This window comes from Solirubrobacter deserti (assembly GCF_027587175.1).
GTDB lineage: Bacteria > Actinomycetota > Thermoleophilia > Solirubrobacterales > Solirubrobacteraceae > Solirubrobacter > Solirubrobacter deserti.
On record NZ_JAPCID010000047.1, the window covers coordinates 1 to 57,671 of the forward strand.

A 57,671-nucleotide genomic window follows, 5' to 3' on the forward strand; every position below is an offset into this window, starting at 1 on the left:
GGCCACGCGCGCGGCGGCCACGCGCGCGGCGCGCGCCCGGCCCGCGGCGACGGCGAGCGGCGCGGTCGCGCCGCTCATCGGGTCCGGGCCCATGGCGGCGACGTCGCCCGCGTCCGCGTCGATCACCAGGCCGTCGCGCACTTCCGCGCGCAGGGCCGCCAGCCAGACCGCCTCGACGGCGGTCTCCGGCCGGGACGTGAGCGGGACGATGACCACCGCGTACCCGTCGAGGACGTCCGCGTTGGTCGCCGAGCCGAGCGCGCCGTCGATGAAGCGGCGGCCGCCGATCGTGACCGGCGGCCGCAGGCCTGGCACCGCGCGGGATGCGGCGACGGCACGCGCCAGCGGCACGCCGTCGTCGGGGCCGAATACGACCCGCTCGCCCGTGTCCGCGTCGATCGCGACCACGCGCAGCGCCGCCGGCCACGCGTCCGTGGGCACCAGGGCCCCGATCCGCGCGACGAACGCGTCCTCGTCGCCCCGGGCGTGCGCGACCGCGAAGGCGCCGAGCGCGCGCCGCCGCTCGGTCAGCGAGCCCTCCGCCGCCTGCCACAGCGCGCCGAGCACCGAAAAGGAGGAGCCGGGGAGGCGGGTCGGCGCGACGCACGGGTTGCGACGCGCGTGGATCGACGCGTCGGCCCGCGGGTCAACGCCGAGCGCGAGCCGCGCCGCGACGAGCGCACCGGCCGACGTGCCGAGGATCGTGTCCGCTCCGCGCAGGTCCCAGCCCAGGTCGGCGAGGCCGGCCAGCACGCCGACCTCCCACGCCACGGCGCGCTCACCACCCGCCCCCAGGGCGACCGAGAGCCCGCGCCGGTCATCAGCTCGCGCGCAGCGGCCGCTCGGCGGCGCCGCGCTCACGGCGGCGCCTCGTCCGGGCCACCGGCGCTCGCCGCCGGGCCGGGCTCCGCTGGCCGCGCTCACGGCCGCGCCTCGCCGATCACCAGCGGCGCCACCAGCGCGGGCATGCCGCGCCAGCGCGCCTCGCCGGCCGTCACCGTCATCCCGCCCGCGCGCAGCAGCTCGAGCGTCGGCTGGTTGCAGCGGCAGCCCGCAGCGACCGCGCGCCAGGGCGTCGCGAGCCGGTCCTGCCAGCGCGCGAGCCGGTGCGAGCCCGAGCGCACGTGCTCGATGAACACCAGCCGCCCGCCGGGGCGCAGGACGCGGCGCAGCTCGCGGATCGCGGCGGCGGGATCGGCGACCGTGCACAGGACCATGGTCGACACGACCGCGTCGAACGACCCGTCTTCGAACGGGAGCGCCTCGGCGCCGGCCCCGATCACGGGCCGCGCGCCGGCGCGGCGACGCAGCCGCCGCGCCATCGCCGCGTCCGGCTCGGTCAACACCACCTCGAGGCCGTCGGGATAGTGGGGGAGGTTGAGGCCGGTCCCGGCGCCGACCTCCAGCACGCGGCCGCGCAGACTGCGCAGCGCCTCGCGGCGGCGGGCGGCCATCCCGCGCCGCTCGCCGAGCGCGAGCGCGGAGTCGTAGATCAGGGCGAAGAGCATCGCACGGTTCTACGGCCGCGCGCGCCTCGCGTCATCGCCGATTCCGGCCATCGCACCCGAGGATGGCCCGCAAGCTAAAGGGTGCCGGGCACCGCTATCGACGCGCCCAGCCGGACCAGAGGCCGGGCGGCGGATCGTCCTCGTCGTCGCGATCGCGCTCGTGGCCGCGGTAGCGGTCGTCGTCGTCCCAGCGGCCCGAGGACGAGCCGGGCGGAGGCGTCCACAGCGGCTTCGGCGGCTCGCGGCGGGGCGGCTCGGGCTCGCGCGGTTCCCGCGGCAGCGGGCGTGTGTCCTCCTCCGGCGGCCAGGGCCGGAGCGGGCGCGTCTCGGCCTCGGTGGCCGCGGCCGACGGGCGCTGCCACGACGAGAAGGTGTCTGGCTCGGGCGTCCACAGCGGCGGCAGATCGGCATCCGCGACTCGCGGTGCGGCGACCACCGGCGCCACACGCTTGCGCTGCCAGTTGTCCAGCAGCATGAACACCAGGCCGCCCACCACGGCGGCGAGCACGATCGACAGCGCGACAGTCATCGGCTCCATAGCGTAGTTACCCTGCGCCGATGGACGACGAGGAGCTTCTCGCCCGCATCCGTGCCGGCGACGAGGCCGCCTTCAACGCGCTCGTCGCTCGCTACGGTCCCCTGATGCTGCGGATCGCGCTCAGCCACACGCCCAGCCGGGCGGTCGCGGAGGAGGTCGTCCAGGAGGCGTGGCTCGGGGTCGTCCAGGGCCTGCCGAAGTTCGAGGGCCGCTCGTCCCTGAAGACCTGGATCCTGCGCATCGTCGCCAATCGCGCGCGCACACGTGGGGAACGCGAGCGTCGCAGCGTCCCGTTCGGCGACGACCGACCCGTGGTCGACCCGAGCCGGTTCACGCCGGAAGGCGCCTGGGGCGTCCCGCCGACCGAATGGCCCGAGGACCGGCTGCTGCAGGCCGAGACGCTCGAGCGGGTGAACGCCGCCATCGACCGGCTGCCGCCGCGCCAGCAGGAGGTGCTCGTCCTGCGCGACGTCGAGGGCTGGCAACCGGCCGAGGTCGGTGAGGCACTCAACCTCACCGACGGCAACCAGCGCGTCCTGCTGCACCGCGCCCGCGCCAAGGTGCGCGAGGAGCTCGAGCGCTACTTCCAGGAGGCGGCGTGATCCGCTGCCGCGAGGTCGTCGAGCTCGTCACGGACTACCTGGACGACGCGTTGCCGCCGACGCGGTACCAGGACGTCGCCGCGCACCTGCAGCACTGCGACGGCTGCCACGCCTTCGTGGAGCAGATCCGGGTCACGATCGGCCTCGTCCGCCGAAACTTCACAAGCGCGATGGAAAACTGACATGAGGTTTCTCAAGTCGGCGGACACATGACCGATGAACGGGTCAAATGCCCGGACCCACGAAGAAGCCGACTCTCGCCCAGATCGCCGCGCTCGCTGGCGCCGGCGCCACGGCCGCAGCGGCGGCTTCCGTGGCCCGGGCGCACAAGCGCGTCCTGAGCTCGGCCACCACCACCACCACCTCGCCCGCCCCGGCTCAGGGGCATGGCCAGTTCGCCACGGACTCCGCGTTCGTCGCGCTGATCGAGGCCGTCGCGGCCGCCACCGCCAACGTCGAGCACGTCGACGACGCGCTGATGGCCTGCGTCGAGCACGTCTGCCGCTGGACGGGCTGGCCCGTCGGCCACGTGTACTTCGCGGGCAAGGAGGACCACGAGCCGCTCAAGCCGTCGCACCTCTGGCACCTCGGTCACCCGACCAAGTTCGAGGCCTTCCGCGCGCTGACGGAGGCCACGGACCTGCCGAGCGGCATCGGCCTGCCGGGCCGCGTCGCCGCCACCGGCCGTCCCGCCTGGATCGTGGACGTCCAGTGCGACCCGAACTTCCCGCGCGCGGAGGTCGCCACCGAGGTGGGTCTCAAGGGCGCGTTCTGCTTCCCGATCCCGATCGGCGACCGGACGTTCGCCGTCATCGAGTGCTTCTCGGTCAACGCCGTCACGCCGGACGACCGCCTGCTCGAGGTCACCGCGCACATCGGCCGCCAGCTCGGCCGCGTGATCGCCTCCGCGCAGCTGGCCGAGGCCCTGCGCGAGTCCGAGAGCCGCTTCCGCTCGGTCGCCGAGTCCGCCACCGACGCGATCGTGGCCGCCGACCAGAACGGCGACATCATCTCCTGGAACCGGGGCGCCGAGCTGATGTTCGGCTACGGCGAGGACGAGGTCCGCGGCCAGGCGCTCTCGATCCTCATGCCGGAGCGCTTCCGCCCGATGCACGACGCCGGCATCAAGCGCGTCGCCGAGGGCGGCGTCGCCGCTTCGCGCCTGCTCGGGCAGACCGTCGAGGTCGTCGGGCTGCGCAGCGACGGCCGTGAGTTCCCGCTCGAGCTCTCGCTCGCGATGTGGGAGAACGCCGGCCAGCGCTACTTCAGCGGCATCATCCGCGACATCTCCGAGCGCAAGAAGGCCGAGGAGAAGCTCAAGGCGATCCTCGAGACCGCGCCGGACCCGATCGTCGAGGTCAGCCCCGACGGCACCATCGCGATCGCCAATGCCCGCACGGACAAGCTGTTCGGCTACGACCGCGAGCAGATCGTGGGCCGCCCGGTCGAGGAGCTCTTCGCCGAGCGCACCCGGACGCTGGTCGCCGAGCGCTTCCGCGCCGTGCTGTGCAGCAAGGCCAAGGACTCCCAGGTCGCCCTCGGCATGGGCCTCGAGCTGTGGGGTCAGCGCCAGGACGGCACCGAATTCCCGGTCGACGTCACGGTCTCCCCGCTGCAGACCGACGACGGCACGGTCCTCACCGCGATCATCCGCGACATCACCGAGCGCAAGCGCTTCGAGAACCAGCTCCAGCACCTCGCCGACCATGACGCGCTGACCGAGCTCTTCAACCGCCGCCGCTTCGACCAGGAGCTGGCCGAGTTCGTCTCCTATGCCGCCCGCTACGGCGGCCAGGGCGCGCTCTACCTGCTCGACCTGGACCGCTTCAAGTACGTCAACGACACCCGCGGCCACAAGGCCGGCGACGAGGTCATCCGCGCGGTCGGCCGCGCGCTGCATGACAGCGTCCGCAAGACGGACGTCGTGGCCCGCCTCGGCGGTGACGAGTTCGCCGTCCTGCTGCGCGACGCCGACCGCGACACCGCGGAGCGCATCGCCGAGGGCATGCTCGAGACCATCCGCGAGCGCCGCCTGCCGCTCGAGGGTCAGCGCATCTCGATGACGACCTCGATCGGCATCGTCTGCTTCGGCGACGAGGAGCCCCGCGGCGAGGACCTGATGGTCCAGGCCGACCTCGCGATGTACGCGGCCAAGGAGGCCGGCGGCAACCGCTACCACGTGGCCGCCAACGACGGCGGCGAGTACGTCTCCGGCATGCAGGTCCGCCTCAACTGGGCCGACCAGATCCGCCGCGCGCTCGACGAGGACCGCTTCGTCCTGTACTGCCAGCCGATCCTCGAGCTGGCGAGCGACCAGATCACCCAGTACGAGCTGCTGCTGCGCATGATCGGCGACGACGGCGAGATCGTCATGCCCGCCGCCTTCATCGACACCGCCGAGCGCTTCGGGCTCATCCAAGAGATCGACCAGTGGGTCGCGCGCAAGGCGATCCACCTGCTGGCCGAGCACGACGTCCGCCTCGAGGTCAACGTCTCCGGCAAGTCGATGGGCGACCTGGCCATCCCGGAGCTGGTGGAGCGCGAGATCGCCGCCACCGGCATCGACCCCTCCCGCCTCGTGTTCGAGATCACCGAGACCGCCGCGATCGCCAACATGGAGCAGGCGCGTGCCTTCGCCGAGCGCCTGACGCGCCTGGGCTGCCGCTTCGCGCTCGACGACTTCGGCGCCGGCTTCTCGAGCTTCTACTACCTGAAGTACCTGCCGCTGGACTACCTGAAGATCGACGGCGACTTCATCCGCTCGCTCACGTCGAGCGTGACCGATCAGCTCGTCGTGAAGTCGATGGTCGACATCGCGCGCGGCATGGGCATGAAGACGATCGCCGAGTTCGTGGAGGCGCCGGAGACGGTCGCGATGCTCCGCGAGAAGGGCGTCGACTACTCGCAGGGCTACTTCCATGGCGCGCCGCGTCCGGTCAAGACCGAGTTCGCCAAGGGTGCCGGGCGCCTGGTGGTGGCCCGATGAGTGGTGCTGGTCGCCCAGGGTCCGCCGGCGAGCACGAGCTGCAGGAGAAGCTCGGCACCGTCAAGCGCGCCCACGCGTTCTACGACAACCAGGTGCTCGACCACCTGACGCCGCTGATGCGCGAATTCATCGAGCGGATGACGATGGCGTTCATCGCCACGTCGGACGCGCACGGCGAGTGCGACTCCTCGTTCCGCGCCGGCCCCCCGGGCTTCGTGCGCGTGATCGACGAGAAGACCGTCATGTGGCCCGAGTACAAGGGCAACGGCGTGATGGCGTCGATGGGGAACATCTCCGAGAACGGCTACGTCGGCCTGCTGTTCGTCGACTTCTTCGAGACGCAGGTCGGCCTGCACGTCAACGGCACGGCGACGGTCGTCGAGAACGCGGCGGTCGAGGCCTTCGGCCCGCTGTTCGACCGGCTGCCGTTCGCGACCGGGCTGGCGCTCAGCGAGGACGTCAAGAAGACGCCCGAGCGCTGGGTCGTGGTCTCGATCGACGAGGCCTACATCCACTGTTCCAAGCACATCCCGGCGCTGCAGGAGCGGCCCGAGGGCGAGGACACCGGCCGTCGCGCGGGTGACGTCTTCAAGGCCAAGAACGCGGACCGCCCCTGGCTGCAGCCCGCGTGCGAGGTCCCGGTCGAGGAGCGCGTCATCGGCGAGGTCGTCCTCGCCGAGGTCGCTCCGACGCATGCACCTTCGGGCCGGCGCCTGCCGCTGCCGGTCCGCAAGTAGGGGAGCCGCCTACGCTCTCAGTAGCGGCGCGGTGAGGCAGGTCGGCCCGCCGTCGCCCTTGAGGGAGAGGTCCGTGCCGTCATAGGCATGGACCTCGACCCCGCGCTGCTCGAGCGCCTTGCGCACCTTGGGCGCGCCGTCGACCACGACGACCACGCCCGGCCGGACGGCGAGGATGTTGCAGCCCATCGCGTGGTAGCTCTCCTCGTCGATCGCGATCCAGTCGATACCGCGCTCTTTGAGGTCCTGGAGCAGGCGGACGGGCGCGAGCGGCTCGAAGACCACGAACAGGTCCTCGGTCGCGGCGCTCAGGAACGACTGCAGGTGCAGGACGTAGTCCGGGCCCTGGTCGTGCGGCATGTCATAGGCCTCGACGTGGATGTTCTCCGGGTTCAGGAGCGCCTGCAGCGCCTGCGCGCCGCGCCGGTTCGTGCGGTAGCCGAGGCCGACTGCGCACGTCGTGTCGTCGAGGTAGAAGTGGTCGCCGCCGTCGAGATAGGCGTCGCCCTCGAGGGTGCCGACGATCGGGATGCCGAGGCGCTCGAACTCCGCCTTGACGTGTCCGGGCTCCTTTTGGCGGATCGGCTTGGCCATGTTGAGCGGGATGCCGCCCTGGCCGCTCATGATCTGCGGGTCGTGCATGTAGACCGCGTCGATCAGTCCGTCGATCGGGTCGGCGACCTCGACGGTGATGCCGAGGCCGTCGAGCAGCTCGACGAACTGCTCGAACTGGCGCTCGAGCGTCGCGGGGTCGGGCGTGCGCCAGCCCGCGCCGTCCCAGTCGCCGGACGTCGCGGGCTTGCGGACGAGGACGCGCTGGAGCGGCGCGACCATCGACGTGACGCCGAAGCGGCGCGAGGTGGGTGCGGTCATCCGCTCCTGTTTAGCGGATGACGCCGAGGTTCAGCGTGTAGGTCGCGCCCGGGAGCGCGTCGCTGCCCTTCGGCGCGCCGGCGGCGACACCCACGCCGAGCTCGCGGAACGTGCCCTTGAGCATGTTCTCGCGGTGGCCCGAGCTGGCGAGCCACGCGTTCACGAGCGAGAGCGGCGTGGCGCGGTCGCCCGTGCCCCAGCCGAGGTTCTCGCCCACGTTCCAGCCGTCGCCGGGGCGGCCGTAGCCGGCCTTGCGGACGCGGTCGCCGACGGAGTCACCGTCGCGCGCGGTGTGGTCGAAGTAGTTGTGGCGGGCCATGTCGCGCGAATGGGCGCGTGCGGCCTGTGCGAGGTCGGCGTCGCGCTCGAGCTCCTCGAGCCCGCGCGCGCTGCGCTTCGCGTTGACGAGGCAGACGACGGCGTCCGCGGCCTCGTCCAGCGTGGCCTGCGTGGGCACCGTCGTCGCGGCCGGACATCGGTCCGCGCCTCTGGCGGCGTGCGCCGGCCCGGCGTGCAGGGAGAAGGCAGCGGTGAGTGAAACGGCAGCCGCGATCAGCGGCCGTCGGCGTGCGGTCGTAGACATGGGCAAGGAACGCCTCCCGGCGTGCGCGCCTACGCGAGCGCGCGGCGCAAATCGAGCCCGGCGACCCCGGGCTGCAGTTGACTATCGCTGACGAGCGGTACCCCCACCGCCCGCTTGATGTCCGGATACCCGAGCTCCTGGACACCTTCACCTTAAACTGGACGGCGTCCAAAGGACGACGTTTCGGGTCCAGCGTAAGGTTTGTCCCTCGTGCCCGTTCATTGGGCAGGCAGGGCTCCGTACGCCTTGCGTGGCCCCGGACATTGCTGGGGGGAACACCGTCCAGGGACGGTCCCGCGTGCCCGGGGCCACGCAAGGCGCACGGAGCGCCTTTCGACTACATCAACATTCTTGCGACCCGATCGCAACGGCGGCAAGTCCGTTCACGCGCCACTCACGCCCTTCCGAGCGCAGCTGCCACGTCACCCGGAACTGACGCGCCCGATCACATCCCTTATCGCGCGCGACGAGCATGTGCGTCACCCGATCGTCGCCGACCACGAACCCGCGCGGCGTCGACGAGATCGTCGTCCCGTACCCGGCTTTCCAGCGCGCGTAGGGGCCGAGCGTCGCCTGCACGGCGGGTGAGAGCTTCGCCCACGCCTCGGCGAACCGCTGCGCGTTGAGGTCGGCGTAGTACGCGCGCACGAACGCCTCGGGGCCGGTGGCGGCGCCCGGAGAGGCGTCGCGCGGGGTGGACGCCGCGTCGTCGGCGCGCGGCGTGGGGAGGGCGCCGGCGGGCGCGGTGGGGACGTCGTCGCCGCCGCGTGGCGCGGGCGCCTCGTCGCGGCCGGCTGGCGTGGCGTCGCCGCGTGGCGCGTCGTCGCCGTCCTGGGCGGTCGGCGTGTCGTCGCCCCGGGGCGCAGGCGCCTCGTCGCTCCCAGCGGGCGTCTCTTCGCGGCCGGTCGGCGTGTCGTCGCCGCCCCGTGGCGCAGGCGCCTCGTCGCTCCCAGCCGGCGCCTCTTCGCGGCCGGCCCGCGTGTCGTCGCCGCCACGGGGCGAGGCCGCCGTGCGCTCGGTCGTCGCGGTGACGGCGCCAGCGATGGACATGACCGTCGCGGCGGCCGCGAGCGCGACGCCGAGCGTCGGGCCGGCGCGGCGGCTGCCGCGGACGCGCTGGTCGCGCATCGCGAGCAGGGCGACGAGCACGAGCGCGACCGGTGCGGCGAGCAGCGCGTGGCCCGACAGCGGCCAGACGATCGCGGCGGCCGCGGCGACGGTCAGCGTCGACGGGCGGGCGATCCGGGTGAGCAGCGTCAGGGTCGCGGCGTTGGCCAGCCCGAAGCCGACGACGAGCAGGACGAGCGACGCGCCTTCGATCGCCAGGTGGTCATCGCCCGCGACGATCAGGCGAGCGGCGACGATCGCGAGCACGGCGACGCCGCCGGCGACGAACGCGAACACGGCGAAGAGGACGCCGGCCGCCGCCGTGCGGGCGGCGGCGGCCGGCATGGGGTGGGCGGGCACGGGCGCCGGCGCGTCGTGCGGCCTCGTCGCGCGGTCAGCCGCGGCGGCTGACGTATCGGCAGACCAATGACCCCGTGCCGCATCGCCGGTCCGGGGGGGCGGGGCGGCGGAGAGCGGCACTGAGCGACTCTCTCAGGCCGCTCGCGCGCGGGTCCAGGTGCGGACGCGCAGCCATGCGCGAAGACCGTCTGCCCGAAAGGGCAATTCCCCTGGTCAGGACCCGCGGTAGGTGCTGTAGGACCAGGGGGAGACGAGCAGCGGCACGTGGTATCTCGACGCCGGATCGACGATGCGGAAGCGGACCGGGATCCGGTCGAGGAACTCGCGGCTGCCGAAGTGGTCGCCGACCGCGAACTCGAGCTCGTACTCGCCGGCCTCGACGTCGCCGAACGCGTGCCGCCCGTCCGCGTCGGTCGTGCCGGTCGCGACGAGCTCGCCGCCGCGCCGCAGCTCGAGTGCGACGCCCGCCGCGGGCCGCCCGGCGGCCGTGTCGAGGACGTGCGTGGAGAGGCTCACACCACGTCATCCAAGCGCAAGCGCGCGATCTTGGCGATCTCGCCGAGCGCCGTCGCGATCTCCTGCTCGCGCGTGTTGCCCAGGCGGGCATCGGCGTTGGCCAGGATCGACTCCGCCGACCCGTGCTCGCGCACGCAGACCACAAACGGGATCCCGAACCGCTCCCGGTACGCGGCGTTGGTCGCCATGAAGCGCTCGTAGAGCTCCGGCTCCAGCCGGTCGAGTCCCAGCCCGGCCTGCTCGGCGCGCGAGTGCGCGGTCAGCACGCCGACCCGCTCGCCCAGGTCCGGATGGGCGCGGATCAGGGCGAACTGCTCGGCCTCGGACGCCGCGTACATCGCCTCCCGCAGCGCGTCCGCCACCTCCGCGTGCGCGATCCCCGGCCTAAACGCCCGCTCGGCCACCCACGGCGAGTGTTCGTACAGGCCGCCGAAACGCGCGACGAACGCCTCCCGCTCGCTCAGCTCGAGGTCCACCAGCCGGAACGCGTCGACGTCCACCAGACCCTGGTCGGTGATCTTCAGCGACGGGATCACCGACAGCGCCAGGAACGACAGGGTCATGAACGGCGCGTCGATCTCGACGCCCATCCCGCGCAGCACGTCCTGCAGCCCTTCCAGGCCCTCGGCGACCTCCTCCAGCGGCGCGTCCGCCAACAGCCCCGCGATCGGCAGCGCGAGCTCGCCCATGACCTCCCCGTCGCGCGCGACCACGAGCCCACCGCCGAGCTCCTGCGCCCGGGCGGCGCACAGCGCCATGTCGCCGTCATCCACGCCCACCACCACGAGGTTGTGCGCGTCGTGCGCGACGGTCGACGCGAACGCCCCCGCCCGCAACCCGAACCCGCGCACGAATCCGAGTCCCACACGCCCCGTTGCGTGATGGCGCTCGATCACCGCGATCTTCGCCAGGTCGGCGTCGCCCACGCGACCCACGCCCGCACCCGTGATCAGCTGCCCAGGCTCGATCTCGATCACGCGCACCCAGTCGCCGGAGACGCCGAAGGACACCGGCACGGAACGCATGGTGTCGCGCAGCTCGCCCGGGACGCCCGCGGCGTACACCGGCTCGCGGCCGCCCTTCAACACCAGGGACGCGTGGAAGTCCACGAGGTCGTCGAGCAGGACGAGATCGGCGACGTACCCGGGCGCCACCGCGCCACGGTCGAGCAGCCCGTGCGCCCGCGCGCCGTGCAGCGAGGCCATCACCAGCACCTCCTCGGCCGCCACGCCCTCGCTCACCGCCACCCGGCACATCTGGTCCAGGTGCCCTTCGCGGAACAGGAAGTCGGGCTCGCGGTCGTCGGTGCAGAACGCGCAGTAGTCCGGCCCGTGCTCGCGCACCATCGCCAGCAACGCGCGCAGGTTCCGCGCGTTCGACGCCTCGCGGATCAGCACCCACATGCCGGCGCGCCGCTTCTCCAGCGCCTCCTCGGCGGTGAAGGCCTCGTGGTCGGTCGAGATGCCCGCGGCCACGTACGCGTTCAACGCGCGCCCGCGCACGCCGGGCGCGTGCCCGTCCCGGTGGGCCGCGACCATCGTCGCCAGCACGTCCGGATCACCCGCGATCACGCCCGGGAAGTTCATGAGCTCCGCGACGCCGAGCGCGCGCGGGTGCTCGAGCACCCGCCGCATCTCGTCCGGCCCGAACGGCCCGCAGGGCGACTCGAAGCCCGAAGCCGGCACGCACGACGGCGCCATCACGAACACGTCCAGCGGGAGCTCGTCGGTGGCGCTCAGCAGCCACTCGACGCCCTCCACACCGGCGACGTTCGCGATCTCGTGCGGGTCACACACCACCGCCGTCGTCCCGCGCGGCACGACCGCCCGGGCGAACTCGACCGGGACGAGCTTCGCCGACTCCAGGTGCACGTGCGCGTCGATGAACCCGGGAACGAGGTAGCGGCCGCCCGCGTCGATGCGCTCGCCGCCGTCATACGAGCCGACGCCCGCGATCTTCCCGCCGTGCAGGGCCACGTCGCCGGACAGCCACTCGCGCGTGAAGGCGGAGAACACCCGCGCGCCGGTGATGACGGTGTCCGGTTCGGCGTCGCCCCGGGCGACCGCGATGAGCTCCTTCACAGGCCGATCATGTCATCGGGGCGCAGCGGGACCCGCCGCAACTCGCGTCCGGTCGCCGCGCGGACCGCGGCCACAACGGCCGGCGTGGAGGAGATCGTCGGCGGCTCGCCGATCCCGCGCAGCCCGTACGGCGAGTCCGGGTCGCCGAGCTCGAGCACGTCCAGCTCGACCGGCGGCATGTCGAGGATGGTCGGGATCAGGTAGTCGGTGAACGACGCGTTCCGGACGAGCCCGTCGACGACCTGGATCTCCTCCATCAGCGCGAGCCCGAGCCCCTGCGCGATGCCGCCCTCGATCTGCCCCTCGACCGCCAGCGGGTTCATCGCCTTGCCCACGTCCTGCGCCGTCGCGATCTCCACCACGCGCACCAGGCCGAGCTCGGTGTCCACGTCCACGACCGCCCGGTGCGCGGCGAAGGCGAACGTAACGTGCGCGTCGCCCTGGCCCTTCGCGTCGAGCTTCTGCGTGAGCCGATGGTGGTATTCGCGGGTCGCCTCGATGCCGTCCCCGATCGCGCCGCGCCCCTCCCACTCCTCGCGCACCGCGCGGCACGCCGCCTGCACCGCACCACCGGTCATGTGGGTCTGCCGGGAGGCGGACGAGGACCCAGCCGAGCCGACCTGCGTGTCCGCCGGCAGCACGAGCACATTCTCGACGCCCAGCTCGGTGCGGGCGATCTGCGCCATCACGGTCACCAGGCCCTGACCCACCTCGCAGGCTGCGGTGTGAACCTCGACCAGAGGTTCACCTCTGACCTCGGACAACCGCACGCGGGCCGTCGAGAAGTCGTCGAAGCCCTCGGAGAAGCCGACGTTCTTGAACCCGACCGCGTAGCCGACGCCGCGGACCACGCCCTCGCCCCGCGTGACGTTCGCGACGCCGCCCGGCACGGCGCCGTCACCTTCGGGCAGCGGTCGCTCGTGCACCAGGCGCAGCAGCTCGTCGACCGGCGCGGGGCAGTTGATCGGCGCGCCCGTCGGCATCGAGGAGCCCGTCTCCATCGCGTTGCGCCGCCGCAGCTGCACCGGGTCCATGTCCAGCGCCGCCGCGAGCTTGTCCATCTGCGCCTCGTGCGCGAAGCACGTCTGCACGGCGCCGAACCCGCGCATCGCCCCGCACGGCGGGTTGTCGGTGTAGACGACGTAGGAGTCGATGCGCGCGCTCGGCACCACGTACGGCCCAAGCGCGAACGAGGCCGCGTTCGAGCACACCGCCGAGGAGGACGAGGCGTACGCGCCGCCGTCGAGCAGGATGCGCGCCCGCACCCACGCCAGCCGCCCGTCCGCGTACGCGCCGTGCTCGTAGCGCATCCGCGCCGGGTGCCGGTGCACGTGCCCGAAGAACGACTCCTCGCGCCCGTAGACCATCTTCACCGGCCGCCCGGTGTGCAGCGCCAGCAGGCAGGCGTGGGCCTGCATGGACACGTCCTCGCGCCCGCCGAAGGCGCCGCCGACCCCCGCGAGCGTGAAGCGCACCTTCTCCAGCGGCAGATCGAGGCACGCCGCGACCTGGTCGCGGTCCACGTGCAGCCACTGCGTCGCGATGAAGAGGTCGACGCCGCCGTCCTCGGCCGGGATCGCGAGTCCGGACTCCGGCCCGAGGAACGCCTGGTCCTGCATGCCGACCTCGTACTCGCCGCTGACCACGACGTCCGCCTCGCCCGGCTCGGGCCCGTGCTCGATGTAGACGTGGCGCAGCAGGTTGCCGCCGGGGTGCAGGGGCGGGGAGGCGTCCGACAGCGCGAACTCGGGGTCCACGAGCGGCTCGAGCTCCTCGTAGGCCACCTCGATCTTCGACGCCGCGTACCGCGCCGTCTCGGGATGATCGGCCGCCACCACCGCGACCGGCTCGCCCTGGTAGCGGACCTCGTCGAACGCCAGCACGGGCTGGTCGTGGTGCTCGAGCCCGTACGTCTTGCGTCCCGGCACGTCCTCGTGCGTGAGCACCGCGAACACGCCCGGCACGGCAAGCGCGGCGGCGATGTCGATGCTCAAGACGCGGGCCCGCGGATGCGGCGAGCGCAGGGTCGCGCCCCACAGCATCCCGTCGGCCCACATGTCCGACGAGTACGCGAACTCGCCCTTGACCTTCGGGATGCCGTCCGGCCGCCGCACGGACTGGCCGATCCCGTTCGCGACCTCCGTGACCGTGCTCATGCGCGCCACACCTCTCGGTCGTGGTTGCGGCCGCCGATGGCGACGGACGCTTTCCAGATGTCCCCGGCGATTGTCTCCTCGTCGCCCGTGCGCAGCTCGCCGTCCTCGACCACGATGCGCCCGTTGACGATGACGGTCTTGACCGCCGGACGCGGCCCGAACACCAGCGCGGCCACCGGATCGGTGATGCCGGCGTGGTCCAGGTCGTCCTCGTAGCGCCACAGCGTCAGATCCGCGAGCTTGCCGGCCTCGAGCGAGCCGAGCTCGTCCTCGCGGCCGAGGCAGCGCGCCCCGTGCAGGGTGCCCAGCTCCAAGGCCTGGTCCGCGGTCATCGCCGCTGGGCCCCCGGCCAGGCGCGCGAGCAGCATCGCCTGACGCAGCTCGCCGCCGAGCTCGCCCGCCTCGTTGGAGGCGGCGCCGTCGACACCGAGTCCGACCGGCGCGCCCGCGCGGACCAACGGCACGACCGGCGCGATGCCCGCACCGAGACGCGCGTTCGAGGACGGGCAGTGCGCGACGCCGGTTCCGGTCTCGCCGAACCGGGCGATCTCCCGCTCGGACAGGTGCACGCAGTGCGCGAGCCAGACGTCGTCACCCAGCCAGCCGAGGTCCTCGAGGTACTCGACCGGGCGCATCCCGAACAGCTCTTGGCAGAACGCCTCCTCCTCGACGGTCTCGGCCATGTGCGTGTGCAGTCGCACGCCGCGCGAACGCGCGAACTCGGCGGTCTCGCGCATCAGCTCCCGCGTGACGGAGAACGGCGAGCACGGAGCGAGCGCGATGCGGAGCATCGACCCCGGTGACGGATCGTGGTGCCGGTCGATGGCTTCGGCGCACGCGGTCAGGATCGCGTCCCGGTCCTCGACGACGGTGTCCGGCGGGAGCCCGCCCTGTGACATGCCGAGGTCCATCGATCCGCGGCACGGATGGAACCGGATGCCGAGCTCACGCGCGACCTCGATCTCGACCGACAGCAGATCCTCCACGCCGCGCGGGAAGACGTAGTGGTGGTCGGACGCCGTCGTGCAGCCGCTCTTGAGGAGCGCGGCCAGACCGGCTCGAGCGGCGGCACGCTCGATCGACGCGTCCAGCCGGGCCCAGGTGGGATACAGCTCGACGAGCCACTCGAACAGCGTCGCCTGGAGCGCGAGTCCCCGGGTGGCCCACTGGTACAGGTGGTGGTGGCAGTTGATCAGCCCGGGGGTGACGAGGCAGCCCGACGCGTCGAGGCGATCGCCGAGCATCGGAGCGGTGCCGCTCCCGACGTCCTCGATCCGGCCGGTCGTCTCGTCGAACACGACGTAGCCGTCCCAGTGGACCGGTCCCGAGACGGTGGCGACCGCGCAGCCCTCGATGATCTTCACGCCTCGGCCGCCGATCGGACCGCGTCGAGGATCTTCTCGTAGCCCGTGCAGCGGCACAGGTTGCCCGCGAGCGCCTCTCGGATCTCCGCGTCGCTCGGCGACGGGTTGCGCGCGAGCAGGTCGTGCGTGGCGACGATCAGGCCCGGCGTGCAGAACCCGCACTGCACCGCGCCCGCCTCGACGAACGCCGCCTGGATCGGGTGCAACTCGTCTTCCGTGGGCGCGAGGCCCTCGACGGTCGTGACCGTGCGCCCCTCGACCTGCCCCGCCGCGACCAGGCACGAGCACACCAGCACGTCGTCCAGATACACCGAGCAGGACCCGCACTCGCCCTGCTCGCAGGCGTTCTTGGAGCCCGGCAGCTGCATGCGCTCGCGCAGCACGTACAGCAGCGACTCACCCTCCCAGACGCCGTCGATCTCCCGCGGCTCGCCGTTGACCACACACGTCAGGCGCATCGCGTCTCCCAGGCCCAGGTGATGGTCCGGCGGGCGAGCACGGACAACGCGTGCCGCCGGTACGCGGCCGTCCCGCGCACGTCGTCGATCGGCGAGGCGGCGGCCGCGACCAGCTCGCCGAACTCGCGCGCGGCGGCGTCTTCCGGAGCCGCGGAAGCCGCGAACGCCTCGGCCTCCCGCGCACGGATCGGCGTCGGCCCCGCGGACCCGATGCACGTCCCGACTCGCCCCTCGGACACGTCCACCGCGAACGAGCACACCGCGATCACCATCGCGTTGCGCGTACCCACCTTCGCGAACTGCTGCGCCGCATCGTCGCGAACGGGCACGAAGACGCCCGCGATCAGCTCGTCCTCGCCGAGCACGTTGCGCTTGGGCCCGACGATGAACTCGTCGATCGGGATCCGCCGCGCGCCCCGCACCGACGCCACCTCCACCGAAGCTCCCGCCGCGTACAGCGGCGGCAGCGCGTCACCCGCCGGCGACGAGGACCCGAGGTTGCCCCCGATCGTCCCCCGGTTGCGGATCTGCGGCGAGCCGACGGTCCGCGACGCCATCGCCAGCCCGGGCAGCCGGTCGCCCAGCTCCGCGATCAACCGCGTGTACGTCACGCCCGCGCCGATCCGGACCCCACCGTCCTCGGACTCCCAGCGCGAGAGCTCCGGGACGTGCGTCAGGTCCAGCAACGCCGCCGGTCGCGTGCGCGCGAAGTTCAGCTCGACCATCACGTCGGTCCCGCCCCAGATCGGGAGCGCGTCCGGATGGGCGGCGCGTGCCTCCAGCGCCTCCCTCCACCCGGGGGGTTGCAGGAACTCCATTCACCACAGATACACCCCCAGCGCCTAACGTGCCACCCGTGCCCTCTGTGACCCAGCGCACGTTTCGCCGGCTCGCCATCATCAATCGCGGCGAGCCCGCGATGCGTCTCATCCATGCCGTCCGCGAGCTGAACGCCGGGCGTGAGGACGACCCGATCAAGGTCATCGCCCTCTACACCGACCCCGAGCGCAGCGCGATGTTCGTCCGCCACGCCGACGAGGCCTACAGCCTCGGGCCGACCGCCACGGTCGACGACAGCGGCAAGCGCACAGGGGCCTACCTCAACTATGAGGGCATCAAGCGGGCGCTGATCACCGCGAAGGCCGACGCGGTCTGGCCCGGCTGGGGCTTCGTGTCCGAACATCCCGCGTTCGTGGACATGATCGAGGAGATGGGGCTGATCTTCGTCGGCCCGTCCGGCGACGTCATGCGCAAGCTGGGCGACAAGATCCAGTCCAAGCTGATGGCGGAGCGCGCTGGAGTCCCCGTCGCGCCCTGGTCCAACGGGCCGGTGGAGACGATCGAGGAGGCCCGCGAGCACGCGGAGCGCATCGGCTTCCCGCTGATGATCAAGGCCGCCGCGGGCGGCGGCGGGCGCGGCATCCGGCGCGTGCTCAGCTGGGAGGACCTCGAGCCGGCGCTCAACACGTCCCGCCGTGAGGCCGCCGACGCGTTCGGCGACGGCACCGTCTTCATGGAAGCGATGGTCGGCAACGCGCACCACATCGAGGTGCAGCTGATCGCCGACGGCCAGGGCGAGGCCTGGGCCGCGGGCGTGCGCGACTGCTCGTGCCAGCGCCGGCACCAGAAGGTCATCGAGGAGTCCAGCTCCACCGTCCTGACGCCCGAGCAGGAGGAGGAGGTCAAGGAGGCCTCACGCCGCCTGGCGCTGCAGTCCGGCTACCGCAACGCCGGCACGGTCGAGTTCCTCTACGAGCCTGAGAGCAAGCGCTTCTCGTTCATGGAGGTCAACGCGCGCCTGCAGGTCGAGCACCCGGTCACCGAGGCGGTGACAGGACTGGATCTCGTCAAGCTGCAGCTGCACGTGGCGTCCGGCGGCAGGCTCGAAGGCACGCCGCCCGAGCCCGTCGGCCACGCGATCGAGGCGCGCCTGAACGCCGAGGACCCCGCGATGGGCTTCGCGCCCACGCCGGGTCGCGTCCAGGTGCTCGACCTCGCGTCCGGCCCCGGCGTGCGCGTGGACCGCGGCATCGCGACCGGCGACGTCATCCCGCCTGACTTCGACTCGATGGTGGCCAAGGTCATCGCCTACGGCCGCACCCGCCCCGAGGCGATCGCCCGCCTCAAGCGCGCGCTGCGCGACTCGACGGCGATGATCGAGGACGGCACGACCAACCGCGCCTTCCTGCTCGCGATCCTCGACCGCCCCGAGTTCGAGGCCGGCGAGATCGACATCGCCTGGCTGGATCGCCTCGGCGTGTCCGGCGAGATGGAGGCCGACACGGGCGCCGAGCCTGCGCTGCTGATGGCCGCGATCGAGCTCGCCGACAAGGAGACCGCCACCGAGCGCGCGTCCTTCTACGCCTACGCCCGCCGCGGCCGCCCGGAGGCGAGCGCGCAGGTCAGCCGCGCCGTCGAGGTCCGTCATCGCGGTCAGGCGTACCGGATCATCGTCTCGCAGCTCGCGCCGGCCCGCTACCGGACCGAGATCGACGGGCACGCCGTCGAGGCCGCGGTCGAGCGCCTGTCCGCGCACGAGCGCCGGATCACCCTGGGCGGCGTCACGCACCGCGCGTTGATCTCCAAGCAGGGCGCCGACCTGCTGGTCGAGGTCCACGGCGTCCCGCACCGCATCACGCGCGACGACGGCGGTTTCGTGCGCTCGCACGGCCCGTCCGTGGTCGTCTCGATCCCGGTCGCCGAGGGCGACGAGGTGGCCGAGGGCGACGTCGTGGCGGTCGTCGAGTCGATGAAGATGGAGACGTCGCTGACGGCCCCGTTCGCCGGCCGCGTCCGGCGCGTGCTCAGCGGCACCAACGTGCAGGTCCCGGCGCACACGCCGCTGCTCCAGCTGGAGGCGGTCGAGGAGGAGTCCGCGGAGGCCAGCACGGAGCGCATCTCGTTCGAGGACATCGACTCCTCGCCCGAGGACGAGACCGCCGCGGCGCTCGAGCGCCTGCGCTACGCGCTGCTCGGGTACGACGTCAGCGGCGACGAGGTCCGCCGCGCGCTCGCGGTCGTCCGCTCGTGCACCAGCGACATCCTCGCGGGTGAGCATGAGCTGCTCGACGTGTACACGGACGTCCGCGCGCTCACCCGCGCCCGCCACGACGATCCCGAGCGCGAGCTCCTGCATTCCCCGCAGGAGTACCTGCACGCGTTCCTGCGCTCCCTGGACGCCAAGGCCGAGCGCCTGCCCGACCGCTTCGTGGCGCTGCTGCAGCGCGCGCTCGCCCACTACGGCGTCGAGAGCCTGGACCGCACGCCCGCGCTCGAGGACGCGTGCTACCGCCTGTTCGTCAGCCAGGAGCGCGCCGACCTCGCCCGCGCCGCCGTCATGGCCATCCTCGAGAAGCGCCTGGAGCGCGCCGACGAGTTCGTCGCGCGCATCAACGGCGACTTCCGCGGCGTGCTGGACCGGCTCGAGCTCGCCACCGAGCGCCGCGACCCGGTGATCGCCGACCTCGCCCGCCAGCTGCGCACCCGCTACTACGACCAGCCCGTGATCGAGGAGCGCCAGGCGAAGGCCTACGCCGAGCTCGAGTGCCACCTCACCGCGCTGATGGAGGACCCGGACCGCGCCGACCGCGAGGAGCACGTGCAGGCCGTCGTGGACGCGCCGCAGCTGCTCGCGCCGCAGCTGATCGGGCGCATGAAGGACACGAGCGCGCGCGAGCATCCGGTGCTGCTGGAGATCATGACCCGGCGCTGGTACCGGCTCCATGAGCTCGCCCCGTTCTGGAACGGCGTCACCAACGACGGCACGGCCTACATCACCACCAACTACGTCAAGAACGGCACGCGCCGGCACCTGGCGGCGGCGTTCGTGGACACGCAGGACCTCGATGACGTCGCGGGTGCGATCTCCCGCCGCGCCGCGCACTACCCGCAGGACGAGACGGTGTACGTGGACCTCTATGCGCCGGCGGTCGAGGCCGCCGGCGAGGACCTCGCCAACCGCCTGCGTGAGGCGCTCGTGCGCGCGGACATCCCGACGCTCGTCCAGCGCATCGTGCTGGACATCCCGGCGCCCCGCCGCGGCGACTCCGGCGCGGACGCGATCACGCTGCGACGCACGCTCGACGGCGGCTGGGAGATCGACCGCGACCTGCAGTTCGTCCATCCCGAGCTCGCCGACCGGTTGAGCCTGTGGCGGATGTCGGAGTTCGAGCTCGAGCGCATCCCGTCGCCCGCGGACGTGTACCTGTTCCGTGGCGTCGGCCGCACCAACCCGAAGGACGAGCGGCTGTTCGCGCTCGCCGAGGTGCGCGAGCTGTCGATCGTGCGCAACAAGGAGGGCCGCGTCGTCTCGCTGCCCGAGCTCGAGCACGCGCTGGCCGAGGCGCTGGGCGCGGTGCGCCGCTTCCAGGCCCGCCGGTCCCCGCGCGAGCGCCTGCTGTGGAACCGCGTGCGGCTGAACGTGTGGCCCGAGGTGGACCTCGGCCCGGAGGAGGCGGGCGCGCTGATCGACCGCTACGCGCGCGAGACCGAAGGCCTCGGGATCGAGACCGTGATCATCAAGGGCCGCATGCGCGACATGCGCGGCGGCGAGATCGCCGAGCGCGAGCTGCGCCTGCTCGCGCCCGCCGGCCGCGGCGTGATCGTGGAGGTCGACGAGCCGTCGACGCGTCCGCTGCAGCCGCTGGACGAGGGCGCGCGCCGGATCGTGCAGGCGCGCCGGCGCGGCACCGTGCACCCGGCGGAGCTGACCAAGGTGCTCGCCCCGGAGCGGACGGACCGTGCCCGCGGCATCCCGCGCGGCGAGTTCGTCGAGCACGACCTGGACGCTGACGGCCAGCTGGTGCCGGTCGACCGCGCGCCCGCCACGAACGAGGCGGGGATCGTGGTCGGCGTCGCGCGCTCGTTCACCGACCGCCATCCCGAAGGCATGACCCGGCTCGTGCTGCTGGGCGATCCGACGAAGTCGTTGGGCAGCGTCGCCGAGCCGGAGTGCCGGCGCATCATCGCGGCGCTGGACATGGCCGAGGAGCTCGGCGTGCCGGTGGAGTGGTTCGCGCTGAGCTCCGGTGCCCGCATCTCGATGGACTCGGGCACGGAGAACATGGACTGGGTCGCGGCCGCGCTGCGCCGGATCATCGAGTTCACGCAGAACGGCGGCGAGATCAACGTCGTCGTGACCGGCATCAACGTGGGCGCGCAGCCGTACTGGAACGCCGAGGCGACGATGCTCATGCACACGCGCGGCATCCTCGTCATGACGCCGGAGAGCGCGATGGTGCTGACCGGCAAGCAGGCGCTGGACTTCGCCGGCGGCGTGTCGGCCGAGGACAACTTCGGCATCGGCGGCTACGACCGCATCATGGGCCCGAACGGCCAGGCGCAGTACTGGGCGCCGGACCTCGCGGGCGCCTGCGGTGTGCTGCTGCGCTACTACGACCACGCCTACGTCGCGCCGGGCGAGCGCTTCCCGCGCCGGGCGGTGACGCGCGACGCCGTCGAGCGCGACGTGCGCGAGGCGCCGCACAGCGCGCCCGGCTCCGAGCTGGCGACCGTCGGCGACATCTTCTCCGACGAGACGAACCCGGGCCGCAAGCAGGCGTTCGACATCCGCTCGGTCATGCGCGCGGTCGTGGACTCCGACCACACGCCGCTGGAGCGCTGGGAGCGCATGCGCGACGCCGAGGCCGCCGTCGTGTGGGACGCCCACCTGGGCGGCTGGCCGACGACCGTGATCGGGATCGAGTCGCACCCGATCGACCGCTTCGGGCCGGTGCCCGCGGACGGTCCGGCGCAGTGGACGTCCGGCACGCTGTTCCCGAAGTCGTCGAAGAAGGTCGCGCGCGCGATCAACTCCAACGGCGGGCGGCGGCCGCTGGTCGTGCTGGCCAACCTGGCCGGCTTCGACGGCTCACCCGAGTCGATGCGCCAGTGGCAGCTCGAGTACGGCGCCGAGATCGGCCGCGCGATCGTCAACTTCCGCGGCCCGATCGTGTTCTGCGTCATCTCCCGCTACCACGGCGGCGCGTTCGTGGTCTTCTCGCAGCGGTTGAACGAGGGCTTCGAGGCGATCGCGGTCGAGGGCGCGCACGCGTCGGTGATCGGAGGAAGCGCCGCTGCGGGCGTCGTGTTCACGCGGGACGTGAACGCAGCGACGCGCTCGGACCCGCGCGTGGTGAAGTTGGAGGAGCGGATCGAGGACTGCGGCGACGCGGCGGAGACGCGCCGGCTGCGCGCGGAGCTCTCCACCCTGATGGAGACGGTCCGCTCGGAGAAGATGGGCGAGCTGGCCGCGAAGTTCGACTCGATCCACTCGATCCAGCGGGCGGTGGAGGTCGGCAGCGTGAACTCGATCGTCGCCGCCGCCGACCTGCGGCCCTACCTCGTCGAGGCCATCGAGCGCGGCATGGCGCGCACCGAGGCCGAGGCGCGGGACGTCATCACGGCCGCGTGAACTGACCCAGGCCCGAGGGCAGCTGCGCCCACGGGTTCTGGGGCTGCGCCTGCGTCACGGGCGCGTTGGCGTTGAGCAACCCCGGGTCGATCTGCGCGGAGGCGATCGTGGGGACGGCGGCGAGGGCGATGGCGGCGGGGAGGATCGCGAGTGCAATGCGGAGCATGCTTCGAACTATTCCGTGCTGCCGTTGCTGGCGCGCGGGAGCTGACCTGCGTTTTGCGGTGCGGAGAGCCGCACCGGCGCCCGTCACGGCAGCGGCGCGCCGGTCTCGACGAGCCGGCGTCCGTCCTTGTGGTCCTCGTCGCGCTGATGGGTGAGCACGCCGACGGTTCGGCCCCCGGCGCCGTACCAGATCGTCCACGCGTCCCCGCCGTGGTCGACGACGCGGGTCTCGTCAAACCCATCGCCCCACCCGACGTACTTGAGCGTGTGCTCGCCGATCGTCGACCAGAAGCCGGGCGCGACGTCCCAGTTGGCCTCGGTGTCGCCCGCGATCGCGCGGCCCGCGATCTCGCCCGTCTTGAGCGCCTCGCCCCAGTGCTCGACCGCGAGGTGGCGCCCCGCCTGCTCGTTGAACGCGTACGCGATATCACCCGCCGCGTACACGCCTTCGGCGCTCGTGCGCATCTGGGCGTCGACCACGATGCGCCCGTCCTCCACGTTGAGTCCCGCGCTTTCGGCGAGGCCGGTGCGCGGGACCACGCCGCCCGCCATCAGCACCAGATCAGCGGCGTCCTCCGTGAGCTGTCGGACGGGATCGCCGAGCTTGAGCGTGACGTTGAGCGCCTCGAGCCAGCGCGCGATGCGCCGGCCCGCCTCCTCGCCGAGCCGGGACGCGTGCGGGAGGTTCTCGTCGGACTGGAGCGTCACATTCACGCCGCGCATCGCCAGTGACGCGGCGGCCTCGCACCCGATGAAGCCGGAGCCGACCACGAGCGCGGTCTCGGCCCGCTCTGCCCGGTCGCGCAGCACCCGCGCCGTGGCCAGCGTGCGCAGGAGCAGCACCCACTCCTCCGTCGCGCCGGGGACCGGCAGGACGCAGGGCTCGGCGCCGGTCGCGAGCACGCAGGCGTCGTAGCCGACGGTGTCGCCGGAGCCGAGCGTGAGCGTGCGCGCGCCGGGGCCGAGCGTCGCGACCTCGCCGCCCAGGCGCACCGTCACGCCGTGGTTCTCGTACCAGGCCGCGTCCTCGATCGGCAGGCGCGCCTCGTCGAGCTCCCCGCGCAGGAAGTCCTTCGACAGCGGCGGACGCCGGTAGGGGAGGACCAGCTCCGGGGTGAACAGGGTGACGTCGCCGTCACCGCCGGCGTCCCGGTAGCCGCGCGCGGCGGCGAGCGCGGCCGGGCCGCCGCCGACGATCACCAGCCGCATCCATGGAAGCGGTCGAGGGCGTACGTCGCGGTGGGTCGCCGCCGGTGCACGCCCACCAGTGTGCCTGAATGCGCGCGAACGTCGCGTTTCGCACTACTCTCCTATCCAGCGTCGTCGTGCAGGGGTGTTCGCGGCGCTCATTGGAAACCCTCAAACGGGAGATTGAGGACATGTCTCATCGCAGAGCGCTCATCCTGGGCGCGCTTGCGGCATCGTTGTGCGCGCCCTCTACGGCGTTCGGCCTCGACGAGGTCAACTCCAAGAAGCTGCGTGACGCCGTCACCGTCAACGGCATCCTCCAGCACGAGCGCGCGTTCCAGGCGATCGCCAACGCCAACGACGGAACCCGAGCGTCGGGGACGCCGGGCTACGAGGCGTCGATCCAGTACGTCAAGCAGCGCCTGGTCAGGGCCGGCTACCGCGTGCGCGAGCAGGAGTTCACGTTCCCGTTCTTCCGGGAGCTCGCACCCGCGGTCGCGTCGCAGGTCTCGCCGACCCCGAAGGACTACACCGTCGACACGTTCGAGTACTCGGGCAGCGGTGACGTCACCGCCAAGCTCCAGGCGGTGCGCGGCATCACGATCCCGCCGCCCGCCGAGCCGGGCACGACCCCCGCGGGGTGCACGGCCGCCGACTTCACCGGCTTCACGGCCGGCAACATCGCGCTCATCCAGCGCGGCACGTGCGACTTCGGCCTCAAGGCCCGGAACGCCAAGGCCGCCGGAGCGGTCGGCGTGATCATCTTCAACGAGGGCCAGGAAGGGCGCACCGGCCTGCCGGCCGGCACGCTCGGCGAGCCGATCGACATCCCCGTTGTCGGGATGACGTTCGAGGACGGCGCCGCGCTCTACCAGCAGCTCCAGGGCGCTGAGGTCACGATGCACATCACGACCTCCACCGAGGCCGATCTCGACGCCACCACCAAGAACCTGATCGCCGACACCCGTGAGGGCAACGCGGACGAGACCGTCGTCGTCGGCGCGCACTTGGACAGCGTCGTCGAAGGGCCGGGTATCAACGACAACGGCTCCGGCAGCGCCGGCATCCTCGAGATCGCCGAGGCCATGAGCGAGCAGAACATCAAGCCCCGCCGCGCCGTGCGTTTCGCGTTCTTCGGCGCCGAGGAGTCCGGCCTGCTGGGCTCCGAGCACTACGTCTCGACCTTGCCCGCGAACCAGCTGGGCCAGATCTACGCGAACCTGAACTTCGACATGATCGGTTCGCCCAACTACGTCCGCTTCGTCTACGACGGCGACGGAAGCGACAGCGAGCCGGCCGGTCCTCCCGGCTCGGGCGAGATCGAGAGCATCTTTACGCGCTACTTCGCGTCGCAGGGCCTGGCGTCCGAGCCGACCGAGTTCAGCGGCCGGTCCGACTACGGCCCGTTCATCGCCGTCGGCATCCCCGCCGGCGGGTTGTTCACCGGCGCGGAGGGCGTCAAGACCCCCGAGCAGGCCGCGATCTACGGCGGCACCGCCGGCGAGTGGTACGACCCCTGTTACCACCAGGCGTGCGACACGATGAACCACCTCAATGTGAACGCGCTCAACGAGATGGGCGACGCCGCCGCGCACGCGACCCTGGTGCTGGCCAAGTCGAGGACCGGGCTCTTCCCGGACGGTTCCCGCAAGGCCGCCCGCGACAAGTCCAAGGCCAAGAAGTTCGACTTGCACTCACACGCCGCTCGCTGAGCGACCGGCTGATCCGCTCGCGGCCCATCCGGGCCACGAGCGGGTCGAGCGGGTGCAGCGACCCGGGTTCGATTCCCCGCTCCCGTCTGCTCCGACCAACTCGCCGCGGACCCTGGCGTTCACACCGCTAGACTGCCCAGCGCTTGGTGGGCGTAGCTCAGTTGGTAGAGCTCCGGGTTGTGGTCCCGGCGGCCGCGGGTTCGAGTCCCGTCGCTCACCCCTCAGAAACCCCTGCAAACGGGGTTTCCTGCGTTAAAGGGGGACCGGTCGGTCCGCCGCGATGGGGTCCGAACGGGGACCGTTTCTGATGCAACTACCGCCGGGACCCGGGCCGAAGCAGAGGGTGCTGAGCCCTCGACACGTTCCGCGGGGATGAGGCCGACCTCAACCTGGCCCTCAATGCGGACCTGACGAAGACGACCCGCGGGGGGCGTGCCAGGTTCGCCCGCGGGGTGTTGAGAGACCTCCCACGCTGTGTAGTTGACAGGTTCCCGGGGGACGTCTACTGTCGGCGAGGGTCTCCGGAGACGCAGAAGGACTGGTTCTGCGCCGACCGGCTACATCACGGAGGGGTCAATGAAACACGCGCTACGGATGGCGACGGCGACAGCCGCCATTGGGGCGTTCGGCATCTTTGCCGGTCCTGCGACCGCGCAGACGCCAAAGCCGAGCTACTACGACGAGCTCGTCGGCAATCTCGACGCGGCCAACTCGTTCGAGACCGTCCGTCACCTCGCTGATGACATCGGCGGCCGCTTCTCTGGCACGCGCCAGGAGGACCAGGCCGCCGACTGGCTGAAGCAGCAGATGGACGGGTTCGGATATCAGACCAAGATCGACCAGTACCACGGGTCGGCGACGACTTCGTCGGGCGTGGTTCGCTCGCCGGACACCAAGCTGTATCCCGGTCCGACCTGGATCATGCGTGCCGCCGGCAACTCGCGGATGACCGGGTACGACAATCCGGTCAGCGGCGAGGTCATCTGGATCAACAACAGCGGTGCCAGCGCGGCTGACTTCCCGGCTTCGACCACCGGCAAGATCGCGGCGATCAACAACGTCACGGGCGCGGCGCGTGACACGGCGGTCGTCAACGCTGTGGCAGCGGGCGCGATCGGCGTGATCAACATGGGCACCGGCGCGTCACCGCAGGGAGCGTTCACGCTCACCGCCCCGGCCGCCATCCCGGTGGTGTCCTCCGCCGACGTGCAGTCGGACACGATCAAGGAGCTCTTGTGCGCTCCGGGTCCTGACGGCTCGGTGTTTGCCCCGCACGCGGGCGGTACCGTCGGGCCGACGCAGAACGGCCCCTGGTGCGCCGAGCAGAAGAAGTTGACGCTGACGATCGCAACCGAGACCGTCACCGCCAACGCGGCGGCCACCGTTGACGCTCCCGGCCTGTCGACTCGCGCGGTGATCACCGCGGAGAAGCAGGCGGTCGGCGATGTCTTCGACACGGCGCCGATCGTCGGCATGGGTGGTCACATCGACTCGACGTTCGGCTCGCCGGGCGCGCATGACGACGCCACTGGTCAGGGCATCTGGCTGGAAGTCGCGCGCGTCATGAAGAACGTGCCGCTCGACAAGGAGATCCGCTTCGGCGGCTTCGGCGGCGAGGAGCAGGGCCTGACCGGTTCCACCGCGTGGGGCAACGATCACCTCTATGTCAGCTCTGATCACGACAACAACCCGCTGACGTCGAACCAGGTCGCCACCCCGCGTACGCAGAGCGCTGAGGCCAAGCGCTACATCGGCCAGTGGCAGATGGACATGACCGGCACGACTTTCGCTCCCGCCAAGCTGTGGGCGCTGACGGTCGACGGCAGGCCCAACCGCGTGACCGACGAGGCGTTCAAAGCCGCTCAGCGCAGCGGCATCACGACCGGTCCCGGCGGCTACTTCGATCAGTGCAAGCTGTCGCAGTCCGACCACGTGCCGTTCCACAACGCCGGCATCCCGGCGGCGCTGTTCATCCATCTCGATTACCGCAAGGCGCCCAGCGGCCTGTGCGCGACCGGTACCGGCTCGAATTGCACCGGTTGCAGCTACAACATCGAGCCCGTGTACCACACGGCGCGTGACGCGATGGACAACGTCTCGCAGGTCTACCTGCAGGAGCAGCTCGACGTCATCGGCGCCTCCTACATCTGGAACGCGCTCAACAAGGTCGACGTCAACGTCACCAACGGTTCCGGTCAGCCATCACCCGGGGCGAGAGTGCTCGCCGACTGCGGCGACGGCGTGCGTGACTTCGGCGCCACCGACTCGGCCGGCTACCTCGAGGTCCGCGTCCCGCACGCCACCTGCGATTTCAAGGTCGCCAACGGCACGGCCACCGGCCTCGCCGATGACGTCGCGGTGACCGGCGATCGCGCGCTGGCGGTCTCGATGACGAGCGCCGACGGCACTGTGGCCGGATCGGTCCCGGCGTCGCTGTCGCTGTCGCTGGGCACGCCGGCCCCGTTCCAGCCGTTCGTGCCGGGTGTGGGCGCCACCTACGAGGCGTCGGCCCTGGCGAACGTGACCTCGTCGGCCGGCGAAGCGGTGCTCTCGGTCGCCGACCCGAGCACGGACCACACCGGCCACCTGGTCAACGGCGCGTTCTTCCTGCCGCAGCCGCTGCAGGCCCGCGCTCGCAACGCCGCCAACACCGGCACCGCGTACAAGACCATCGGCTCCAGCGCCTCGCCGCTGAACCTGCTGGCCTACAGCGGCCCGGTGTCCAATGACACCGTGACGCTCGGCTTCAGCCAGCTGATCAACTCGAATGACGCGCTGCGCACGGGTGCCTACAGCAAGACGCTGACCTTCACGCTCAGCACCACCAACCCGTAGTAGACGGCGGGAAGGAGGGGCGGCGCCTCATCGCCGCTCCTCCCCGCCTCCTACTCGTACTGCAGGGCGTTGAGCACGTCCCGGCGGCGATCGCCACCGTCGTGAACACGGCGAGCTCCGCCAGCGGGCAGGCAGCTCCAGGCAGACCCGTCCTTCGGAGCGCCTGGGTGATCAAACCGCCGGGACGGGCCGAGCGGGATGCCCATCGCGGCCCCGTTCAGCGCGGTGATGCTGCTCTCCTGGCGGATCGTGCGCGCGCCTGTCGACGTGTCATGCCTACGCGCGCAGCATCCCGAGCTCACGCGTGCGCTCGTGGACGGCCAGCACGCGCGTGTTGACGAGCCCAAACAGACTCACGGCGAACTCGGAGACCGTCGCGCCGATCAGCCATTTCGTAACGAGCCGATCGCCGGCGCCCCGTTTGGAGCAGCCTGGTCGTCAGGCACGCGAATGTCCGGCGCGGGATCAGCTCGTCGACGCAGGGTGGCAGCCACGAGCATTGCCCTACAGCGCGATCCGATCAACCTCCCCGGCGGCGCCCTTGCGCAGGTCGCGAGACCTGGCCGGCGGCAGCAAGGCTTGACGTGCAGTACCGGCGAGGGTTCTGGGTGCTGAGTCGTCACAACGCCAGTCGGAAGTAGAGCTTTTCGCGGATTTCACCACTTCGCCGCCGGCCGTAGTCGGCGCTGCTCCGTTGCATGGAAACCAGCAGTCACGCTGGCCGGCTTATCCGGAACAGCGCGGACTGCGTAATCCGGGTTTGCTCGTCATCGTTCCGGCCAGGGCGCGGTATCCCGAATCAACCCTTTCGCCCCCAGCAGTCGTCTCGCGTGGCGCGCCCTCGTTGTCCGCCGTTAGTCCGTGCCGTGTCCGGGCGGACGACCGGCGCAGAGGAGGACGCCGTACCGACCTCTATCACTAAGTTGGTCTTGAACACTCCGCCCCTGACGGGATAGGGTCACGCAATGTGGCTCCGCTACGCACGGTACGCGGGCGGCGTCGTCGCCGTAAGCGTCGCGCTGAACCTTGTGGCGAGCTGGCTGGAGGTGTCGTGGGCGCCAGCGAAGCGGGTGTCCGTCGCTCTCGTCGGACTCGGGCTGCTTGCCGTTGGGCTCGTGCAAGGGATACGCAGCGTCTACAGTTGGCTACGTGGTGGGCGATACGCGGTCGAGGCCATAGTCCTCGACGAGCAGCATCACCTCATGCTGTACTGGCACCACTTCCATCAGCGGTTTCTTCCGCCGGGCGGACGTATGGGCCGGCTGGAGCTACCCCACATCGCCATCAGGCACCGTCTTGCCGAGCGCGTCGGTCTTAGCGACTCTCAATACGAATTTGATCCCCGCTTTCAGGCGGTGGACGTCAGGGAATCGCCCTTTCTCGGTCGCGTCCGTCGAGTGCCAGCACCCTTCTTAGTGCAGGTCGAAAGCCACAATCAACGGCGTTTGGTCCGGCTCCATTACGACTTCATCTACGTTCTTCGGACACTAGGCCCGTATCAGCCACCACCCAGCGCAGACGTCGTCTGGACGAACGTGTGCTTCGTGGACCTCGCGACGCTCGAGAACATGGTGCAGAACGCCGAGACGTTCCCGGACGTTCTAGATGCGTACAAGCGCGTGCTTCGGGTCCTGACCGGTCCACACGTCCACGGGGAGCCAGGCGCATCGTGATCCGCGTGCGTTTCGATCCGCGGCACAAGCTGGCGTCCAAAGACCCCATCCCGAGGGGCGTTGAGGTGGTCAACGACTCAGCTACGGTCGCGGCAGAGTCGGAAAAGGGCGTTTCCGCGTGGGCAATCGACAACCGCCTGAGGCCACTCTTCGGCGAGAGATGGTCGGTTGCAACGGAGCGTCCGCTATTTCATCTCGTCTCAGTCGAGACGCAATCTGGCTGCAACTACTCCTGTCATTTCTGCGGGGTGGCGCGGACTGTTGACCCGCGCCCACCCGGCCAGATGAGTTGGCTGAACATCAACAAGATCGCCGACGAGCTCGGGGAGATCGACTATGACGGCCGAGTGGCACTGTTCGGGAACAATGAGCCGCTGCTGGACTCGAGGATTGTCGACATAGTCCGCACGTTTCGCAAGAGGGTCCCAGCCGCTGACATCAGGCTCCTGACGAACGGAGCGCTCTTGAACCCGGATCTTGCCGTCGCGCTGTTCCGTGCTGGGCTTGATTGCCTCGTAGTCAACAACTACACGGACGGAGTGCGGCTTACTCGCCGCGTCCGGGACCTCATCGCGGTGTCGGAGCGCTTCGCTTCGTATGATCTCCGGATCAGCGTCCGTGAGCGCGACGAAATCTTGACCAGTCGCGCCGGCACGGCCCCGAACAAACCGCAGCCAGCAGGACCGGCACGAGGGTTCTGCGCCTTACCGTTTACCGACCTCCACGTCTCCTACACCGGTGACGTCAATCTGTGTTGCTTTGATGCGCACAACCGGTCGTCGTTGGGGAGTCTTGCAACACAAGACCTATTGCAGATCTGGAACTCAGCTGCGTTCACCGCTCATCGAGAACGACTCCTGCTAGGCGATCGTTCAGGCTTCCCGCTGTGTGCGGCGTGTGACTTCGACGGCTTCCGTTCCCCCACGCGCAGCGATCCGCCCATGATCCGTGCCGACCTTGTGGGCCTCGATGAGTAGTTTCCGTACCTCCCACACCGCTGTGGTTGCCGCCACCGAGACTCATGTGAAGAGTCGCCTTGCAGGCGACACGACAGGGCATGACTGGTGGCACGTCGACCGTGTCCGCAGGATTGGCATGCGGATAGCGTCGGCCGAAGGCGCCGACATAGAAGTCGTTGAACTGGCCACCTTGCTTCACGACATCTCGGATCACAAGTTCAATGGCGGAGACTATGAACGCGGTCCTCGTGAGGCTGCCGAGTTTCTGATTAGGGCCGGCGAGCCCGCAACGGTCGCGATGGCAGTCGCCTCCGCGATTCGATCCACGTCGTGGTCGGGCAGAGATCAGGACGGCCCGACTCTTAGCCTTGAGGCGCAGGTCGTCCAAGACGCTGACCGCCTCGACGCGATCGGTGCGATCGGGATCGGGCGTGCGTTTGCCTACGGCGGATACGCACAGCAGCCGATGCATGATCCTTGCGCCCTCGACCCAAGTACCGCAAATACCGTCATTGCCCACTTCTACGAGAAGCTTCTCCGGGTGAAGGACCGCCTACACACTCAGACGGCGAAGCAGATCGCGACTGCAAGAGACGCGTACATGCGCAATTTTCTCCAGAGATTCTACGAGGAGTGGAACGCGGACGACAGCCCGTGAGGCGAAGGTCGCGAACGGAACTGAGCCTTTGAAGAGATGTTGTCGGCAGGCGCCGGGAGGTCCGCTAGTTCGACGAAATTGCCGGGTTTCGCCCAGTGATTGCTGCCGCCCGGGTCCGGCAATCGGCGCGCCCGCGAATAGAGTCGACGTGCGCGTAGTCAGATCGCAGATCACGCGCCCCAGGACGACGGCCGCAGTCTCCTGGCCTGCGAAGCGACTTCTGCTTTGGACGAGAAGCAGAAGCAGCCCTTCTCGACGGTCTAGCCATTTCACACCGCCCCCGACGCGCTGCTGCCTTGCATGTGGCCGGCCCGACCTTGCGCCGATTGCCATCGGGTGCCTGGCTCCGAAAGCGAGGGGTAGTCGGCTAGGCGTGGCGGCCGCGCAGAACGCCGTATGCCAGGCGTTGTGACCAGCGACCGGGGTCCGGTCACTTTGCGGTTCGCGGGCTACAGGAACCGATTCCACAGCGTCTCGCCGCGCCGCGCCTCGATGAACGCGTCCAGCGCGGCGCGGTGCGCGGCGTCGAGCGTCCCCCGGTACGCCTTCAGCTGCGCGACGGTCTCGTCCTGCACGGCGTGCCCGGCGAACGTCCACTCGTCCGCGAACTGGTTCAGCGAGGTGAACCGCGCGTCGTCGTCGAGAGACCGCAGATGGAACGTCTCCATGAACCCGCGCATGTAGGCCATCGCCTCGGTGGCCTGCGTGCCCTTGGAGACCTGCTCGCGGATCAGGCCGTGGTCGAGCGGCGAGATCTTGCCCGCCTTGCGCTGCTGCTCCAGCCACGGCAGGAACTCGAGCTTGGGCTCGGTCGCGCGCCAGCGCTCGACGGCGTCCATCGCCCGCTCGGTGTGATGGAGATGCTCGAACTCGTGCTGGATCGTCCCGCGTAGCGAGATCGGGTCGGCGAACGCGTGCGGGCCGACCTCGAGCATCGGCCGTTCTAGCGGCGTGGTGCGGTCGCTCGCCACCGGTCCCGCCTCGCCGGCGTGTCCACGCGCTTCCTTGTAGTCGATGTTGACGTTGACCTTGCCGGGCGCCTTCGGCTCCTCCGTGCTGTCATGCACGTCGTCGGGTCGCAGGCCGACCTCGGTCACGAGCAGATTGACGAGCATCAGGCGCGCGAGCCGCTTGCGTTCGGCGTCGCCGGAATCGCTGAGCGCGGCGATGTAGTGCTGGCGTAGTGACCAGCCGATCGGGTCCTTGGTCGCCGAGACCCGCGCGAAGCGGACGACGCGACCGACCGCGAGCAGCGCGGGCGTGACATGGGCCGGGGTGTCGAACGGGACCATGTCGGTCGCGTATGCCCGCAGCCTGCCCTCGGCGTCGGCCACGACGACGCCGATCCGCCCCGTGGAAGCCGCCGCGACCGCGGCCTCCTGCTCGGTCTCATACCCGTCGCCGAGCTCGCGTTCGGCGGCCACCTCGATCGTGACCGCGAAGTCGCTCGACGTGATCGAGCCGACGCCGAACGGCGGGTCCAGCGTCTTGGCCGCCTGCTCGCGGCGCCGCGCGAGGCGAGCCGCGGCCTGGTTGCCGGCGCCACGCTGGACGGCCAGAAGCATCGCCGCCGCGCCAAACTCAGCTGCTCCCGGCGCGTCGGCAGACCTCTCGTCCGGCCGCTGGTGTGGGCGTCGTTGGCGCGTGGACGACATTCTCATCGGCGTCCAATAGCTGAGTCAAGTCCCGCGATGGTCGTGACACCCGCACTCCGCGACCTCGGCGATCGAGCGGCCCTCGCCCACCGTCCGGTCGGCTTCGCGCCGCTTGCGGATGACCTGCGTGCTGCTGCCTTCGCGTGACCGCGACAGCGGACCTGGACGGCGCGGCGGCGGACACCGCGCTCTCGCTTTGGACGACGAAGCGAAAGTGGCGCTTATCGACGATCCCGCTCTGTTCATCGTCCGGCACGCCACGCTGCGGCATGCATAGCGCTGCTTGAGCCGTGTGCTCGTCGCCGGGTTGAGGCGCGAGTCACCGGCGCGCGTCGCCGGGAGACACCCGTGGAGCCGCCGGTCGGCGGTACCGCGGAGGCGCCTTCGGCTTAGTGGCCGAGCTGGTGGGTGATCTTGTCGACGACGACCGTGGCGGCGAAGCGGGCGGCTCCGGGAGGCTCGACGTCGATGTGGGAGCCGGTGTACTTAATCGCGATCTTGCGTTCCAGCGCGAGTTCGGGATCCGGTATGAGATCGTCGACGTGTCCGCGCAACTCGACGTACCAAGTGGGGTCTGCCGGGTTGGCGACAACGACCGAGAGGCGAGGATCGCGGCGGAGGTTACGGAGCTTCTGTCGGCCTTCCACGAGGCTGAAGTGGAGCGCATTGTCCTCCCAAAGGAACCACTGCGGGGTGGTTTGAGGAGCACCCGCGGGACCGATCGTCGAGATGAAGGCGATCGCTGTCGACTCGAGCAACGGGATCAGGGGAGGGGGGACGCTCGGAGTCACGGGACCGAAGGCTATCCAGCGAATCCGACCGTAGGGCTTGGACCAGCTTCGCCGTGGGCACCGCCGCGTCCGGCAGCTTCGTCGAGGCCGCTGACGTCGAGGGTGGATTCGCCGCCTGCGGCGCCGCAGCGGTTCTCGCCGCGGCGCTGATCGCTCTAGGCAAGCGGCGAACGACCTGGTCAGTGGACGGCCGCGCTCGCGCCGGCAGCCGGCTTGACCGTCGGCACGGCACTGGCGGCGACTGCGGCGAACCCCAGCGCGATCGCGGCGGCGGCGATGAAGCCGTCCTCGTAGCCGGCGGCGAGCGCGACAGGACCGGTTGCGGTCGCGATGGCCGCAACGGCGGCGAGCACCGCGACTCCGAGAGCGGCGCCCAGTTCGTGCGCCGTCGAGATCAGCCCAGAGGCGAGGCCGAGCTGATGCGGGGCGACGAGCGAGAACGCGGTCACGGATGCAGCAGGGAAGACGAAGCCCACGCCCAGCCCGATCACGACGAGGCCCGGAAGGAGTTCGGGAAAGTACGTGGCACGGTCCGGCGCGATGGCCAGTACGAGCGCGCCTGCCGCGACCAGTGACATGCCCGCGACGATAAGGAGCCGCGACCCGATGCGGGCCATGATCCGGGGCGCGACGTGGGCGGTCACACCGATCGCGAACGCCAGCGGCAGGAAGCCCAGGCCGGTCTCGAGCGCGCTCGCGCCGATCACTTCCTGCATGTAGAGCGAGTTCAGGAAGAACGTGCCGACCAGAATCGCTGTCACTCCGAGAATGACGGCAGCGCCCGCGACCAACGGCCGCGTCCGCCACGTCGCGGGGGGCACGAGCGGCTGAACGGTCTTGGCCTCCACGAGCGCGAACGCGGCCAGCAGGACGATCGCGAGCGCGAGCAGTCCCAGCGTGCGGGTGGAGCCCCAGCCGTGCTCGGCCGCGCCGTCGATGGCGAACACGAGGGTGATCATCCCCGCGACGACGAGCAGCGCGCCGGGCACGTCCAGCGCGCGGCGCGTCGTCGGCACGACGGGCAGGACGCGCGTGGCCGCGACGAGCGCCACGAGCCCGACAGGGACGTTGACCAGGAAGATCCATTCCCAGCTCAGCCACGTGGTCAACAGGCCGCCGAGCACGACGCCGACGGCCGCGCCGGCGCTGCCGATCGCGCTCCACGCGGCGAGCGCGGTCGTGAGCTGACGACCGGTGTAGTACGAGGTGACGATCGACAACGCCGCGGGCGTGAGTAGCGCGGCGCCGATGCCCTGGGCCGCGCGCGCCGCGATCAGCGTCGTTCCGGACTCGGCAAGCCCGCTCGCGAGGGAGGCGGCGGTGAACACGGTGAGGCCGGCGAGGAACACGCCGCGGCGCGAGACCGCATCGGCGATACGACCGCCGAGCAGCAGCAGCCCGCCCGTCAGGAGGACATAGATCGTGACGACCCATTGCAGGTCGTCGCCGCCGAGCCCGAGGTCGTGGCCGATCGACGGGAGGGCCACGTTCACGACGGTGATGTCGAGAACGACCATGAACTGGGCGACCGCCAGCAGGATCAGCGTGGTCCAAGGGCGGGGTGCGTCACCGGCCGAGTGGGAGACGTGCGGGTCGGTCATGGGGAGCTCCGTGGTGGGTTTACACGGCTGTAAATGTAGGCACCATGGTACCTGCCTTTACACGATTGTCAACCCTTGGGTGGTTGCGGCGCACGGCGCTCCTGGTCGCCAGCCTGCGCCGTTGGGCACGCTGGCCCGGGAAGCCCTTGATCGAACCCGCGCGTCAGTTGTGACCGTTGAGTACGACACCAGCCGGACGCGCGGCGGACGGGGGACACAAGCGGCGAAGGCGACGGCATTTCTGCGAATCGTCCCTGCGAGCGCTGAACCCGGGCGCCGCACATATCGATCGCGAAACCGTCAAAGCCTGGCCGCTCGCGGCCGACGGGGGTACAACCGATCTCGTCGTCCCTCAGGCTCCGATCTGGGCCGCGTCCCTCTTCGACGGCTAGATAGGTGAACCCCTGTTCGAGAGGCGCGGGGACGGACATGTGGTCCCGCCCGCCGCGGGTTCGTGTCCCGTCGCTCACCCCTCAAGCGCTCCACGGAGGGCCGCGACAGAGCTTCGCGGGCGGGTGCCGGGGCGCCTTGCGGGCGCCCCGGCGTCAGCCTCAAGCGAGCACTCGACGCGCTCAGCGGGCTGACATGTCGTTCAGCGCGTAGCCTTCCCGCTCTTGGTCAGGCCCTTGCCCTTGCCGGGCTTGCCGGCCACGGCGTTCACCGTCGACGTGTCGTAGGCGAAGGTGAGCACCGAGGTGGCGATCGCGTCGGAGTTCACGTCGAGGGCGTGGACGTTGACGTTGCCGACGAGCTCGTAGTCCTCGCGCAGCGCGTCGTAGAGCGCGACGTTCTGGCCGTCGCCGCGCAGGTTGTCGCAGAACGAGTGGTAGCACGGGTCGAAGGCGGCGCCGGCAACGCCGCCGTACAGCGCGGCTTCGGCGGCCGTCTTGGGCACCTCGGCGCCGGTGAAGAGGCCGCCGGCGGGGATGCCGACGGCGATGAACGGCCCGTAGTCGGAGCGGCCGGAGAACTCACTGTCCTGCGAGGGTTCGCCGCGGTCGGCGTAGAAGCGCTCGAAGACGTCCTCGATCTGGGCCGAGCCCGCGGGGATGAATCCGGGCGCGGCCGTGCCGCCCGAGTTGTCGCCGTCGTAGATGCCGAACATGTAGTTCGGCGAGGCGACCATGTCGAAGTTGAGGTAGAGCGCGATGTCGTCGAGCTCCTCGTCGCTGAGGTTGTCGACGTAGTGCTCGGAACCGAGCAGCCCGGATTCCTCGGCGCCCCACCACGCGAAGCGGACGGTGTTGGTGGTCTTGACCTTGGCCATCTGGATCGCGGTCTCCAGCAGCGCGGCGCTGCCGGACCCGTTGTCGTTGATGCCCGCCCCGTCGTGGACGCTGTCCAAGTGCGCTCCGGCCATCACGACGTTCTCGTCGTTGCCGCTGCGGGTCTCCGCGGTGACGTTGTAGGTCGGGCGCCGGTCGGCGACGTAGTCGACCGTCACGGTCACGGTCGCGCCGGGCGTCGAGGCGAGGTTCTGGCCCGCCTCGAAGGTGGCGAAGACGGCGGGGATGCGCAGGCCGGTGGCGTCGCCGATCATGTTCAGCAGCCCGGTGCGCCCGGGCTGGCCCTCGTTCATGACCACCACGCCGGCCGCTCCGGCGGCTTGGGCGTTGAGCACCTTGACGTTGAAGCCGCACGTGCCGCGCTGGACGAGCGCGATGCCGCCCGCGGGGAAGCCTGCGAAGTCGGCTGTCTCGCAGCCGCTGGAGCTCGAGTTGTCCGGCCCGGACGGGTTGATCACCAGGTCCACCGGGACCAGGGGGCCCGTCGCGGTGCCTTCCGGGCTGCCCGTGTCGAACGTGTTGCGCAGGAAGTCGGTCCCGTGCACGAACTCGCGGGGGTTGGGGGAGACGCGGGTCAGCTTCGAGTTCTCCTCGAAGTAGTCGAACATGAACTCCTGCACCTCGGGCTCAAAGCCCGCCTGTTCGAGCTGCTCGACGATGTAGTCGACCGACGCGTCGTATCCGGGAAGCCCGGACGCCCGGTTCCCGCCGTTCTCGTCCGCGATCTCCTGCAGTGCCTCGAGGTGCTCGAGCACGCCGTCGGGCGTGATCGCCTTGGTGAGCTTCTTGACCGTGTTGTTGTTCGGCGCGGCGTACGCCGGGACCGCCACGAGCGCTGTGGTGAACGCGCACGCGACGGCGGTGGCCGCCGATACCGCTCGAAGTCTTGCCATGAACCGCCCCTCTCGTAGGACTCAGCGCCGGTGTGCCACCGGGCTGCTGTCAATGCCGTAACGCGACAGGACGCCGTGGGTCGGGCGGTATCGGGCTGACTTTCGTGTGCGCCGCGCTCGCGCTTGTTACGGTCGGTCGAGCATGAACAGCGATCTCGGGTCGAGCGCAGCACTCGCGGAAGAGCTGCAGGCGTCGCGCACGCGAATCGTCGAGGCGGCCGACGAGGCGCGCCGGCGGATCGAGCGCGATCTCCACGACGGGGCACAGCAGCGGTTGGTCACCGCGTCGATGCTGCTGAAGGTCGCCATGCGTGGCGCCGCCGACGATTCGCGGCTGCGCGAGGACTTGGAGCGAGTCGCGGCTGAGCTCGATGCCGGGCTCGGCGAGCTCCGGGAGCTGGCGCGCGGCATCCATCCGGCGGTGCTGACGGCCAAAGGCCTGAGCGCCGCGATCGACGCGCTGGCGGCGCGTTCGAGCGTGCCGGTGCGCGTCGTCGGCTCACTGCCCGCGCGGCCCGCGGCGGCGGTCGAGCTGGCGCTCTACTTCACCGTCGCCGAGGCGCTGACGAACGTCGCCAAGTACGCGGCGGCGACCGAGGTGGTCGTCACGATCGAAGGTGACGACCAGCAGGCCCAAGTCGAAGTGCGCGACGACGGACGCGGCGGCGCGGATCCGACCGCCGGATCCGGCTTGCGCGGGCTGGTTGACCGGCTCGGGGCGCTGCGTGGGCACCTCCACGTCGAAAGTCCCGAGGGCGGCGGGACCGTCCTGCGGGCCGTCGTCCCGCGTGACCCGCACGATCCGCGCGCGGATACGAACTGCGGTTGTTGTGCCGTGGGTCAGTGCCGGTGCGCGGCCTGACCGTCTAACGGGGCTGGCCTGGCGCCCCTGCGCCGGCCCCAGTCGCTCAAGTGGCCGTCGCCTGACGCTGTGCCGACGCGGTGAGAGCGGCGAGGATCGCCTGGACGGCGGTGGTGCCGCTGAGGGAGGCACGGGTCGCCGCGGAGACCTCGCGGCTCGGCTGGTTGTCGCGGGCGAGCGGGCGCACGACGACGTCGCTGCGCAGAACGCCGGGCCCGATGTCGCCTAGACCGGCCCCAGATCTCGACTCGAGACGCGATGAGATCATCCGCTCCGCGCGGTCCCTCGCCGAGTCGGACGGCTGGGCCGCCGTCACGATGCGTCGCCTCGCGGGAGAGCTGGGCGCCACCCAGCCCGTGGTCTACTCGGCGTTTGCGAGTCGCCAGGCCGTCGTCGACGCGGTGGCGCTCGAGGGCTTCGCGAACCTTGCCGCGTCGCTCGAGGCGGTGACGCCACGCCCCTGGCGCGAATGGGCGCGTATCCGGACTTCGCAGCCGCCCATCCCCGGGTCTACGAAGCGATGTTCTCGATGCCGTCCGGCTGCCCTTTGCGGCCGACGACACCCCGAAGCCGCTGCGGCGCGCGTTCGCCGCGGTGCAGGACGCCTTCCCGGACGGCGATGGGACCCGGGCAGAGGTCGTCTGGTCTGTGCTTCACGGCCTGGCCACCCTCCAGGCCGGTGGGCGTCCACGTGCGGACCATGCTCAGGCGCGGCTCGAGCTCGCCCACGCGCTGCTCACCGACCAAGACGCCGCTTGATGGGGCGTGGGCCCGACCGGCCGGCCGGGCGGGCCCATCCGCGCTCGGCGGCGCCGGTCGATCAGGCTCCGGTGGCCGGAGCCGGCACCGGCGCCGGGCTGAGGTTCGTGACAGGGTTCTGCAGCGGCCGGTTGAAGACGGTGGACGGCGCGAACGGAACCTGGACCGCCTCACGAGCGGTCGGGCCGCTCGTGGAGCCGGCGCCCGCTCCGTCGCGTGCGCCGAGTTCGGCGCCGACCATGAGCACGAGCGCCGTCAGCGCGAGCGCGAGCAACGCGGTCCGCATCGTGAACCGCGGAAGCCGCCGGGACGGGAACTGCAGGACGTGCACGTACATCACCTCCGTGTCAGAGCTCTCGGTCGTAAATGGGGATAGGCGGGGTCGAGCGCGCGTCAACCCCTCACAGCGCCGGGACGGCGCCGGTGTACGGCGGCCGAGGCGGCCGCCGCCGGATGCGTTCGCTGATCCTGCGCGCGTGTCGCTGGAGAACTGCGGTCATCGTGGGTTCCTTTCTGGTCGGCTCAGTCGGGCAATTAGGCCGCCGGTCCCCATCCGTCAACGGGCGCAGAAGACGCGGGTCAATGGCGCGCGCACGGCCGTGGGCGCCGCCAGGAAGCCGCCCTCGAACACCGAGCGGACCGCAGACGCCACCCTGCCGGCACCGGCGCGCCGGCTCCCGGCAACGGCCTCGCGATCGCGCGGTACACCGCCGCATAGCGCTGCGCGACGGCCTTCGGGCCGAACCGTTCCTCCGCTCGGGCGCGGCACCGGTCGAGGTCGATCGCATCGACGCGGTCGAGAGCCGCGGCCAGCTCGGCTTCGTCGTTGACGAACACTCCCGTGCGACCGTCGTCGATCACCTCCAGTGCCGAGCCACGCGGAGCGGCGATCACCGGCGTGCCGGCGGCCATGGCTTCGACCATGGTCATCCCGAACGGCTCCACCCACATGGTCGGCATGAGGATCGCGCGGGCGCGCCTGAGCAGTTCGCGCTTGCGAGCGCCGCCGAGATCGCTGACGTGTGTGACCTGCGGTCCCTCGACGTGCGGCGCGATCGCCTCCGAGAAGTAGGCCTCCGCCTCGCGCTCGACGGCACCGGCGAGGACGAGTGGCCGGCCCGCCGCTCGAGCGACGCGGATGGCCCGGTCCGCGCCCGTGCCCGGCGCGATGCGGCCGACCCACAGCAGGAAGTCGTCCTTGGCGGCGCTCACGACCTCGACGGGGTTCGGGACGACGGCGTCGACCCGCACCCCCGCGGGTCCGGCCGCCGCGTGCGCGCGGGACAGGCAGACGAGCGCGGCCTTGGCGCCGTGGGCTCGATACCAGTCCCGCGTGGCCTCGTCGAACGGGCGGTGCACCGTGTGCACCACGGGCACGGCCAGCCGATCGGCCATGGCCAGCGCGGTCCACCCGGAGTGATCGTGCACCAGGTCGAACGGCATGCCGTCCAACTCGGCCCGCTCGATCGCGGCGAACGCGCACGCCGCGTGGTCGGCCTCGACCATGCTCGAACCGACTTCTCGCTCGTGCGCGCGGTCGAGCACGCTCACGATCCGCGCGAGGCTGCGGGAACCGGGAGCGGCGTACAGCGTCACGTCGTGGCCGGCGGCGACCAGCGCGTCGGCGAGCGACGCCAGCGCCGCTTCGACGGCACCGTCGCTGGTGGGTGTGACCGGCCGCCACGGCGGGGCCAGCAGCGCGATGCGCAGCGGGCGATCCTCCTCCGCCGACGCCAGCGCACGGTCCAACCGTTGCGTCGTCTGGTCCGGCTCAGCGCAGTGCCGCCGGCTCGTCGCGGGCGGCAGTAGACCGTTGTCGACCATCGGCGTCCTCCAAGTGTCGCTTCCTCCCCTCGATGTCGTATATGTCGTGGCTCACCTATGGGATAGGCCGCCGTCCGCGAACGTCAATGTCGAAGCCACTGGTTGTCTCACTGCGCGAAGAAGTCGAGGCCGGGCACGCCGCCGACCGTCAGCTGGCGCGCGAGCTCGGCCGCCCCGAGCCCCGGCGCGCGACGGCCACGGGCGGCTACATCGACTCGCTCGGGCCGGCGTCCGCAGCCGAACACATCGAGCCCGACCTCGTGGCGCGGGCCCAGGGTGGCGAAGCGCGCGCTCGCGCGGAGCTCATCGCGGCCTGCATGCCGCTCATCGCCGGCGTCGCTCGCACATACCGCAGCGGCCAGGTCCACCGCCAGGAGCTGCTGCAGGAGGGCGCGGTCGGCGTGCTGCGAGCGCTGGAGCGTTTCGAACCGCAACGCGGGGTGCCGTTCTGGGGCTACGCCACGTGGTGGGTCCGCCAGGCCATGCAGCAGCTCGTGTCCGAGCTGACGCGGCCGATGGTCCTGTCCGACCGGGCGCTGCGCCACCTCGCACGGCTCAAGCAAGCGCACCGCGACGCCGTGCAGGGCAGCGGCCACGAACCCACGCGCGAGGAGCTCTCCGAGCGCACCGGGCTCGATCTCGGCCAGGTCGACGACCTGCTGGCGGTCGAGCGTGCGCCGAAGTCGATCGACGAACCGATCGTCCGCAGCGGCGCCGAGCTCGGCACGTTCGGCGAGCTGCTGGTCGACCCGATGGCCGAGGACGAGTACGAGCGCGTGCTGGCCGCGGTCGAGAGCGAGGAGCTGCACGGGCTGCTCGCCGGGCTCTCCGAACGCGAACGAGCCGTCCTGCGCGCGCGCTACGGCTTCGACGACGGTGACGAGCGTCCGCTTCGCGCCGTCGGCGACGAGCTCGGCCTTAGCGGCGAGCGGGTGCGCCAGATCGAGCGCCGCGCGCTGGGGAAGCTCGCCGCCGCCATGACCGCCCGCCCGTAGGGCAGCGCTCGCACGAGGTGCGTACACCTTCCGCGCCAACCCGCGTGGGACGTGCACGTGCGCTGAGACGGGGCCGGGCCGTGCACGCGGCCTGGCCCCGGGTCAGCGTCGGTTTTCGAGCGGAGCCGTCGGGTCAGGGCAACTGCCAGCGCTGGTTCGGTCCTCCGTGGCAGTCGTAGATGATCAGCCGGGTGCCGTTCGCGGAGCCGCCTGAGGCGGCGTCCAGGCAGCGTCCGGACTGCGGGTTGCGCAGCGTGCCGTCGGCCGCCGCCCGCCACTGCTGGGCGCTCGTGGCGTTGCACTCGTAGAGCTGCACGGCGGTGCCGTTGGCCGTGCTGCCGCCGGCGACGTCGAGGCACTTTCCGAGCGCTTCGACCGTGCCGTCGGAGGTGACGCTCCAGCGCTGTGCGGCGGTGCCGTTGCAGTCGAACAGCTGCACGGCCGTGCCGTTGGCGTTGGAGGCGCCGGCGATGTCGACGCACTTGCCGCCGATCCCTCTGATCGCACCGCGCGGGGACACGACGTCGCGCGCGGCGGCCACGGTGATCTCGCCCGTGAGCTGGATGTCGCGGGACGAGCGCCCGACGTGGATCGGGACGCGCCCGGCCGGTGTGACCCACGCGCCGGTGGCCTCGTCGAAGTACGAGAAGGCGCGGCGGTCGAGCGTGACCGTCACCCGCTCGCGCCCGCCCGGATCGAGGGTGACCTTGGCGAAGCCGGCGAGTTGCCGGGGAGGCGTGGGCACGCTCGTCGGGAGCCGGCCGACGTACACCTGCGCGGTCTCCGCGCCGGTGCGCGCGCCGGTGTTGCGCAGCGTGAACTGCACCTGGACGTTCGCGCCCTGCCGGGTCGTGGCGAGGTTGCGGTAGGCGAAGCTGGTGTAGCTCAGCCCGTGCCCGAACGGGAACAGCGGGTCCAGGCCGGCGCGGTCGTAGCCGCGGTAGCCGAGGAAGACGCCCTCGTCGTGCTCGACCGTGAGGTCGTCGAGCGTGTCCCACGGGTTGCGGATGCCGAGCTGCTCGGGCTGGCTCTCGCTGCGCGGGAACGTGATCGGCAGCTTGCCGGACGGGTTGACGTCGCCGAAGAGCACGCTCGCGATCGCGTTGCCCTGCTCCTGCCCGCCGTAGTAGGAGTCCACGACGGCGTCCACGCGCGACAGCCACGGCATCAGCACCGGGCCGGCCGCGCCCAGCACGACGACCGTGTTCGGGTTCACCGCGGAGACCGCCCGGATCAGCTGGTCCTGGTCGTTGGGCAGCGTCAGCGAGAAGCGGTCTCGCTGCTCGCTCTCGAACGTGGCCGCGAAGACCACGGCGACGTCGGCGTCACGGGCGGCCTCGACCGCCTCCCGCGTGGCGGGCGAGTAGGCGTTGGCCGGGTGGGTCCAGCCGAGCTGCAGCGACGCGGGCTCCAGGCCGGTGAACGCGCGCGTGGCCCGGTACTCGACGACGATGTCGTGCTGCTCACCGGCCTCCAGGTTCAGCGTCGCGGTGCTCTCCGTCGCCCATTCACCCACCTCGGTCGCGAGGTCGATCGCGGGCTCGCCGTCGAAGAACATCCGCGCCTCGCCCCAGCCGGTGAGCGCGAACGTGTAGGCACCCGTGGTGGGGACGGTGAACGTGCCGGTGTAACGCGCGGAACCGGCGTCCGCCGGCGTCGGCTCGAGCTGCGAGCCGTACAGGCTCGAGAAGGCGGGCCCTCCGCCGATGAAGCCCTGATCCCAGCGGACGCCGGGATCCGTCCGGGTCACGAGCGGCGCGCCGGACAGGTCGGTGGAGGTGAAGTACGTCGCCTCAAGGCCGACGCCCCCGGTCGGCGTGGTGAACACCGAGGACGGCGCGGCCGCCGGGCCGCCGAGCATCGACGTGGGGCCGACCGGGTCCGTGCCCGGGGCGTAGGCGACGTCCACGTCACCCGGCGCGCGGTCGCGGATGCCGTCGAGCAGCGAGACCTCGTAGGTCGGGGACACGTGCGAGGCGCCACCCTGCGCGCGGGCGCGGTTCGCGTCGCCGCCGATGACCGCGATCGACCCGAGCCGGCGACCGTTCAGCGGCAGCGCGGCGTTGCTGTTCTTGAGCAGCGTGATGCCGGCCTCGGCGATCTCACGTGCGGTCTCGCCGTGCTCGGCCACCGGGATCGCCGACGGGGACGGGTCGTCCTCGAACAGGCCGTGCTCGAACATCGTGCGCAGGATGCGGTGCACGTGCTCGTCGACGGTGGCCTCGGTCACCTGCCCGGACTGCACCGCGGCCACGATCAGCTCCGGCGTGTAGAACTGCCGGTTGCCGGTCTCCATGTCCAGGCCGTTGTTGAGTGACTGCACCGTCGAGTGCGCGGCGCCGAAGTCCGTCAGGACGAAGCCGTCGAAGCCCAGCTGGCGCTTGAGGATGTCCACCAGCAGCAGGCGGTTCTGGCAGGCGAACTCGCCGTTGACGCGGTTGAACGCGCACATGGTCGAACCGAGTCCGTTCTCGACCGCGGCCTCCCACGGCGGCGTGAAGATCTCCTGGATCGTGCGCTCGTCCGCGACGGAGTCGTAGGGCGTGCCGCGGTTGATCTCCTGCGTGTAGAGGTTGTAGTGCTTGAGGTCGGCGATCACCCCGCGCTCCTTCACCGCGCGGACGTAGGGCCCGACGACGCTGCTGGTGAGGAACGGGTCCTCGCCCTCGGACTCGTTCGCCCGCCCCCACCAGGGAGCGCGGACGATGTCGCCGTTCGGGCCCAGCAGCACGTTGCCGCCGACCTGCCGCACCTCGTCGGCGACCGTCCGCCCGTAGCGGGCGGCGAGCGCCGGATCGAACGCCGCCGCGAGCAACAGCGGCGACGGCATCGCGGTCGCCCGGTTCTCCGTCTCGGGCAAGGAGACTCCGCCCAGGCGCAGGCCCGCGCCGGCATCGAGCATCCGCAGCGACGGGATGCCCAGCCGGTCGATCCCGTCGGCGAAGTACGCCCACGCCGTGCCCGGATCGTTGGACATCAGCTCGGCTTTCTCCTGCAGCGTCATCGCGTCGATGACCAGGTCCGCGCGCCGATCCGGGCCAAGCGCCGGATCGTCCCACGGCCGCTGCGCGCCGGCCGCAGCCGGTAACGCCAGCGCCCCGAACAACGCGCCGCACACCAGCAACCCCCGCATGTCCTACCGCCCTTCTGGACGCCCCGCCATGGGCTGGTCCTCGGCCGCGCCGTCGCGGTCGCGCCAATCTGGCACGCGCAGTCGACCAGCACGCGAGGACCGCGGTCAAGCCCGCCGTCCGATCACGGACCGGGGCCCCCAAAGCTCAGACCCGTGGGTCGAGCGGCAACAGCGGTTCGAGGCGCCACGCGGCGGCGACCGGGACTGCGGCTTCGAGGAATTCGCGATACCGCTCGGCTACGCGCTCAGCGCTTGCCACGGCCGTGACCTCGGGGCCCACGACCAGCCGCAGCTTGCCCGAAGCGGGCCGCTCGAGCGGCCAACAGCGCTCGACCTCGACCATCGCGTCCATCACGCCCAGCCCGCGCAGCCGTTCGAGCAGCGCTCGCGCAGGCGCGCCTGCACGTCGCCACGGGCGACGACGAGCACCCGCACACTGCTCGGACCGGTCTGCACGACCTGGAACTCGACCACATCGCGGTCGCGCGCGATCACCCCGAAGTGCAGCGGCTGGACGCGGACGTCGCCCAGCTCCAGCACATCGTGGGCCCGGCCCGCGACGGACTCGAGCCGCCGCAGGGTCCGCCCGCACGCGCACGGCTCGGCGGCGATCGTCACCGCGTCCGCGATCTCCAGGCGCAGCAACGGCTGCACGAAGTTGAACAGGTTGGGGACGAGCAGCTTTGCGCCGGGCGCGCCGTCGGGCACCGCCCGCCCGTGCTCGTCGACGTTCTCGACGCGCACCATGTCCTCGAACAGGTGGATGCCGGCGTGGTGCTCGCAGTCGACGCCCCACAACCCCTCGGTGGTGGCGTAGAGGCTGTACGGCCGCACGCACCAGGTCTCCTCGATCCGATCGGCCATCTCGGGCGTCAGCAGCTCGCTGCTCGTCGAGATCAGTTCGGGCGCGATCCGCAGCCGGCCGGCGCGCTGCTCCTCGGCGAGCTCGAGGGCCATCGTGGGGAAGGTGTTCAGCGACTGCGGCTGGAACGCGTTCAGCCGGCTGACGATCTCGCGCAGCGGCTGGGTGACGGCGAGCCCGAGCACGCGGTGCACGCCAACGTCGACCGCACTGGCGCAGCGGCGGCTCATGTGGGTGCCGGTCGGGCTCACGACCGCCCCGATGCGCAACCGGCGCGGGAACCGCGGTTCGATGCCGACGGTCGCGGAGTACCGGAGGAACTGGGCCATGATCCCGGTCCACCCGGCGCGGTCGTAGACGAACAGGCCCTTCAGGCCGGACGAGCCGCTGGTCGTCATCACGCGGTAGTCGCCGAGGTAGCGCTCGTCGCGGCGCAGACGCGGGTCCGTGACGATGGCATCGAAGTGCTCCATCATCGTCGCCTTGTCGAGCGGCGCGCCGTCCCAGTCGCGGTAGAACGGCGACCGCCGCCGGGCGTGCTCCACCAGCGTGTCGAAGCGCTGCTGCTGGAACGCACTGAAGGGCTCGCGCTCGCGGGCGAGCAACGCGCGGGACTGCCGCAGCGCGACGGCGAAATCAAGCAACCGGGTCATCACGCATCTCCTGCTCGAGGAAACGTCGTCCTGCCCGCACGGCGAAGTCGTCGTCGACGCGCTCGGGCATGGTCAGGTGCTCGAGCGAGAGCCCGAGCTGCATCGCGTACCCGCCACCACCAGCTCGCGCGCGTCGCGGCCGACGGACGCGCTGAGCGCCTGCACCAGCGGCTGCTGCACGCCGCGGTGGATCGCCGCGAAGCGCTCCCGCAGCGCCGGTCGCCGGATCACGTGGGCCCAGAACTCGAAGAACGCCGCCATCCAGCCGTCCTCGGCGGTGCCGCGCCGGCGCGCCGTCCGCAGCGAGATGACGTCCAGCGCCTCGGGCACGCCGTGCTCGGCCAGCGCGCGCTCGATGTCCTCGATCCCGCGCGCCGCCCGCCGCTCGTAGACGGCGAAGAACACGTCCTCCTTGGCCGCGAAGTTCGAGTACACCGCGCCCTTCGTGTAGCCCGCGGCCTCGGCGATGTCACCGACGCTCGACGCGTGGAACCCGCGCTCGACGAACAGGCGCTCGCCGGCGGCGATCACGCGCTCTCGGGTTCGGTCCCGCAGCTGCGCGCGGGTGAGTGGCATACCGGCGGAGTCCTAATACCGGCGGTATCTGAGCGCAACGCTCTCAGGGAGTTCCTGAGGGGGCGACGCACCACCAAGGCCCAATCCTTCGGGTGCTGAAGCCCGCACTGGGGGCTGTCGGTTGCCCGCCAACCGCTCACGGGACAACCCGTTGGGAGCGCCTCGGCGCGGCTGGGAGTCTGCTGCCCATGAACGCGAGACTCCTCCTGACGCCGCTGTTTGCCGCCACCGTCCTGTTCGCCGCCTGCGGTGGTTCGGACGCGCCGGACGCGCCGACCATCGCCACCAAGCCGGTCGCCGAGATCGCCGTGCCGGACGACATCAAGGCCAAGGGCACGCTGGTCGTCGGCACCGACGCGAGCTACCCGCCGATCGAGTTCATGGGCGCCGACGGCAAGACCGTCGAGGGCCTGGACGCCGACCTGGCGCAGGCGCTGGCCGGCACGATGGGCCTGAAGGCCGAGGTCCGCCACGCGACGTTCGACAGCATCCTCCCGGGCCTGACGACGAAGAAGTTCGACGTCGGCATGTCGGGCTTCACGGACACCAAGGAGCGCGAGGAGACGGTCGACTTCGTCACCTACTTCTCGGCCGGCACGGCGTTCTTCGTCAAGGCGCAGGGCGGCCCGGCCATCAACACGCTCGACGATCTGTGCGGCCGGCGGCTCGCGCTGCAGAAGGGCACTGCGCAGGTCGAGGACGCCGACGCCCAGCAGGAGAAGTGCGCCGCGGCCGGCAAGCCCGCGATCAAGGTCATGACGTTCCCGGACCAGCCGGGCGCGAACCTGGCGGTCGTCAGCGGGCGCGCCGACGTCGGCATGACCGACTCACCCGTCGCCGCCTATCAGGCCAAGCAGTCGGGCGGCCAGCTGAAGGTCGTCGGCGAGCCGTTCGGCACCGCGCCGTACGGCATCGCGCTGCCGAAGGGCAGCCCGCTGGTCAAGCCGATGCAGGCCGCGATGCAGGCGCTGATCGCCGACGGCACCTACGGCAAGATCCTCGCCAAGTACGGCATCGAGGCGGGCGCGATCACCGAGCCCGGCATCAACCAGGCCGCCGAGTAGATGCAGCCGATCGACGCTGTTCCGGTCCGGCGGCCGGGCCGTTGGATCGCCGCCATCGCCGTCGCCGTCCTGGCGGCGGCGGTGGTGCGGTCGGTGGCGACCAACCCGCGCTTCCAGTGGGACGTGGTCGGGGAGATGCTGTTCTCCGAGCGCATCCTGCACGGCCTGCTGCTCACGCTCGAGCTGACCGCGATCGCGATGGTCGCGGGCGTCGCCCTCGGGGTCGTCGTCGCCGTCGCCCGCATGTCCCCGAACAAGCTGCTCGCCGGCGCGGGCGCCTTCTACGTGTGGCTGTTCCGCGGCACGCCGGTGCTGGTCCAGCTGCTGTTCTGGAGCTTCATCGCCGCGCTGTACCCGACGGTCGGCATCGGCCCGTTCGAGGCCGACGCCAACCTCCTGATCACGCCGTTCATGGCCGCGGTCCTCGGCCTCGCGCTCAACGAGGCGGCGTACATGGCGGAGATCGTGCGCGCGGGCATCGCGTCCGTGCCGGAGGGCCAGTCCGAGGCGGCCTCGGCGCTCGGCATGTCGCGCCTGCAGATGCTGCGGCGGATCGTGCTCCCGCAGGCGATGCGCGTGATCGTCCCGCCCACGGGCAACGAGACGATCTCGATGCTCAAGACGACGTCGCTGGTGAGCGTGATCGCATCCAGCGACCTGCTCTACAGCGCGCAGCTGATCTACTCGCAGAACTTCAAGCAGGTGCCGTTGCTGATCGTGGTCTGCATCTGGTACCTGGCCATCACGACGCTGCTCTCGCTCGGCCAGGCCGCGCTCGAGCGGCACTACGGGCGCGGCGTCCGGCGCACGCGCAAGGAGAGCAAGCCGATGCGATTCCTCAAGCCGGCGGTGGCGCGATGATCGTCGCCACGGACGTGCACAAGCGCTACGGCAAGCTCGAGGTGCTGCGTGGAATCGACCTCACCGTGCAGCGCGGCGAGGTCACGTGCCTGATCGGCCCGTCGGGCTCGGGCAAGTCGACGTTCCTGCGGTGCGTGAACCGGCTCGAGCGGATCGAGGGCGGCCGCCTGGCCGTCGACGGCGAGCTGATCGGCTACAAGACCAAGCACGGCCGGTTGCACGAGCTGCGCGAGCACGAGATCGCCGCCCAGCGCGCGCAGATCGGCATGGTGTTCCAGCACTTCCACCTGTTCGCGCACATGACCGCGCTGGAGAACGTGATCGAGGCGCCGCTGCGCGTCCTCAAGCTCGATCGCGCCACCGCGGTCGCCCGCGCCACCGACCTGCTCGCCCAGGTCGGGCTCGAGGACAAGCTCGACAGCTTCCCGTCGCAGCTCTCCGGCGGCCAGCAGCAGCGCGTCGCGATCGCCCGCGCCTTGGCCATGAAGCCCAAGCTGATGCTGTTCGACGAGCCGACGTCGGCCCTGGACCCCGAGACCGTCGGGGAGGTGCTCGAGGTGATGCGCGGCCTGGCCGCCGAGGGCATGACCATGCTCGTCGTCACGCACGAGATGGGCTTCGCGCGCGGGGTCGCCGACACCGTCGCGTTCATGGACGAGGGCCGCGTGATCGAAGCGGGCACGCCCGAGCAGGTGCTCGAGCAGCCCGCACATGCCCGGACGCGGGAGTTCCTCGCGCGGATGCTCTAGCCGACGACGGTCACCGTCGCTCGTGGCGGCGCGAGCCTTTGACCGTCGCCGTGGCTTCCGCGACACCCGTCGCAGCCGCCGGGAATGCAGCCGACGACGATCGAGCGGCGGCCCACCAGCAGCACGAGGCAGAACACGGAAAGCGGTCGGAGCACCGGCAGGAACGTTCGCGGCCCGCGCCCCGAGATGCGACACTGCACGCATGGCCGGACCTGACGACCGGCGGTCCGAGATGGACGACCGGCGGCGGCGACTCGAGGCGCGCGAGCGCCGGGCCGACGCGCGCGAGTTCCACGCGGACGAGCGTGACCGGATCGCCGACGCGCGCGAGCGCATCGCGGATGATCGCGAGCGCCTCGCCGATCAGCGCGAGCAGGAGGCGGACCAGCGCGAGGGCGCGGCCGAGGAGCGCGAGCGCGCGCGGCTCGCGCGGCTGCGGCGAGCGGACGACCGCCGCGCGGCGCAGGGTGAGCGCGACCAGGCGCAGGTGGACCGGGAGATCGCGGCGTCCGAGCGCGCCGTGGACGCGGCGACGCCGCAGTGACGCCGCGCACACGTCCCTGACGGAATCTGTACGCCACGGGCGCGTCCTGAACGCGCCCAGCATCGATGGCGTGGATTTCGTCGCCGTTGCTGGCGTGCTGGAGCGTGATCGAATTTGGGCGCGTAAGGGCGTTTAGGTGCGGGTAATGCGCGTTCTTGGGAGAGGACGTGGCGTCCGGAGCTACACGCGACCAGTGGCGGAAGACGGGCCTGGCGGCGATGGCCAACTACATCGACGCCGGCTCGATCGTCGCGGGCGCGGTGTCGCTGCCGATCTGGGCCGAGCAGTTCGGCTTCGGTGACGACTTCGTCTCGCTGCTGGGAGCGATGAGCTCGAACGCGATCAGCGCCGGCATCGGGGCGTTGATCGGCGGGCGCATCTGCGACCTCTACGGGCGCAAGCGCATCTACCAGTACGACCTGCTGCTGTACGCGTTCGGCGCGCTGTGGATCGTGTTCGCGCAGGCGCCATGGATGCTCCTGCTCGGCTACTTCATCGTCGGACTCACCGTCGGCGCCGACGTGCCCGCGTCGTGGACGCTGATCACCGAGACCGCACCGGTGAAGGTCCGCGGACGGCTCGCGGGACTGGCACAGGTGCTCTGGTACGTCGGCGCGATCGCGCCGCTGGTGCTCGGCATCGCGCTGCTGGGGCTGGACGACTGGATGCCGCGGATTCTGTTCGCGCAGCTGTTCCTGGTGGCGATGATCACCTGGGCGCTGCGCCAGGGGATGGTCGAGTCCGAGCTCTGGGCCAAGGCGCAGCAGCAGGCCGAGGGCGCGGCGGGCGCGTTCCGCGAGCTGTTCCGCGCCCGGCACGCGCGTGCGCTGAGCTTCCTGATCCTGATGTACGGCGTCTGGAACCTGGTTGCCGGCACCTACGGGTTCTTCTTCCCGTACATCCTCGACGCGGTCGGCAACACGGGTGAGCGCGCGAACTACACGCTGCAGGCGATCTGGTTCCTGGCCACCGCCCTCGCCGTGGGCTTCGTCTACATGCCGCTGATCGATCGCGTCGGCGGGCGCCGCCTGCTCGTGTGGGCGACGATCCTGCAGGTCGCGGGCTTCGTCCCGTTCGTCTTCTTCGACGTGAGCTTCCTCACGGCGCTGATCAACGTCGTGCTGTTCGGCATCGGCGCCGGCATCGGCCAGCAGTCGCTGTTCCAGCTCTGGAGCGGCGAGCTGTTCCCGACCCTGCTGCGCTCCACCGCCCAGGGCTTCATGTTCGGCGTCGTGCGCGTCGCGCTCGGCGGCTGGTCGCTGCTGCTGCCCACCATCCAGGAGGCCGGCTTCCGCGCGCTCGCGATCGTGCTCGCGCTGCTGCTGATCATCTCCGGCGTCATCGGCATCCTGTTCGCGCCCGACCGCGGCGCGCGCGAGCTGCACGACGAGCCCAGCTGACTTACTCGGGGTAAGTGAGCTAGGCTCGGGGCCATGTCGAACATGAGCACCATCGGGTTCATCGGCGCCGGGCACATCGGCGGCACCGTCGCGAGGCTGGCCGTGGCGGCCGGCCATGACGTCGTCCTGAGCAACCGGCGCGGCCCGGAGACGCTCGCGGAGCTGGTGGAGGAGCTCGGTCCGCGCGCGCGGGCGGCCACGCCCGTCGAGGCGGCTCAGGCCGGCGACCTGGTCGTGGTGACCGTCCCGTTCAAGGCCTACCGCGAAGTCCCGGTCGAGCCGCTGCGCGGCAAGGTCGTCATCGACACCAACAACTACTACCCGCAGCGCGACGGCCAGTTCCCGGAGCTCGACGACCAGTCGACGACGGTCAGCGAGCTGCTGCAGGCGCACCTGCCCGAGTCGCGCGTCGTGAAGGCGTTCAACAACATCAGCTTCATGCACCTGGGCGAGCTGGCCCGGCCGAGCGGCGACCCTGAGCGCTCGGCGCTGCTGATCGCGGGCGACGACGCCTCCGCCAAGCAGACGGTCGCGGCGTTCTTCGACTCGATCGGGTACGACGCCGAGGACGTCGGTCCGCTGGCCGAAGGCTGGCGCTACGACCGTGACACGCCCGCCTACGGCACGCCGTACCTGGCCGAGACCGCCGGCCCGGACGAGATGTGGTCCCCCGGCACCAGCCGGCAGGCGACCGCCGAGACGCTGCGCGCGGCGCTCGCCCAGGCGACCCGCTAGGCGGACCTTATCCGGCGCGCCGTCGCCGCGGGGCGGCGACGGCGATCACCGCCAGCACGGGCAGCGTGGCCAGCACGACCGCGGCGAAGATCGGCCCCCACTCGGTGCCGAACTCGCCCACGAACGTGTAGAGCGTCACCGGCACGGTCTCCTTGCCCGACCCGCCGAGGTAGAGCAGCGGGGTCAGGAAGTCGTTCCACACGAAGACCGCGTTCATCACCAGCACGACGCCCGTCACCGGCCACAGCTGCGGGAACACGACGTAGACGAACGCCTGCAGGTGCGAGGCGCCGTCGACGAGCGCCGCGTCGGCGAGCTCCCGCGGCTGCGCGCGCAGGAAGCCGGTGTAGAGGAAGACCGTGATCGGCAGCTGCAGCCCGATCGAGAACGCGACGATGCCCGTGTAGGTGCCGAGCAGGCCGGCGTCGGCGACCAGCTGGTAGAGCGGGATCAGCGCGAGCTGGAACGGCAGGATCAGCCCCACCAGGAACAGCAGGTAGAGCCGGTACCCGGTGCGCCGTGCCGCGCGCGCGAGGCCGTAGGCGGCGAGCGAGCCCAGGACGACCACGCCGACCAGCGTGCACAGGGCGATCAGCGTCGAGTTCGCGAGCGCGCGGGCGAGGCCGGCCTCCTCCCACGCGCGCGTGTAGTTCTCCAGGCTGACGGCGCCTGCCGGGTCCTGGAAGGAGAGCGCGACCAGCAGCACGACCGGGCACAGGAAGGCCGCCGCCGCCGCGAGCACGAGCAGGTCCACGAGCAGCGTCCGCGTTCTCACCGCGTCAGCTCCCACTCGCGCAGCGTGCGCAGCTGCACCAGCGCCACGGCGGCGACGATCAGCGCCAGCACGAGCGCGATCGCGGTCGAGTAGCCGTAGCGGCCGAACGCGAACGCCTCGCGGACGATCAGCGTCGACGGCGTCTCGGTCGCGTGGCCGGGGCCGCCGCCGGTGAGCGCGAACACCTGGTCGAACAGCTTCAGCGTGCCGATGGTGGTCAGCACCACGGTGATCGTCAGCGCGGGGCGCAGCTGGGGAAGCACGACGTAGCGCAGGCGGGCGCGCGCGCCCGCGCCGTCGAGCTTGGCCGCGTCGTGCAGGTCGCGCGGGATGCGTGCGAGCCCGGCCTCGAAGATCACGACGGTGTAACCCGTGTGCTGCCAGACCGCGGCGGCGCCGATCGACCACAACGCCAGCGACGGGTCGCCGAGCCAGTCCTGCTGGAGCGCGTCGAGGCCGAGGAAGCCGAGCAGCGCGTTGACGCCCTCGTCCGGCGCGGGGCTGCACACGTAGCGCCACACGAACGCGGCCACGAGGGGGCTGACGAGGGCGGGCGCCAGGAACGCGACCCGCAGCCACCGGCGCCGCCCCGCCGCGGCGTGCAGCGCGAGCGCGAGGCCGAGGCCGAGCACCGTCTGCGCCGCCACCACGAAGACGCTCAACGCGAGCACGTTGCGCAGCGCCGCGCGCCCCGCGGAGTCGGACACGAGCCGTTCGAAGTTCGCCAGGCCGACCCAGCGCCGCTCCCCGCTCACGCCGCTCCAGTCGGTGAACGCGCTCGTCGCGCCCGCGAGGCTCGGGTACAGCACGACCAGCGCGTACAGCGCGAACGCGGGCGCGACGAACCAGAGCGTGGAGCGCCGCCTCACCGCAACGCGTAGGCGCGATCCATGCGCCGCAGCCCGCCGTCGATCGTCTCGCGACCGGCGAGCAGGTCCTGCGCGACCGCGATGTGCTCGCGCTGCGTGTCGGCGTTCGGCCACAGCTGGTCCGGGAACGGCACCGTGCGGCCGGCCCGGACATAGGGCACGAACGGCTCGAGGAACGCGGCGCCGCTGCTGCCGTCCAGCGCGAGGTTCTGCGCCTCGGCGTTGAACCGCCGCGTGTTCTCCGGGCGCGCGAGGAACTCCACGAAGCGCAGCGCCTCCGGCAGCCGCGGCGAGCGGGCGTTCACGCCCAGCCCGGACGCGATCCCGGCGGCCACGCGCAGGTCCTCGGCGCGGTCGGCGGCGGGGAAGGGGAAGATGCCGAACTCGCCCTCGGGGTTGAGCGCGTGCAGCGACGTGTGGGCGGGCCCGACGAGCACGGTCATCGCGGCCTCGCCGCGCGCGACCATCGCCTCGGCGCGCTCGAGCGACGTGCCGTTCGGATCCGCCTGGTAGCAGCCGCGGCGCGAGAGCTCGACGTAGCGCGTGAGCGCCTCCCGCCAGCCCGAGCGCGCGAAGGTGGTGCGGCCGGCGCGCAGCTCGCGGTCCAGGTGCGGGTCGCGCGCGTAGGCGTGTGTGGGCGCGAGCGCGTAGTCGATCAGCTGCGCGACCCACGGCGTCTGGTTGCCGACGGCGATCGGCGCGACCCCGGCTTGTCGCAGGCGATCGCACGCGGCGAGCAACTCGCCCCAGGTGCGCGGGACCGTGACGCCCGCCCGCCGGAACACCGCGCGGTTGTAGAGCGCGCCGACGACGTTGCTCCCCGGCGTCCAGAGCCGCACGCGCCCGTCCGTGCCCAGCAGCGGCCGTGCGGCGGCGGGCACCGAGCGTCCGTACGCGGTGTCCGAGAGGTCGGCGAGCACGCCGAGCGGCGCGATCTGCGCCGCGGACATCGAGTTGCCGTTGCCGGGCCAGATGGTGAGCAGGTCGGGCGCCCGCCCGGACGCCAGGCGCGTGCGCATGACCGTCTGGTAGGCGTCGATCGGCGTCGTCGTGATCCGGATCCGCACGTGCGGCGCGACCCGCCGGTACTCCTCCGCGAGGCCCGCGAGCGCCGTCGAGCGGGTCACCCCGACGGTCAGCGTGACGGTGCCGCGCTCGTGCGCGCCGCTGCTCTGCCCGAGCGCGACCCAGAGTGCGACCATGACCCCGACCACGGCCGTGCTCCCGAACACCGCCTTGGTGCGGCGATGCCACATCGTGTGCGTCTTCTCTCCTCGACTTGCCGAACCGCACGTGAACGACCGTGCTACACCACCCGACTCTTACAGAGCCGCCCGGCACGGTCAACCTCGACAGCGCCCTTAGAGTGAGCATGCCATGGCACCGACGCGCACGCCGTTGCCCTCGTTCGTCGGTCGGGAGGCCGAGCTCGCCGCGCTGAAGGGCGCGCTCGCCGAAGCGCGCGCCGGGCGCGCGCGTGTCGCCGTGGTGACGGGCGAAGCGGGCATCGGCAAGTCCACGCTGCTCGCCCGGCTGCAGCACGAGCTCGGCGAGCCGGCGGTCCGCGCCGTGGCGGTGAGCGGTGACGCGGCCGAGCAGGAGCTGCCGCTGGGCATCGTCGAGCAGCTGCTGCGGCGGCTGGGCGCCCGGGCGGTGCCCGCCGACCACATCGCCGCCGGCACCGCGCTGCTGGAAGAGCTGGCGACGGCGGACCGGACGACGGTCGCGATCGTCGACGACGCCCACTGGGCCGACGCGCCGTCGCTCGCCGCCCTGGCGTTCGTCGCCCGCCGGCTCGTGGACGACCACGTGCTGCTGGTGCTGGCGACGCGCTCGCCCGCGACCCTGCCGGACGCGCTCGCCAAGGCGCCGGCGCGCGTGGACCTGAGGGCGCTGACGGTCGAGGAGGTCGCCGCGCTCGCGCCCGCGGAGCTGCCGCCGCGCGCGGTCAAGCGCCTGCACGCGCACACCGGCGGCAACCCGCTGTATACGCGCGAGTTGCTGCACTCGCTGCCGGCCGACGCGTGGAGCGACGGGGACCGGCCGTTGCCCGCCCCCGAGTCCTTCTCGGCGCTCGTCGCCGAGCGGGTGGCCGCCGCCGCGGACGGCACCCGCGCGCTCGTCGAAGCGGCCGCGATCCTGGGCTCGCGACCGTCGCTGGCGGTCGCCGCGCAGCTGGCCGGGGCCGACGATCCGCTCGCCGCGCTCGACGAGGCGCGAGCCGTCGGGCTGTTGACGTGGGACGGCGTCGACCATCTCGGCTTCCCGCACCCGCTCGTCCCGGCGGCCGTGGTCGACGGTCTTGGGGCCGCGCGCCGCGCTGCCCTGCACGTGGGCGCGAGCGAGCTCGTGGAGGACGAGTCGGAGGCGATGCGCCACCTCGCGGCCGCGACGCTGCGGCCGGACGAGGCGGTCGCGCAGCGGCTGGAGGCGTTCGCCCACCGGCCGCAGGCCGCGCGCGACCGTCCCGCGGCCGCCGCGGCGTTGGCGGCCGCCAGCCGCCTGAGCACCGCGCGCTCGGACCGCGAGCGGCGGCTGATGCAGGCGGTCGAGTGGTGGTTCCTCGCCGGTGACCTGAGCACCGCGCAGCGCCACGCCGACGAGGTCGCGCGCATGGCCGAGAGCCCGCGCCGTGACCTGCTGCTCGCGCGCTTCGCGATGTTCGACGGCCGCTACGGGGAGGCCGCCGACCTGATCGCGGCGGCGTGGGAGCGCGTGGACGCGCACGCCGACCCCGTGCTGGCGGCGCAGATCGCGTACAGCCGCGCCTTCAGCGCGCTGATCCACCTCGACGACGAGCAGGTGGTGCACTGGGCCGGGCGCGCGCCCGACCTCGGCCCGGGGCACCCGAGCGCCGGCGGCTGGCCGGCGACGCGCGCGCTGGCCCAGTGGCGCCTCGGCCAGGGCGAAGCGGCGCGCGCCACGATCGCCGCCGTCGCGCCCGTCAACGACGGCGTCCGCACGGAGCTGACCGCCATCCGCGGCTGGCTCGCCTACCTGGACGACGACATCGCGGCCGCGACGGTCGACCTGCGCTCCGCCGTCGACGCCGAGCTGCGCTTCGGCTCCTACAGCCAGGCCTCGGTCCACCTCGCGGTGCTCGCCCGCGCGCACTTCGCCGCCGGCGGGTGGGGTGAGGCGGTGGTCGCGGCCGAGCGCGCGGTCGCCCTCACCGCCGAGCTGCACCAGCCCGCGGCGCGCCCGTTCGCGTGGTGGGCGGCGGTCCTCGTCCCGGCGGCGCGCGGCGAGTGGGAGGTGGCCGAGCACTACGCGCGGCTCGCGGCCGAGGCCCCTCCGGGCCCGCCCGACCGGC

General features: G+C 71.5%; 48 protein-coding genes and 1 tRNA gene (1 of these 49 running past the window's edge). 20 read left to right on the forward strand and 29 right to left on the reverse strand.

The features are described 5' to 3' along the window. The 3 genes from OJ962_RS25570 to OJ962_RS25580 form a co-directional block, all read right to left on the reverse strand. Nucleotides 1–861: patatin-like phospholipase family protein (locus tag OJ962_RS25570; RefSeq protein WP_270006697.1), on the reverse strand; the 861-nt coding region annotated here is incomplete at its 3' end. 59 nt (nt 862–920) lie between these two features. After that, on the reverse strand, nt 921–1,508 hold the full coding sequence (locus tag OJ962_RS25575) for a class I SAM-dependent methyltransferase (RefSeq protein ID WP_202958321.1): 588 nt from the start codon (nt 1,506–1,508) through the stop codon (nt 921–923). 94 nt (nt 1,509–1,602) lie between these two features. After that, nucleotides 1,603–2,037: a hypothetical protein gene (locus OJ962_RS25580; RefSeq protein WP_270006698.1), complete on the reverse strand. Its 435-nt coding sequence runs from the start codon at nt 2,035–2,037 to the stop codon at nt 1,603–1,605. Nucleotides 2,038–2,066: 29 nt separating this feature from the next. Here OJ962_RS25580 and OJ962_RS25585 point away from each other — a divergent pair, with 29 nt between their 5' ends. From OJ962_RS25585 to OJ962_RS25600, 4 genes are read left to right on the forward strand one after another with little or no spacing between them, the layout of a single operon-like run. Beyond that, nucleotides 2,067–2,648 (forward strand): RNA polymerase sigma factor, encoded by a 582-nt coding sequence (locus OJ962_RS25585; RefSeq protein ID WP_202958323.1) that lies wholly within the window; start codon nt 2,067–2,069, stop codon nt 2,646–2,648. Beyond that, the gene (locus OJ962_RS25590) at nt 2,645–2,830 is read left to right on the forward strand and encodes an anti-sigma factor family protein (protein ID WP_202958324.1); all 186 of its coding nucleotides are present in this window, start codon (nt 2,645–2,647) and stop codon (nt 2,828–2,830) included. Before OJ962_RS25585 ends, OJ962_RS25590 begins: the two co-directional genes overlap by 4 nt. Nucleotides 2,831–2,877: 47 nt before the next feature. Further along, nucleotides 2,878–5,634, forward strand: coding sequence for an EAL domain-containing protein (locus tag OJ962_RS25595; RefSeq protein WP_202958325.1), 2,757 nt, complete (start codon nt 2,878–2,880; stop codon nt 5,632–5,634). Continuing rightward, nucleotides 5,631–6,371, forward strand: coding sequence for a pyridoxamine 5'-phosphate oxidase family protein (locus OJ962_RS25600; RefSeq protein WP_202958326.1), 741 nt, complete (start codon nt 5,631–5,633; stop codon nt 6,369–6,371). Before OJ962_RS25595 ends, OJ962_RS25600 begins: the two co-directional genes overlap by 4 nt. 9 nt (nt 6,372–6,380) lie before the next feature. On the opposite strand, the gene OJ962_RS25605 is transcribed toward OJ962_RS25600, so the two are convergent. The 9 genes from OJ962_RS25605 to OJ962_RS25645 form a co-directional block, all read right to left on the reverse strand. After that, nucleotides 6,381–7,244, reverse strand: coding sequence for a dimethylarginine dimethylaminohydrolase family protein (locus OJ962_RS25605; protein ID WP_202958327.1), 864 nt, complete (start codon nt 7,242–7,244; stop codon nt 6,381–6,383). 10 nt (nt 7,245–7,254) lie between these two features. Continuing rightward, nucleotides 7,255–7,827 (reverse strand): CAP domain-containing protein, encoded by a 573-nt coding sequence (locus OJ962_RS25610; RefSeq protein ID WP_202958328.1) that lies wholly within the window; start codon nt 7,825–7,827, stop codon nt 7,255–7,257. 342 nt (nt 7,828–8,169) lie between these two features. Continuing rightward, a complete protein-coding gene (locus OJ962_RS25615; RefSeq protein WP_202958329.1) occupies nt 8,170–9,294 on the reverse strand; it encodes a hypothetical protein in 1,125 nt (374 codons plus the stop codon). Between the two features lie 213 nt (nt 9,295–9,507). After that, complete coding sequence (uraH, locus tag OJ962_RS25620) at nt 9,508–9,810, reverse strand: hydroxyisourate hydrolase (RefSeq protein WP_202958330.1); 303 nt, start codon at nt 9,808–9,810, stop codon at nt 9,508–9,510. Then, entirely contained in the window at nt 9,807–11,891 is a 2,085-nt protein-coding gene (ade, locus tag OJ962_RS25625; protein WP_202958331.1) for an adenine deaminase, read from the reverse strand. Before ade ends, uraH begins: the two co-directional genes overlap by 4 nt. Continuing rightward, a complete protein-coding gene (locus tag OJ962_RS25630) occupies nt 11,888–14,047 on the reverse strand; it encodes a molybdopterin cofactor-binding domain-containing protein (protein WP_202958332.1) in 2,160 nt (719 codons plus the stop codon). Before OJ962_RS25630 ends, ade begins: the two co-directional genes overlap by 4 nt. After that, nucleotides 14,044–15,411 (reverse strand): 8-oxoguanine deaminase, encoded by a 1,368-nt coding sequence (locus OJ962_RS25635; RefSeq protein ID WP_202958333.1) that lies wholly within the window; start codon nt 15,409–15,411, stop codon nt 14,044–14,046. Before OJ962_RS25635 ends, OJ962_RS25630 begins: the two co-directional genes overlap by 4 nt. Then, a complete protein-coding gene (locus OJ962_RS25640) occupies nt 15,408–15,869 on the reverse strand; it encodes a (2Fe-2S)-binding protein (RefSeq protein WP_202958334.1) in 462 nt (153 codons plus the stop codon). Before OJ962_RS25640 ends, OJ962_RS25635 begins: the two co-directional genes overlap by 4 nt. Continuing rightward, nucleotides 15,860–16,687: an FAD binding domain-containing protein gene (locus OJ962_RS25645; protein ID WP_202958335.1), complete on the reverse strand. Its 828-nt coding sequence runs from the start codon at nt 16,685–16,687 to the stop codon at nt 15,860–15,862. Before OJ962_RS25645 ends, OJ962_RS25640 begins: the two co-directional genes overlap by 10 nt. A gap of 38 nt (nt 16,688–16,725) precedes the next feature. On the opposite strand from OJ962_RS25645, the gene OJ962_RS25650 reads away from it, so the two are divergent. Beyond that, nucleotides 16,726–22,281: an ATP-binding protein gene (locus OJ962_RS25650; RefSeq protein WP_202958336.1), complete on the forward strand. Its 5,556-nt coding sequence runs from the start codon at nt 16,726–16,728 to the stop codon at nt 22,279–22,281. Here the strand turns inward: OJ962_RS25650 and OJ962_RS25655 are convergent. Both OJ962_RS25655 and OJ962_RS25660 read right to left on the reverse strand, forming a co-directional pair. Further along, nucleotides 22,268–22,447, reverse strand: coding sequence for a hypothetical protein (locus OJ962_RS25655; protein ID WP_202958337.1), 180 nt, complete (start codon nt 22,445–22,447; stop codon nt 22,268–22,270). The genes OJ962_RS25650 and OJ962_RS25655 overlap by 14 nt on opposite strands. Nucleotides 22,448–22,530: 83 nt before the next feature. Next, complete coding sequence (locus tag OJ962_RS25660; RefSeq protein ID WP_202958338.1) at nt 22,531–23,655, reverse strand: NAD(P)/FAD-dependent oxidoreductase; 1,125 nt, start codon at nt 23,653–23,655, stop codon at nt 22,531–22,533. A 170-nt stretch (nt 23,656–23,825) separates the two neighbouring features. Here OJ962_RS25660 and OJ962_RS25665 point away from each other — a divergent pair, with 170 nt between their 5' ends. The 6 genes from OJ962_RS25665 to OJ962_RS25690 all read left to right on the forward strand — a co-directional run bounded on the left by OJ962_RS25665 (nt 23,826) and on the right by OJ962_RS25690 (nt 31,471). After that, nucleotides 23,826–25,346: a M28 family metallopeptidase gene (locus tag OJ962_RS25665; RefSeq protein ID WP_202958339.1), complete on the forward strand. Its 1,521-nt coding sequence runs from the start codon at nt 23,826–23,828 to the stop codon at nt 25,344–25,346. Nucleotides 25,347–25,492: 146 nt separating this feature from the next. After that, nucleotides 25,493–25,565, forward strand: a tRNA-His gene (locus OJ962_RS25670). Between the two features lie 375 nt (nt 25,566–25,940). Beyond that, nucleotides 25,941–28,181 (forward strand): M28 family peptidase, encoded by a 2,241-nt coding sequence (locus OJ962_RS25675; RefSeq protein ID WP_202958340.1) that lies wholly within the window; start codon nt 25,941–25,943, stop codon nt 28,179–28,181. Between the two features lie 965 nt (nt 28,182–29,146). Beyond that, nucleotides 29,147–29,854, forward strand: coding sequence for an NUDIX hydrolase (locus OJ962_RS25680; protein WP_202958342.1), 708 nt, complete (start codon nt 29,147–29,149; stop codon nt 29,852–29,854). A 5-nt stretch (nt 29,855–29,859) separates the two neighbouring features. Further along, nucleotides 29,860–30,831: a radical SAM/SPASM domain-containing protein gene (locus OJ962_RS25685; RefSeq protein ID WP_270006699.1), complete on the forward strand. Its 972-nt coding sequence runs from the start codon at nt 29,860–29,862 to the stop codon at nt 30,829–30,831. Nucleotides 30,832–30,853: 22 nt separating this feature from the next. Further along, nucleotides 30,854–31,471: an HD domain-containing protein gene (locus tag OJ962_RS25690; protein WP_202958344.1), complete on the forward strand. Its 618-nt coding sequence runs from the start codon at nt 30,854–30,856 to the stop codon at nt 31,469–31,471. A gap of 449 nt (nt 31,472–31,920) precedes the next feature. On the opposite strand, the gene OJ962_RS25695 is transcribed toward OJ962_RS25690, so the two are convergent. The 4 genes from OJ962_RS25695 to OJ962_RS25710 form a co-directional block, all read right to left on the reverse strand. After that, nucleotides 31,921–33,036 (reverse strand): hypothetical protein, encoded by a 1,116-nt coding sequence (locus OJ962_RS25695; protein ID WP_202958345.1) that lies wholly within the window; start codon nt 33,034–33,036, stop codon nt 31,921–31,923. Nucleotides 33,037–33,515: 479 nt separating this feature from the next. Then, a complete protein-coding gene (locus OJ962_RS25700; protein WP_202958346.1) occupies nt 33,516–33,917 on the reverse strand; it encodes a PPOX class F420-dependent oxidoreductase in 402 nt (133 codons plus the stop codon). Nucleotides 33,918–34,096: 179 nt separating this feature from the next. Then, a complete protein-coding gene (locus OJ962_RS25705) occupies nt 34,097–35,518 on the reverse strand; it encodes an MFS transporter (protein WP_202958347.1) in 1,422 nt (473 codons plus the stop codon). 592 nt (nt 35,519–36,110) lie between these two features. Beyond that, entirely contained in the window at nt 36,111–37,697 is a 1,587-nt protein-coding gene (locus OJ962_RS25710) for a M28 family peptidase (protein ID WP_202958348.1), read from the reverse strand. 106 nt (nt 37,698–37,803) lie between these two features. Between OJ962_RS25710 and OJ962_RS25715 the strand changes: the two genes are divergently transcribed. Continuing rightward, nucleotides 37,804–38,559 (forward strand): sensor histidine kinase, encoded by a 756-nt coding sequence (locus tag OJ962_RS25715; RefSeq protein WP_270006700.1) that lies wholly within the window; start codon nt 37,804–37,806, stop codon nt 38,557–38,559. Between the two features lie 46 nt (nt 38,560–38,605). Here the strand turns inward: OJ962_RS25715 and OJ962_RS25720 are convergent, their stop codons facing one another. From OJ962_RS25720 to OJ962_RS25735, 4 genes are all read right to left on the reverse strand, one after another. Further along, nucleotides 38,606–38,746, reverse strand: a complete 141-nt coding sequence (locus OJ962_RS25720) for a hypothetical protein (RefSeq protein WP_270006701.1) — start codon at nt 38,744–38,746, stop codon at nt 38,606–38,608. Between the two features lie 323 nt (nt 38,747–39,069). Then, entirely contained in the window at nt 39,070–39,306 is a 237-nt protein-coding gene (locus OJ962_RS25725; RefSeq protein WP_202958351.1) for a hypothetical protein, read from the reverse strand. Between the two features lie 73 nt (nt 39,307–39,379). Beyond that, nucleotides 39,380–39,655, reverse strand: coding sequence for a hypothetical protein (locus OJ962_RS25730; RefSeq protein WP_202958352.1), 276 nt, complete (start codon nt 39,653–39,655; stop codon nt 39,380–39,382). Between the two features lie 242 nt (nt 39,656–39,897). After that, a complete protein-coding gene (locus OJ962_RS25735; protein WP_270006702.1) occupies nt 39,898–41,067 on the reverse strand; it encodes a glycosyltransferase in 1,170 nt (389 codons plus the stop codon). Between the two features lie 161 nt (nt 41,068–41,228). Between OJ962_RS25735 and OJ962_RS25740 the strand changes: the two genes are divergently transcribed. Next, nucleotides 41,229–42,137 (forward strand): sigma-70 family RNA polymerase sigma factor, encoded by a 909-nt coding sequence (locus OJ962_RS25740; RefSeq protein ID WP_202958354.1) that lies wholly within the window; start codon nt 41,229–41,231, stop codon nt 42,135–42,137. A 133-nt stretch (nt 42,138–42,270) separates the two neighbouring features. Here OJ962_RS25740 and OJ962_RS25745 read toward each other — a convergent pair whose 3' ends face one another. The 4 genes from OJ962_RS25745 to OJ962_RS25760 form a co-directional block, all read right to left on the reverse strand. Beyond that, on the reverse strand, nt 42,271–45,270 hold the full coding sequence (locus tag OJ962_RS25745; protein ID WP_202958355.1) for a beta-glucosidase: 3,000 nt from the start codon (nt 45,268–45,270) through the stop codon (nt 42,271–42,273). Between the two features lie 145 nt (nt 45,271–45,415). Continuing rightward, a complete protein-coding gene (locus OJ962_RS25750; protein WP_270006703.1) occupies nt 45,416–45,622 on the reverse strand; it encodes a hypothetical protein in 207 nt (68 codons plus the stop codon). Further along, entirely contained in the window at nt 45,622–46,785 is a 1,164-nt protein-coding gene (locus tag OJ962_RS25755) for a phenylacetate--CoA ligase family protein (RefSeq protein ID WP_202958357.1), read from the reverse strand. The genes OJ962_RS25750 and OJ962_RS25755 overlap by 1 nt, the downstream gene beginning before the upstream one ends. 72 nt (nt 46,786–46,857) lie before the next feature. Continuing rightward, nucleotides 46,858–47,361 (reverse strand): TetR/AcrR family transcriptional regulator, encoded by a 504-nt coding sequence (locus OJ962_RS25760; RefSeq protein ID WP_202958358.1) that lies wholly within the window; start codon nt 47,359–47,361, stop codon nt 46,858–46,860. Between the two features lie 188 nt (nt 47,362–47,549). Here OJ962_RS25760 and OJ962_RS25765 point away from each other — a divergent pair, with 188 nt between their 5' ends. The 6 genes from OJ962_RS25765 to OJ962_RS25790 all read left to right on the forward strand — a co-directional run bounded on the left by OJ962_RS25765 (nt 47,550) and on the right by OJ962_RS25790 (nt 52,714). Further along, on the forward strand, nt 47,550–48,425 hold the full coding sequence (locus tag OJ962_RS25765; protein WP_202958359.1) for an ABC transporter substrate-binding protein: 876 nt from the start codon (nt 47,550–47,552) through the stop codon (nt 48,423–48,425). Then, complete coding sequence (locus tag OJ962_RS25770; RefSeq protein WP_202958360.1) at nt 48,426–49,286, forward strand: amino acid ABC transporter permease; 861 nt, start codon at nt 48,426–48,428, stop codon at nt 49,284–49,286. Beyond that, nucleotides 49,283–50,035: an amino acid ABC transporter ATP-binding protein gene (locus OJ962_RS25775; protein ID WP_202958361.1), complete on the forward strand. Its 753-nt coding sequence runs from the start codon at nt 49,283–49,285 to the stop codon at nt 50,033–50,035. Before OJ962_RS25770 ends, OJ962_RS25775 begins: the two co-directional genes overlap by 4 nt. Nucleotides 50,036–50,237: 202 nt before the next feature. Continuing rightward, nucleotides 50,238–50,579: a hypothetical protein gene (locus tag OJ962_RS25780; RefSeq protein WP_202958363.1), complete on the forward strand. Its 342-nt coding sequence runs from the start codon at nt 50,238–50,240 to the stop codon at nt 50,577–50,579. 218 nt (nt 50,580–50,797) lie between these two features. Next, nucleotides 50,798–51,979 carry an MFS transporter gene (locus OJ962_RS25785; RefSeq protein WP_238932633.1) on the forward strand — a complete coding sequence of 394 codons (1,182 nt, stop codon included), beginning with the start codon at nt 50,798–50,800 and terminating at the stop codon, nt 51,977–51,979. Nucleotides 51,980–52,021: 42 nt separating this feature from the next. Beyond that, entirely contained in the window at nt 52,022–52,714 is a 693-nt protein-coding gene (locus tag OJ962_RS25790) for an NADPH-dependent F420 reductase (RefSeq protein ID WP_407697545.1), read from the forward strand. A gap of 7 nt (nt 52,715–52,721) precedes the next feature. On the opposite strand, the gene OJ962_RS25795 is transcribed toward OJ962_RS25790, so the two are convergent. From OJ962_RS25795 to OJ962_RS25805, 3 genes are read right to left on the reverse strand one after another with little or no spacing between them, the layout of a single operon-like run. Continuing rightward, on the reverse strand, nt 52,722–53,489 hold the full coding sequence (locus OJ962_RS25795; protein ID WP_202958366.1) for a carbohydrate ABC transporter permease: 768 nt from the start codon (nt 53,487–53,489) through the stop codon (nt 52,722–52,724). Then, nucleotides 53,486–54,358 carry a carbohydrate ABC transporter permease gene (locus tag OJ962_RS25800; protein WP_202958367.1) on the reverse strand — a complete coding sequence of 291 codons (873 nt, stop codon included), beginning with the start codon at nt 54,356–54,358 and terminating at the stop codon, nt 53,486–53,488. The genes OJ962_RS25795 and OJ962_RS25800 overlap by 4 nt, the downstream gene beginning before the upstream one ends. Continuing rightward, nucleotides 54,355–55,614, reverse strand: a complete 1,260-nt coding sequence (locus OJ962_RS25805) for an ABC transporter substrate-binding protein (protein WP_202958368.1) — start codon at nt 55,612–55,614, stop codon at nt 54,355–54,357. The genes OJ962_RS25800 and OJ962_RS25805 overlap by 4 nt, the downstream gene beginning before the upstream one ends. A 121-nt stretch (nt 55,615–55,735) precedes the next feature. Between OJ962_RS25805 and OJ962_RS25810 the strand changes: the two genes are divergently transcribed. Next, nucleotides 55,736–57,671: the 5' portion of a helix-turn-helix transcriptional regulator gene (locus OJ962_RS25810; protein ID WP_202958369.1), read on the forward strand. Its footprint extends 734 nt past the window's final position; only the first 1,936 of its 2,670 coding nucleotides appear in the window; the start codon lies at nt 55,736–55,738; its stop codon lies beyond the right edge, outside the window.

Excerpts from the sequence above, each read along its gene's own strand:
- OJ962_RS25575 (WP_202958321.1), bottom strand. The coding sequence starts at position 1,508 with ATGCTCTTCGCCCTGATCTACGACTCCGCGCTCGCGCTCGGCGAGCGG.
- OJ962_RS25580 (WP_270006698.1), bottom strand. The coding sequence starts at position 2,037 with ATGACTGTCGCGCTGTCGATCGTGCTCGCCGCCGTGGTGGGCGGCCTG.
- OJ962_RS25585 (WP_202958323.1), top strand. The coding sequence starts at position 2,067 with ATGGACGACGAGGAGCTTCTCGCCCGCATCCGTGCCGGCGACGAGGCC.
- OJ962_RS25595 (WP_202958325.1), top strand. The coding sequence starts at position 2,878 with ATGCCCGGACCCACGAAGAAGCCGACTCTCGCCCAGATCGCCGCGCTC.
- OJ962_RS25600 (WP_202958326.1), top strand. The coding sequence starts at position 5,631 with ATGAGTGGTGCTGGTCGCCCAGGGTCCGCCGGCGAGCACGAGCTGCAG.
- OJ962_RS25605 (WP_202958327.1), bottom strand. The coding sequence starts at position 7,244 with ATGACCGCACCCACCTCGCGCCGCTTCGGCGTCACGTCGATGGTCGCG.
- OJ962_RS25610 (WP_202958328.1), bottom strand. The coding sequence starts at position 7,827 with ATGTCTACGACCGCACGCCGACGGCCGCTGATCGCGGCTGCCGTTTCA.
- OJ962_RS25630 (WP_202958332.1), bottom strand. The coding sequence starts at position 14,047 with ATGAGCACGGTCACGGAGGTCGCGAACGGGATCGGCCAGTCCGTGCGG.
- OJ962_RS25640 (WP_202958334.1), bottom strand. The coding sequence starts at position 15,869 with ATGCGCCTGACGTGTGTGGTCAACGGCGAGCCGCGGGAGATCGACGGC.
- OJ962_RS25645 (WP_202958335.1), bottom strand. The coding sequence starts at position 16,687 with ATGGAGTTCCTGCAACCCCCCGGGTGGAGGGAGGCGCTGGAGGCACGC.
- OJ962_RS25655 (WP_202958337.1), bottom strand. The coding sequence starts at position 22,447 with ATGCTCCGCATTGCACTCGCGATCCTCCCCGCCGCCATCGCCCTCGCC.
- OJ962_RS25660 (WP_202958338.1), bottom strand. The coding sequence starts at position 23,655 with ATGCGGCTGGTGATCGTCGGCGGCGGCCCGGCCGCGCTCGCCGCCGCG.
- OJ962_RS25665 (WP_202958339.1), top strand. The coding sequence starts at position 23,826 with ATGTCTCATCGCAGAGCGCTCATCCTGGGCGCGCTTGCGGCATCGTTG.
- OJ962_RS25675 (WP_202958340.1), top strand. The coding sequence starts at position 25,941 with ATGGCGACGGCGACAGCCGCCATTGGGGCGTTCGGCATCTTTGCCGGT.
- OJ962_RS25680 (WP_202958342.1), top strand. The coding sequence starts at position 29,147 with ATGTGGCTCCGCTACGCACGGTACGCGGGCGGCGTCGTCGCCGTAAGC.
- OJ962_RS25695 (WP_202958345.1), bottom strand. The coding sequence starts at position 33,036 with ATGCTTCTGGCCGTCCAGCGTGGCGCCGGCAACCAGGCCGCGGCTCGC.
- OJ962_RS25705 (WP_202958347.1), bottom strand. The coding sequence starts at position 35,518 with ATGACCGACCCGCACGTCTCCCACTCGGCCGGTGACGCACCCCGCCCT.
- OJ962_RS25710 (WP_202958348.1), bottom strand. The coding sequence starts at position 37,697 with ATGGCAAGACTTCGAGCGGTATCGGCGGCCACCGCCGTCGCGTGCGCG.
- OJ962_RS25730 (WP_202958352.1), bottom strand. The coding sequence starts at position 39,655 with ATGTACGTGCACGTCCTGCAGTTCCCGTCCCGGCGGCTTCCGCGGTTC.
- OJ962_RS25740 (WP_202958354.1), top strand. The coding sequence starts at position 41,229 with ATGTCGAAGCCACTGGTTGTCTCACTGCGCGAAGAAGTCGAGGCCGGG.
- OJ962_RS25745 (WP_202958355.1), bottom strand. The coding sequence starts at position 45,270 with ATGCGGGGGTTGCTGGTGTGCGGCGCGTTGTTCGGGGCGCTGGCGTTA.
- OJ962_RS25750 (WP_270006703.1), bottom strand. The coding sequence starts at position 45,622 with ATGGACGCGATGGTCGAGGTCGAGCGCTGTTGGCCGCTCGAGCGGCCC.
- OJ962_RS25755 (WP_202958357.1), bottom strand. The coding sequence starts at position 46,785 with ATGACCCGGTTGCTTGATTTCGCCGTCGCGCTGCGGCAGTCCCGCGCG.
- OJ962_RS25760 (WP_202958358.1), bottom strand. The coding sequence starts at position 47,361 with ATGCCACTCACCCGCGCGCAGCTGCGGGACCGAACCCGAGAGCGCGTG.
- OJ962_RS25765 (WP_202958359.1), top strand. The coding sequence starts at position 47,550 with ATGAACGCGAGACTCCTCCTGACGCCGCTGTTTGCCGCCACCGTCCTG.
- OJ962_RS25770 (WP_202958360.1), top strand. The coding sequence starts at position 48,426 with ATGCAGCCGATCGACGCTGTTCCGGTCCGGCGGCCGGGCCGTTGGATC.
- OJ962_RS25775 (WP_202958361.1), top strand. The coding sequence starts at position 49,283 with ATGATCGTCGCCACGGACGTGCACAAGCGCTACGGCAAGCTCGAGGTG.
- OJ962_RS25780 (WP_202958363.1), top strand. The coding sequence starts at position 50,238 with ATGGCCGGACCTGACGACCGGCGGTCCGAGATGGACGACCGGCGGCGG.
- OJ962_RS25785 (WP_238932633.1), top strand. The coding sequence starts at position 50,798 with ATGGCCAACTACATCGACGCCGGCTCGATCGTCGCGGGCGCGGTGTCG.
- OJ962_RS25790 (WP_407697545.1), top strand. The coding sequence starts at position 52,022 with ATGAGCACCATCGGGTTCATCGGCGCCGGGCACATCGGCGGCACCGTC.
- OJ962_RS25805 (WP_202958368.1), bottom strand. The coding sequence starts at position 55,614 with ATGTGGCATCGCCGCACCAAGGCGGTGTTCGGGAGCACGGCCGTGGTC.